The organism is Lysinibacillus sp. NPDC098008, assembly GCF_044760715.1.
Classification (GTDB): domain Bacteria; phylum Bacillota; class Bacilli; order Bacillales_A; family Planococcaceae; genus Lysinibacillus.
In genome coordinates, this window is record NZ_JBIWBA010000009.1 from 57,672 (window position 1) to 112,611 (window position 54,940).

Here is a 54,940-nt window from a genome sequence, read left to right on the forward strand (position 1 = left end):
TATACCAAGAACAGAAATCATCCCAAATGAAATTGTAAAGCTCACGGCCTACTTCACCAAATTCATAACGCTCTGCAAGTGATGTTACGCGTTCAATTGTTTCGTTTAAACGTGTTAAAATCCATTTGTCAGCGACTGATTTTTCACCTGTTAGGTCAATGTCATCATATGTCATACCGTCCATATTCATTAGCGCAAAACGTGATGCATTCCAAATCTTATTGGCAAAATTCCATATGGACTCTACCTTTTCTGTTGTATAACGTAAATCTTGACCTGGAGAAGAGCCTGTTGCTAGGAAATAACGCAATGAGTCTGCACCATATTGTTCAATAACATCCATTGGATCGACACCATTGCCAAGTGATTTACTCATTTTACGTCCTTCACCATCACGTACTAAACCGTGAATTAACACATCTTTAAATGGTCGTTGTCCTGTAAATTCAATGCCTTGGAAAATCATACGCGATACCCAGAAGAAAATAATATCATAGCCAGTTACGAGCGTATTTGTCGGGTAGTAGCGTTTGTATTCTGCATTTGCTTCATCTGGCCAGCCCATTGTAGAAAATGGCCATAGCGCAGAAGAGAACCATGTATCCAGTACATCTTCATCTTGTGTCCAATTTTCGCTGTCTGCTGGTGCTTCTTTGCCAACGTAAATTTCACCTGTTTCATTATGATACCAAGCTGGAATTTGATGGCCCCACCATAATTGGCGAGAGATACACCAGTCGCGAATATTTTCCATCCAGCGAGAATATGTGTTTTCAAAACGAGCTGGTACAAAGTTTACTTTCCCTGCTTCATTCTTTTGTAATTCTAGTGAAGCATCTGCAAGTGGCTGCATTTTTACAAACCATTGTGCTGATAAATATGGCTCTACAACAGCACCTGAACGCTCTGAATGACCAACAGAGTGCATATGCTCTTCAATTTTAAATAACACGCCAGCCTCTTGTAAATCAGCTACGATTTGCTTACGACATTCAAAACGATCCATACCTTGATATTTACCAGCTAGCTCATTCATTGTGCCATCTTCATTCATCACAAGAATGCGCTCTAAATTATGACGATTCCCTACTTCAAAGTCGTTTGGATCATGCGCTGGTGTCATTTTTACAACACCTGTACCAAAATCTTTATCTACGTAGTCATCGGCTACAATTGGAATTTCACGTCCTACAATTGGTAAAATAACAGTTTTGCCAATTAAATGTTGGTAGCGCTCATCATCTGGGTGCACAGCTACGCCTGAGTCACCAAGCATTGTTTCTGGACGTGTTGTCGCAACTTCCACATGACCTGAACCATCAGCTAGTGGATATTTCATATGATAAAATGCACCTTGCACATCCTGATAAATTACTTCAATATCAGATAATGCTGTTTTCGCCGCAGGATCCCAGTTAATAATACGTTCACCACGATAAATTAAGCCTTTTTCATATAATTGTACAAAAACAGTTTTAACAGCATCTGATAGCCCTTTATCAAGGGTAAAGCGTTCACGTGTATAATCTAAGCCAAGACCAAGCTTTGCCCATTGATCACGAATATGTCCAGCATATTCTTCTTTCCATTCCCATGTTTTTTCGAGGAATTTTTCACGTCCTAAATCATAACGTGTAATATTATCCTCACGTAGCTTTGCTTCTACTTTTGCTTGTGTTGCTATACCTGCATGGTCCATCCCTGGTAACCATAGTGCATCGTATCCTTGCATACGCTTCATGCGGATAATGATATCTTGTAAGGTTGTATCCCAAGCATGACCAAGATGTAGTTTACCTGTTACATTTGGTGGTGGAATAACGATGGAATAAGGCTTTTTGCCACTTTCAGGCTGTGCCTCAAAAAATTTACCTTGTAGCCACCATTCATAGCGTCCAGCCTCAATGGACTGTGGGTCATACTTCGTTGGCATTGAAATGTTTTCTGTCATCTTGACTCCTCCTATTGTTTGAAAACTATTGGTAAAGAAATGCTGTTCATTTTTTACCCAATAAAAAAACTCCTGTCGTCTAAAAGGACGAAGGAGTTTTAGTTCGCGGTACCACCTTTAATTCCAGCAGTGGTTAAGAATTTTTCTTAGCCTACCCTACTGGCTCTTAATTCGGTAACGGTGTTTAACCGGCTTTAACTACTATTAGTTCACTAAAGCTGCTCAAGGGCTACCTTCAATTTCGTACAAATGGAAATTTCCCAGCTACCATTTCCTCTCTTAAAATGTACAACAAATTTACTCTTCCCTATCATTGCATCCATATTGAATTTTCCTTATTGTACCGCAAAATCGTGTTGTCTTTCAAGTGATTTCATTGTTTTTAGGAACTGTGAAAAGGAAGTGAATCATTAAATGCGTCGACGTAAATATAACCCTTGGCTTTTACCACCATGGCTACGACAAATTCGTTTCTATTGTCGAACGATTATCGTACCGCTTTGTGCTTTTCAATTTATCCGTGTTATTATTGTGCCAACATCTGGCGATCTTATTTTTTTACTAGTTTTGCTGCTGCTTTGCTACTTACTTTTGAAAGATATCATTTGAAACACGGACTTTTAGCGGTGTATATTCCTCCGTTAAATCCCAAATCATTGAAGGTACTTCATGCCAAGAGCTCGACTCACGTACAACAATATGGCTTGAGGATTCTCTCAGCGTCACTTTTTGATCTGTTGTTGTCGTTATCTCTTGGTGTGAAGCTGCTACAGCAGTATGCTGCTTTACTGGCACACTTTCTGCTACAATGGCAACTGACTGTTCTTCCTCCGCAACGCTTACAGGCACTTTTTCTACAATAGGTTCTAGTTCATTAAAGACACTTGTTACTGTCCACTCCAGTTGACACATTTGGTTTGTTAAACTAGGGCGAATATCTTTAATCATTAAATCTTTTACATCTGATTCTTTTGGCAAATCGATATGCAAAGGTACGGCATATTCAAAATAGCCCGTATCCCCTTGAATATCAAGCGCATCAATAGCGATAATATCCTCTTGCTCCATATAAGCCTGCATATCCTGAAAATCAAAGCGTACATGTGCAGTAATATGGTAAATACCCATCAGTCGAAGCGAGTCCTCTAATTGCATTGTCTGCCACTGTGGTTTAATTTGCACAGCTGCTATTTCTGTTGGGCAACCATAGCCAGGAAAACAAAATGTTTCACACATCTTCCAAGTTTTGTGTTCGATAATAATCCCTCCCCTTGCATCATATGACTATGCAAAGGATAGTATGCGAGAAGGCTCACAAAGAAATGGCATACTAGAATTGCTCTCTAGCATGCCATTTTTACTGTTACGTATGTTGATTAAACATTCACTAATTTAATTTTATTTGCTACACGATCTGTTAGCATTTGTGTAGCTTTTGGTACGATAGGTTTGAAAATTGGGTTTAAAACAGGACCCGCTAATCCGCCTGCTGTTACTTCTAAAAAGCCTGTCATTTTTGTGTTTTCAGCATCTAAGCTTTCTGCAAGGAAATAACCATTTCCTGAAAAGTTATCAGAAATACCTTTCAATTCAAAAGTTACTTTTGTTGGCGCTACCCATTCTAAAATCGTAATCTCTACCTCTACTGTTTTTTTCAAAACACCAACATTACCTTTAAAAGTCCATGTAGAGTGCTTATCATCAATCATTTTATGTGCGTTATAGCCTGGGACAAGCTTTGCCCATTTTTCCATATCGCTAACGAAATCCCATACATGTTCAATTCCTACAGGTACTTCGACCGTATGTGTGCCTGTTGCCATATCATTTCACTACTTTCTATTATGAATAGCTTTATTATAAACGATTTTGCCCGTAATTTGACTATGCTGAAAGATATAATTTTGACAAAAAACAGTCCTTTTTCCAATCCGCAGAAGCTCCCCTTTAGAAAAGAGTCTGCACAATTTTTGTTACCCTCCTCTTTATGGAAGTCCTTTTGTCATTATCTCCTACGAATAAACCATCATTAATTAAGAATTAACGTTATTAAATTTGCACTAAATAACTATACTTTCTTCCTATTTAAAATGCTTAATCAAATTAAGAGAAAAATTCGAAAATTTTAAAATTATTCTTGATAAAAACAGAGTAAACCAGTATACTTTGTTTCATAATAAACTTTAGTGAAATAGTTGGTTTTAAAAGGAGATAATAAAATGCCCTCACATGTAATTGATATGATAATGTTGAAAAACAACTTCGGTACAGAGGAAATGCGCAATGTTTGGTCTGATGAAAATAGATTACAAAAGCATCTAGCTGTAGAAATTGCTTTAGCACAGGCAGAAGGTGAGCTTGGTGTTATTCCCCAAGAAGCAGCTGAGGAAATTGTCAAACAAGCAAGTCAAGCACATTTCGATCTCGAACAGCTTGCTGCAAATATGGCGAAGCTCAAACACTCACTAATGCCAACCATTAAGGCTATTCAAGAAATTAGTGGCGAGCATGGCGAATTTGTTCATTATGGTGCTACAACACAAGATATTGTGGATACAGGCACTATCCTACAACTTAAAGAAGCACATCAAATTATTCGACGTGATGTATTGAAGGTAGCAGATGCCCTAGCCGTACTTGCTAAAGAACATAAGCTTACATTAATCGCAGGTCGTTCACATGGCATGCAAGGCTTGCCAACAACATTCGGCTTTAAAATGGCTGTCGTATTAAGCGAAATATTACGTCATATTGAGCGTCTACAACAAATCGAGGAGCGCGCTTTTGCTGGTAATATTAGCGGTGGTGTTGGTACATATGCATCATTTGGAGAGCAGGGCATTGCTATTGAGCAGCGTGCTATGGAAATTTTAGCACTTCAAGCACCTGAAATTTGCTGGCACTCCTCACGTGATCGCTTAGCAGAATACGCAAGTGTACTTGGCTTTATTAGTGGGACGCTTGGCAAATTAGCCAATGAATTTTATAACTTAATGCGCACAGAGATTGATGAGGTGGAGGAACCTTTCTCCAAAGGAAATGTCGGCTCATCCACAATGCCACATAAACGTAATCCAGCGATGTTTGAGGGCATTGCAAGCTTAACTCGCCCTATTTTACAAAATGTATCGCTGATGCAGCATTCCTTAATTGTTGAACATGAGCGTGATGCCATGTCATGGCGTGCAGAATGGATTGCTTTACCTGAAATCACGATTTACTTATCATCTCAGCTAGCTACTACCATTGCCGCATTACAAGGCTTAGTCGTGAAGCCACAAAATATGTTGAAAAACTTAGACAAATTAGGTGGTTTACTATTATCTGAAAAGATAATGTTTGAGCTTTCTAGCCAATTTGGGAAGCAAACTGCCCACCATATTCTCTATGAAATTTCAATGACAGCACTTGAAAACAATGTGCCATTTAAAGAGCTTTTAGCACAAGATGAACGCATTACAGCTAGTTTCACAGAAGAACAATTAACAAATATTTTCGACTATGCCTCTTATGTTGGGCTTGCACCAGCAAAAGTAGAGGAAGTTTTAGCGCATTACAAACAGGTGAAAGAGGAGGCTTGCTTATGACCTATACATATCGTGCAGCAACACTCGATGATGCAGAAATATTGCGCAATTTACTGCATGCTTCCTATGCAGAAAATTTACAATACGGCGTACATTTTGATGCAACAACCGTTACATTACAGCAGGTACAAGCGCATTTAATCTATAATCTTTGCTATTTTTTAGAGGATGATGGTGTTGTGCTATCCACTGTATCGCTCCGTATGCCATGGGGACCAAATCCCGGTCCCTGCCCTGTTCCACATATTGGCTGGTTTGCTAGCCTCCCCAATAGCGGAAAAAAAGGCATTGGCTCTGCTCTGTTGGAATGGCTAGAAACAACCATATTGAAAGAGCAGTTGAAAGTACCCTATGTAACACTAGGTACAGCAGACTCTCATCCATGGCTTGGCACAATGTATGAGAAAAAGGGCTATGTAAAATTTGGGCAAAAAGATTTAGGTAAGGGTCATCTGACAAACTATTATAAAAAGAACATTTTGGAGGCTTAATAGATGAAAAAGAAAATTTTACTGACAGCATTTATCGCTGTATTCGCACTTGTATTAGCAGCATGTGGTGGTAGCACAAACGAACAAGGATCGGATAAAGATTCTGCTGATGACAACAAAGTATTACGTGTTGGCTCAACAGGGCAATCTTATCCAAATGGCTATAAAGATGGTGATAAATTAGTGGGCTTTGATGTAGAAGTAATTGAAGCGATTGCTGCAAATCTAGGCTACTCTGTAGAATGGGTAAACTCGGATTTTAGTGGCTTAATGGGGCAACTAGAAGCTGATAAAATTGATACAATTGCTAATGCCGTTGCTGTAACGGATGAGCGTAAAGAAAAATATGCTTTCTCTGATGCATACTCTTATGCAGGGGTGACAATTGTTACACATAAGGACAATGCAGATATTAATACATTAGATGATTTAAAAGGAAAAACAGTATCAGGTGTACTTGGCTCAAACAACGTGAAAAACTTAGAAAGCTTTGATAAAAACGGCGATATCACGATTCGTACATATGAAAACCGTGATGGCGCACAATTAGAAGCGATTAACAAGCGTGTAGATGGCTATGTCAATGCCAAGTCTTCTTTATTAGCAGAAATTCAAAAAAGTGATTTACCATTAAAATTTGTTGGCGAACCATTTATCTATGAGGATGTTGCCTTCCCATTCCGTAAAACAGCTGAAAATGAGGAATTAATTAAAGCGATCAATACAGAAATTCAAAAATTACGTGAAGACGGTACATTAACAAAAATATCTGAAAAATATTACGGTGGTGAAGATATCACTGTGAAAGTAGAATAATCACTATTTTGTACAGAAAGGCGTCAGATGGATATGAACTTAGATTTTTCTTATATGATTGAAGTTCTCCCTGCCATTTTAAAGTACATTCCAATCACATTACTTATGGCAATAATCGCAATGATTATTGCCGTAGCTATTGGTTTAGCTTTAGCACTGGTATATAAAACAAACTTCAAAATTTTAATTTACGCAGCCAATGTCTATATTTCCTTCTTCCGAGCAATTCCAATGCTTGTACAGCTATTTTTAATTTACTACGGTTTACCGCAACTGTTCCCTGTTTTTACAAAGCTAGATGCTGTCACTGCCGCTATTATCGGTTTAGGTTTTAAGCAAGCTGCCTTTTTAGCTGAAATTTTCCGTGCAGCCTTCGCTTCTGTTGAAAAAGGACAGCTAGAAGCATGTCTTGCAGGAGGTATGTCAAAGTTCCAAGCATATCGCCGTATTATTTTGCCACAAGCTTTACGCAATGCTCTGCCAGGTACAGGTAATACATTTATTAGCTTAATTAAAGAAACATCCCTTGCTTTTACACTTGGTGTAGTCGAAATTTTTGCAGAGGCAAAAATGCAAGCCTCTAACTCCTTCCGCTACTTTGAAGCCTATTTAACTGTAGCATTAGTATATTGGGCAATTATTGTTGTCTATACGTATGTGCAAAAGCTGATCGAGAAATATTTGGATCGCCCATATAAAACATAGAGGTGACGATTGATGTTAAAAGTAACAAATTTAGTCAAAAGTTTTGGTGCATTAGATGTCTTAAAAGGTATTAGCTTTGAAATTAAGCAAGGTGAAGTGTTGGCAATTATCGGTCCTTCTGGCTCTGGGAAATCGACACTGATCCGCTGCTTAAATTATTTAGAGCAGCCGCAACAAGGCATCATCGAAATTGATGATGCACGTTTAGATGCCGCAAAGCCAACAAAAAAGGATATTCAAAGCCTACGCTCTAAAACAGCAATGGTGTTCCAAAACTATAATTTATATAAAAATAAAACAGCATTAGAAAATGTTACAGAATCATTAATTGTTGTGAAAAAGACACCAAAAGCGGAAGCCGATAAAATTGGTATGCAGCTTTTAAGCGAAGTTGGCTTAGAAACGAAGCGTGATAATTACCCTGTCACGATGTCTGGTGGACAACAGCAGCGTGTGAGTATTGCCCGTGCACTCGCACAAAAGCCGCATGTGATTTTATTTGATGAGCCCACTTCTTCCCTTGACCCAGAGCTTGTGCAAGAAGTATTGTATGTTATTAAAAAATTAGCTGAACAAAAAATAACAATGATTATTGTGACACATGAGATGGATTTTGCACGAGAAGTTGCTGACCATATTATTTTTATGGCGGATGGCCATATTGTGGAACAAGGACCTGCCAAGGAATTTTTTGCAAATGCACAGCAGGAGCGCACGAAAAAGTTTATTCGACAAATTACTTCAGAAAGTGAAGGTGCCATTTGATGACCTCTATTTCTATAACAGACGACTTACAACAACAATTAATTGCTTATCGACGCGAATTGCATGAGTACCCTGAATTATCCATGCAAGAATTTGAAACAACAAAACGTATTACGAACTGGCTGCAGCAACATGGTATCACGATTTTAACGTATCCATTGAGCGTTGGTGTTATTGCAGAGGTCCGTGGCGAGCAGCAAGGGCCAACCATTGCGATTCGTGCTGATATTGATGCACTGCCAATCGAAGAACAAACAGATGTACCATTCCGCTCTAAAAACGCTGGTGTTATGCATGCTTGCGGACATGACTTCCATACTGCCTCCATTCTAGGAACAGCCATTTTATTACAACAACAGCGCCATTTATTAAAAGGCACTGTGCGCTTTATTTTCCAGCCATCTGAGGAAACTGCACAAGGCGCAGAATATGTCGCAAATGCAGGCGTCTTAGAAGGTGTGGAGGCTATTTTCGGCATGCATAATAAGCCCGATTTACCTGTTGGTACAATTGGTATTAAAGCAGGCCCCTTAATGGCAAGTGTTGACCGTTTTGAATTAGATATTATCGGAACAGGTGGACATGCAGGTATTCCCGAAAGCACAATAGACCCTATTGTGATTAGCAGTCAAATTGTTACTGCATTCCAATCCATTATTAGCCGTAATATCTCTTCTTTCGATAACTCCGTGTTATCTGTAACAAAATTACAAGCAGGTAATACATGGAATGTGATCCCAGAAAAAGCAGAGCTAGAGGGTACTGTACGCACATTCCAAGCCACGTCACGTGCTACTATTCCACAGCGTATGAAAGCATTAGCGGAAGGTATTGCTACAAGCTATGGCGCAACAGCTGATTTCAGATGGTTCCCTTATTTACCAACCGTCCTTAACGATGCACGCTTTACAGACGTACTGCAGGAGGCTGCTCATATAAGTGGTTATCAAGCGGTTGAAGCCGAAATGGTTCCTGCTGGTGAAGATTTTGCCTTTTATCAAGAGCGTATTCCTGGATATTTTGTATGGGTAGGTGTAGATGGGCCATTTGGCTGGCATCATCCTCAATATCGTTTAAATGAGGATGCAATAGCTGTTGCTGCTACTTATTTTGCTAATCTTGCAGTGAGTGTGTTGAAGCAATGGCAGTAAACCATATTACAAGGCGCTTTGTTCATCAACTATTTTTAAAGCCTCTAGACATCGCTGCCATTGAAGATGCCAAGCGTGGGCTTATTGACTTTGTCGCTGTCACCCATTGTGGCAAAGATGATCCAGGCGTACATAAATTATTACAGCTTGCTGATGCGGGGACAAGTAAGGTGATTGGTCACTCTATTTATACATCACCTGAGCAAGCTGCTTTAATTAATGGCTTTATGGCACATGCACTAGACTTTGATGATGTACACCATGAGCTACGAGGACATCCGAGTGCTGTATTACTCCCAACATTGTTTGCTTTATGTGATGAAAATACGACAGGTATACGCTTGATACAAGCCTATGCCATTGGTGTAGAGGCGATGGCAAAGCTTGCTCTTGCCCTATCCAATGTTCATTACGAAAAAGGCTGGCATAATACGTCAACGATTGGCATTGTCGGTGCAGCCATTGCAGGTGCATATTTAATTGGCTTAACAGTGGATGATACATGCCGTACAATTGGCTTTGCGACAACAATGGCGAGCGGGATGCGCGTTCATTTCGGTACAGAAACAAAGCCTTTACATGCAGGTATTGCTGCCAAACATGCTATCGAGGCGATTCGTTTTGCACAAGTAGGTATGCACGTAAATGATAATAGCTTAGAAGGCTATATTGGCTTTTTATCGTTATATGGTGAAAATACACCAAAAAAGGCAGAGGCATTATTGTTAGATGTAACATCTGCAACTTGGCGTATCTCCTCACCAGGGCTATGGTTTAAGCTATATCCTTGCTGCTCTGGCTCTTATTTTGGCATTGATGCCGCATTACAAATTGGCCCAATCACTGCTGAAAAAATCGAAGAAATTCATATTACCTTCTCTCATTATAGCGATGCCGCCCTTGTGATTCGTGAACCAAAAACATGTGAGGAAGGCCGCTTTAGCATCGAATATATTGTGTCATTAATTTTAGCCAATAGACCTTTGCATTTAGCTTCTTTTCTACCAGAACCAATTGATAGCACATTGCAACAGTATATGAAAAAAGTAAAGCGCTCCAACGACCTTGAAGCTGTGTCCAAATACACGCAAATAGATATTCGCTTAACAGATGGCACACAATTATCTGCCAGAGGCATTAATCCAAAGGGCTCCCCTTCTAATCCATTAACAACAGCGGAATTAGAGAGCAAGCTCGCTTCAGTTACGGAGCAAGCTGATACGATTATTGCCGCTATCCGTGCATTAAACGGCTCAAAGGTTTCTTCGTTATTACAACTGCTTTAATAATTTGATAGGCTACCTCTACAAGAAGTCCTCATAATAAAGGGCTTCTTGTTTTTTATTGCTTCTCTGATAAAAAATAATGAAGAAAATAGGAACGGATAAAACTATAAAGTGTACCTAGACACTAAAAATAGTTATCACCTTTATCATATCTTTTTTCAAGATAGCTCCCTCCTATTCCCTAACTATCAACAAGCTCAAACTATCCGCTTAATTTTCACAATATACAAAAACCACTACCTATCAACTAACAGGTAGTGGTTCATAAAGCTATAGTTCTTTATTATCTCGCTAATTGCGCAAATACGTTGTGGAAAGCCTTTACCGTTTTGGCAATATGCTCCTCTGTATGAGCTGTGGAAATAAATAAGCCTTCAAATTGTGATGGTGGTAGGAAGATACCTTCTTCCGCCATTAAACGGAAATATTCCGCAAACAACTGTAAATCAGATGTTTTCGCAGAGGCAAAGTCTACGACATCCTCATTTGTGAAGAAAAAGCCGATCATTGAGCCAGCACGATTAACCGTATGTGGGATATTATATTTCGTTGCCGCTTCACGGAAGCCAGTTTCGAGCTGATCGCCTAGCTTTGTAAAGTAATCATATGTGCTATGGTCTAAACGTGATAATGTTTCATAGCCTGCTGTCATCGCTAATGGATTTCCTGATAATGTGCCTGCTTGATAAATAGGACCTGCTGGAGCTACTTGCTCCATAATTTCTTTCTTCCCTGCAAATGCACCTACAGGAAGGCCGCCACCAATTACTTTACCTAAAGTCGTCATATCAGGTGTTACATTAAAGTAGCCTTGTGCACAGCCATAGTCTACGCGGAAGCCAGTCATAACCTCATCAAAAATTAACAATGCACCATGCTCAGTTGTAAGGGCACGTAAGCCTTCTAAAAAGCCTGGTTGTGGTGGTACAACACCCATATTTCCTGCAACTGGCTCAACAATGACTGCCGCTAGCTCTGCACCGAATTTTTCGAACACTACTTTTGCCCCTTCTAAATCATTATAGGCAACTGTTAATGTATTGCGAGCAATATCTGCTGGTACACCAGGGCTATCAGGTAAACCTAATGTTGCAACACCAGAGCCAGCTTTAATCAATAATGAATCACCATGACCGTGATAAGAGCCTTCGAATTTTAAGATTTTATCACGCCCTGTTACACCACGAGCGACACGTAACGCAGACATTGTCGCCTCTGTTCCTGAGGAAACAAAACGAATCATTTCCATCCCCGGCAGGCGGTCTAACACTAATTGTGCCAAACGATTTTCTGTATAGCTTGGTGCGCCAAAGGAAGAACCCTTTGCAGCTGTATCAGCAATGGCTTTCACTACCTCCGGATGTGTATGCCCTAAAATAAGCGGTCCCCAAGACAATACATAATCAATATATTCATTGCCATCAATATCTTTAATGATAGCACCATGACCTGATTCCATAAAAATCGGGTCCATATTGACTGATTTGAATGCACGCACCGGGCTACTCACACCACCTGGCATTAATTGTACAGCTTCTGCATATGCTTGTTTTGATTTTTCGTAAGAACGTGTCATTTACTTCTCCTCCAACCAGCGTGCAACATCTTTTGCATGATACGTAATGATTAAATCAGAGCCTGCACGTTTCATGCCTAATAATGTTTCAAGCACAACTTTTTTCTCTTCAATCCAACCATTTATAGCAGCCGCTTTAATCATTGCATATTCCCCTGAAACATTGTACGCAACAAGCGGTAATGGATAGTTATTTTTCATATCTCGAATAATATCTAAGTAGCTAAGGGCAGGCTTAACAATTAAGAAATCTGCGCCCTCTTCAATATCTGACTCTGCTTCACGGAATGCCTCTAAACGATTCGATGGGTCCATTTGATAGGATTTACGATCGCCAAATTGTGGCGCACCATCTGCAGCATCGCGGAATGGGCCATAATAGCTAGAAGCATATTTCACTGCATACGACATAATAGGAATATGTTCAAAGCCAGCCTCATCTAACCCTGCACGGATTGCAGCCACAAAGCCATCCATCATATTAGATGGTGCAATAATATCTGCACCAGCTTTTGCTTGAGATATGGCTGTACGTGCTAAAACATCCAATGAAGGGTCATTTAAAATTTGGTCGCCCTCAATTAAGCCACAATGCCCATGATCTGTAAATTCACATAAGCATGTATCTGCAATGACTAAAAGCTCAGGGTGACGTGCTTTAATGAGTCGAGTCGCTTCTTGTACAATGCCATGGTCATGGAACGCACCAGTTCCAACTGCATCTTTTTCAGCCGGTAAGCCAAATAAAATAACCGCAGGAATTCCTAATGCTACAACCTCATCAATTTCTGCTTCTAGCTTATCCAATGAAAATTGAAAAACGCCAGGCATTGAATGTACTTCATTTTTAATATCGTTGCCTTCGATTACAAAAATTGGATAAATCAAGTCCTCTTTATGTAAATATGTTTCCTTTACCATTGCTCGCATCGCAGCATTTGCACGTAAACGACGATGTCTTTGAAATTGAAGTTTTGTCATGTTTTGTCCCCTACTTTCATTATTTCTTCGATGACTGCTTCCATTGTATATACGCTTGGCATAATATCCACAGTTGCACCGTATTGTTGAAGAGCTGCCTCTGTAATATGACCGATTGCCGCAATACGTGTTGCACCCCAGCCAATTTGCGATGCTACATCCTTTGCGTACACATCTACCGCTGAAGGACTAGCAAAAATCACCGTTACATCTTGGTGATGCTGGAGGCAATTCATAATAACAGCTTGCTGGTCGTGTCGTTCAACTGTTTCATAAACAGTCCATTCCTGTATTGCAAAGGGTAAACCATCTTTCAATGTACGCTTTGCCTTTGCTCCACGAATAAACAGACAAGTTGGCTTACTACCTGCGACACTTGGAAATTCTTTAATGAAAATATCGGCACTAAATACAGAAGGCATAAAGCTCACTTGAAATCCTAGCTGCTCTAATGCTGCTGTTGTTTTCGTTCCAATCGCAGCAATTTTTCCTTGAATGGCTTGTATGTTTAACTGATGACGTTGTATCTTATTCGCAAAGGCATCTACAGCATTTTGACTTGTGAAAATTAACCAATCTAATTGCTGTGCAAGCTTTATATACTCTGCATCATCGCTATTTATGCGCTCACAAGTTTCAATTAATGGTGCCATCACTGCATGGCCACCTAACGCTGTAATATCATCTATAATTGACGTTGTCTTAGCTGTACCTGTTAAAAGTATTGTTTTACCCTTTAACGGTAAATTACTCGGCATCTTGCTCTGCCTTTACACGCTGAATTAAGTCGAAAGCACCTTGCTCTGTTAAAATAGCAGCAAGCTCCTCTCCGATCTTTTGTGCGTCTGTTCCTACAACTGTTTCCTTATACACCACAGAGGCATCCGGTGCGGCAACAAGACCCGTCAATGTAATCTCAGCTCCATTTGAAGTTGCATAACCAGCGATAGGTACTTGGCAGCCACCATCCATCGCTGCTAAAAATGCACGTTCTGCCTGTGCCTCTTGCCATGTTGCTGCATCTGTAAGCTTTGCTAATTCAGCTAATAGCTCCGCATCATCAGCACGACACTCAATGCCTAGAGAGCCTTGTGCTACTGCTGGCAAACAATGCTCTACAGGTAAAAATTCAGTCACGACATCATCACTCCAGCCAAGTCGCTTTAAGCCTGCTGCTGCTAAAATAATGGCATCATATTCTTCTGCTTCCAGCTTTGCTAAACGTGTATCCACATTTCCTCGAATCCACTTAATTTCAAGGTCCGGACGCACCGTTAATAGCTGTGCACTACGACGTAACGAGCTTGTTCCTACAACAGCCCCAGCAGGAAGATCGGCAAATTTTACATGCCCGTTCGAAATAAATGCATCACGCGCATCTTCGCGCGAAGGAATACAGCCAATTACTAATCCCTCTGGTAATACAGCAGGCATATCTTTCATTGAATGCACAGCAAAGTCAATTTCTTTATCGTAAAGAGCTTGTTCAATTTCTTTAACAAATAGCCCTTTTCCACCTACTTTTGATAGTTGCACATCTAAAATTCGATCACCTTTTGTGACAATTTCTTTCACTTCAAATTCAAATGGTGCACCCGCTGCCTTTAATTCATTAATAAACCAATTTGTTTGCGTTAGTGCTAACTTACTTCTCCTAGAACCTACAATAATTTTTCTCAACCGTCTCCAACCTTTCTTTTAATACCATAGATGGAATCGCGATAAACTACTTCCAAGGAAGAAATTTGCAACTACTAATAAATAAGCGTAAATATGTACCCATGCATATGATGTACCTGTTAGCTTATTTTTGCGATTCACATACAAGATAATGCAATATAACATTAAGATAATTACAGACCCTATAACCTTCGCATCGAAAATCGAAAGACTCTCTAATGTTAATAGTGCCCATTCAAACCCTAATATTAAACTTATAAATAACATCGGAATCCCAATGAAAAAGGAAACATTCATCCAGCTGCTTGTTTGCTGTAAGGATGGCAGCCTTGTCCATAAGTGTGACCACTTTTTCTTCTTCAGCAAACGATACAAAATAAGATACAAAATAGCAAAAACAAATGTTAATGTAAATGCTGCATACGATAGGATCGCAAATGATATATGAATAAAAAGCAACTCCGAAATAAGCGTATCTCCGACAGCTCCTGTAGGACGTTTAGGCATAAAAGTAAAAATACTAGCAAATAAAAACCCTAGTATATTAATAATAAACACTGGTAAATCCACTCTTGCAATACAATGCAAGATAATTGATAATGTCACAAGCAGCCAGGAATAAAAAAGAATTCCCTCGGATAACGATAAAATCGGAAAACGCTTTGTTTCCACAAACGTTAAAATAATAATGGCACTTTGAATCATCCATACAAATGAAACAAGCCAAAAAGCGATACGTCTTGCTCGTACTTGTTTATAAAAGTAATCAGTAAAGTAAAAAACTAGACTGATCGCATACAAGACAATCATCACTTCATAAAGCCTCGTCATGGTCAAATCAGCCAATAGACATCCCTTCTTTGTTATGAAATTGTAAAGCTATATCAACGCTTAGACAATAAAAAACGTTTTCGTATCTTTAGTTTACCATACAGATACGAAAACGCCTCATGTAATATCAGTAGAGAATCTAAATGCGTAAAACAGCCTCTATTTACGCACTCTAGAAAGAATACTTTGGTTCAGCAGAAGCTTGAGTTGCTTGTGAGCGTTCTTTACGCTCAAGCTCTTGCTTTGTCATCTCTTGAACTTCAGCTTCCACAGCAGCTTCTATACCAAAAATTTGTTGGAATAAACGTAACTGTTCATTTGCTTTTGATGAATTTGCCATTTCCTTCGCTTGAAGAATTGGCTCTTTTAACAATTGATTAATAATTGATTTAGTATGTTTACTTAAAATTTTACGTTCACGTTCCGTTAAATCTGGCATTTTATTTTCAATACTCGTCATCGTTTCTTCTTGAATACGACTTGCCTTTTTACGTAAAGCCGAGATGACTGGTACAACACCTAATGTAGCAATCCAGTCTTTAAATTGTACAACTTCTTTACTAATCATTGCTGTAATATCTGCAGCAGCACGTTCACGCTCTGCTAAATTCGCTTCAACAATCCCTTGTAAATCATCAATATCATATAAGAAAACATTTGCTAGGTCGCCTACACGTGGATCAATATCACGAGGCACTGCAATATCTACCATAAATAAAGGTCTACCCTTACGCAGACGCTCTACAAATTGCATAAGCTCATAATCAATCACATAATCTGTTGCACCTGTAGATGTGATTAAAATATCCGCTTCTAACAATGAGCATTGCAATTCTTTCATGGATTTAGCTTCACCATGGAATTTAGCCGCTAAGCTTTCCGCTTTTTCAAATGTACGATTGATAACAGTAACTTTTCCTACACCGCTACCATAAAGGTTCTCAATCGCAAGTTCCCCCATTTTCCCTGCACCTAAAATTGCTACATGCTTGCGTTGTAAAGAACCAAAAATTTTCTTAGCTAATTCTACTGCTGCATAAGAAACAGATACCGCATTCTCACCAATAGCTGTTTCATTATGTGCACGCTTTGCAAATGTGACAGCTTGTTTAAATAGTTGATTGTATATCGTTCCTGTTGTGCCAATCTCTTGTCCATTTAAAAAGCTTTTTTTTACTTGCCCTAAAATTTGTGTTTCCCCTAGAACCATTGAATCGATTCCAGCTGTTACTTTAAATAAATGTTCGACTGCCTCATCTTCTTCACGAATTGTTAAATACGAAGAAAATGTCTCCACAGGCAAGTCAAACCAATTTGCTAAAAATTGTTTCACAAAATGACGCCCCGTATGCAATTGATCCACAACAGCATAAATTTCGGTACGATTACATGTCGAAACAATAACATTTTCTAAAATACTTTTCTGCTTTTGCAGCGCTTCCATTGCCTGTGGTAGTTCACTCTCAATGAATGATAACTTCTCACGTATTTCAACAGGCGCTGTTTTATAATTCAAGCCTACTACGATGGTATGCATGAATAACACCTCACACGTTCTAATTGACAATTCTCATTATAACATAGTTCGACAATAGTTCACTTATAATTTGTGAACATGTCATGAAGAACTATCTTTCGTTTTTCTACATTAGAATTATTATAAACTAAGTGTAGCAAATTATACATCCTGTTTCAAATGAAAAATTTTTTCGAAAAATTCCGAAGCATCACTACCAATCATTTCCGTTGCTGACACACTTCTTTCATACTAGTGTAACCAAAATTCTTCTTCGCTGTGCTACTGACACACGCTTTTTTTCAGCAATAAAAGAGCTATCCAAAAAGAGATTCTCTTTTTGGATAGCTCAAGCTTCTATCATAACGATTCGCTAAAAACCAAAGGAGCCGTTTCAAAATAACTTGTCAAACGGCTCCTTTCAGAATTAATTTGTAATGGTAACTGATTTTAACGCAATAATATTGCCATCTTTATCATATGCTACAAACTCTATCTCATTATTCACTTTAAAGTCCTGCATTGTTTGAACTGTTTTCGTTAACATATAAACACTATCACTACGCTTTTGCAATTCGAATTGTATATCACCACTAACCGATTTAAAGCGTACATTCATTTTATCAACGTTTTGGCAATTACCGTCAACACGTGCACTCATTGTAATATAACCTTTACGCAATGATACTCCAGCTTCCTCAAATAAATCCTCAGGGTTAATACAACTTGAAGCTGGTGTTTTACATAAAATTGCGTCAACTAGCTTTTGGAACACTTGATGCAATTGCAAATTATCAAGTGCATGGAAATAAGCGCCATCTGTTGCTGTTGCTAATTGCATTAATGTAGCATCATTAACTTGCGATTTTTTCCCCATGCTCACTGTGTAAATTTTCACATTTTGCTTTTTCGCTTCATTAATAACCTTTGTCATTTTCGATTTACTTGTTTTACCATCAGAAACAACAACAATTGCTTTCGATGTTCTTGTGTCATTAGAAAATTTCGAGAGCGCAATATCAATGCCTGCTAGAATATCTGTTGCACCTTTTTCTTTTGATGCTTGATAAAGATCTTTTGTCAGCACAGCCTCTGTTGTTCCCTCTCCAAGTACAGTCGCTGCTGTATTGGTTTCGACTACAATATTATGCTTAGCCTTTAGCTGATCGATAAATTCAATCATTTTCTTTCCACGATAATTTGTTGGGTCCACTGTTTTCATAGAGGAAGAATAATCCACTACATAAGCAACTTCTGTTGTTAAGGAACAAGAGTTTTTGCTAAAGTATGGGTTTGTAAATATTTCCTCTGTTACTTTTTTATCTTTTAAGTCTTTTAAGATTGTTGTATAGCGAGGGTCTATTGGATTAACAAGCACAGCCTCTACCTTCGATTTTCCATAAATAACAGAATCAAAGTATGCGACAGCCGTACCTGGATTCCCTGTATTATTTAATGGATCTGAAGTATTTGTGACAAATGATGCTGTTTTCTCTACACCATCAAATTTAATTTTCACTGTCCCTTGATAATCCGTCACAGGCTCTCCACCAGGACGCACTAATGTCACCATTACTTTTGTATAACGGTCTTTACCAGATGGTCTTGATGCAGCATCAGCGCTTTCCTTTAATGCCTCTACACGCTCTCGATAAGCTTCTACTTGTCCAAGTAATTGCCCACCTTGATATTTTAACAGCACAGTACGATCATAATTACTTAAATTTGTGAGAATCGTATAAATCTTCATCACACTATCATAATGCTCTAACGTTAAATCTCTTTCCTCTGGCATATAGCTCATTAGCTGAATGATCGAACCAACAGGATTAATATTTTCAACTTGTGAAGCAATCGCATCATCGATTCCTTGAATACGATAAATCGGGCGTCCATCATCTGAAATCATATACATAATTTCTGTTTTAGCAGGTGTTGTAATGGATGTATCTATCCGATCATTTAATATTTTTTCAAATAAGTATACAGAAATATCGTAGTTTTCAAATTGTAAAACCGCATGCTCATACCCTAATGCTGGATATCGTGGGTCAGAGCCACCATATTGTAAATAAATATTTTGCACATTTCCTAAAGCATCTGTTACATTAGTTTGCTGTCCAATGCTAAAGAGCTTTTCATCTGCATCATCATCTAAAGGAACAGGACCATAGACATCAATTAAATTTTCTGTAAAGAACTCTGGTAATTTTTCATATGGTACATATGGAGGTGTTACACTGCCATTATCATCATCTATATTTTCAGGATCATATACTTGATAATCAATACGTAATTCTGGCTGTGGTGTGTAACGAACATGTGCATTTAACTTCTCACCAACAAGACATTTCATCGCTGGGTCTGTATTATTGATAAGCTCAAAAGAAATCGTATCACGCACAGATTTTGTTAAGGCTGGTGCAATAACAATCGCTGAAACCGTTGAACCATCCGATTGCACATTACGAACAGCCTCACCCGAGGTATCAACAATTTTTGCACCATAGGATGATGTAACACGGAATGTATACGATTTATCATCTGCGATTGGATCGCCATTACAAGCCTTTAAAGACACTGTAACAAGTGTTGAATCCACATCATTCGCAATTAGATCAGGTTTTTCAACAACAATGCTTTGCAATGCATTATTAACATACTCTGGGCCTGTAAAATCATTATTGTTATTCTTTGGCTCTTCAAAATCAACACTGCCTGATCCCATAAAGCCTGGCGGTAATGTAACGCTAGCATTATCACGACCAGCAGCACTACGCTTTAATCCTTGTAAAGCAAAGGAGCTATTTTGAACAGCTCGATATAAAAAGACAGCCGCCTCACTACGTGTTAGCTTTGTTGATGGATTAAAGCTAGCAAATGTCTTTGTAGGGTTCGTTGATAAATCATTGGCATATAAATATTGCACAGCCTGTGGTTCATCTAAATCTAATCCTTTAAAAGCAGCATAAATACGAGCAAATTGACCACGTGTGACCGCTTTTGTACGATTAGCATTTACATGTGTACCACTAAATGGTAAATAAAAATCACTATAAAAATTATACGCAACACTATCAACATAGGATAATGCATAGTTACGATCAAGCTTTGCAAACATAAGAACAAGCTCGCGATCTGTCACTTGTTCATTTGGTAAAAAATTATTGGCACTATTTAACGACATCACATCATTATCAACTGCCCATGAAATTGCCGTGTAATTTGTGTTACTTGTTGGCACATCTCTAATTGTTGTAGCTGCATGTGTAACAGTAGGTGTTGCAATCGTTAACAGCAGGACAAAGCACAATAAAGAGAGCAATGTTTTTTTCACATATACCATTCAGTTCAGCCCTTTCCTTAGTTGAAGAACAATATGTCATCACGATAGTTTTGTTTTAAATCGTCTTCTAAATATTTTAAGAATCGTTCCAGCATAATGGATGCATCTGCTCTTGAAAGTTGTTTATTTGGGTTAAAGCGACCTGTCGTATCACCAATGATTAATCCAAGCTCACTAGCAATATAAACACCATCTCTTGCATAGTTCGGAATTTGACTATCATCTACAAAACTCGTTAAATAGCCTGGGTCTGGCGCTCTATTTTCAAGCCCTAATGCACGGACAAAAATAGTGGCTGCTTGTGCTCTTGTAATGGCTGCATCAGGCATAAAGTAATCAGCAGATACGCCTTTAATAATGCCTTTATTTAATGCCGATTCAATATAGCCATAATCTTTTACAGAGCGTTTTAAATCTAGAAAAACACTTTTAGCAGGTGTTTTTCTAGATTTCTTTTCTTCTTCAAATACACGTAAATCAACTGCTTTCCCAATTGCAGCCGTAAAATCAATACGTTTCATTGGTGTATTTGGTGAAAAGAAATTACTTGAATCTGAGTAAATACCTAAAGAATAAAGTTTTTCAATAGATTCCTTTGCATAATGATTGTTTAAATCGCGGAATTTCGGAATAATAAGACGTTCAATTGTTGGCATATATTCTGTATCTAAATCAAGTGTACCTTTTTGCCCTGAAGCTAAATCATACGTGTATTCAGAAATAACATCCTTTTCGCTAACAACCGCGTATCCACCTTCAAAACTTCCTAAACTGCCGAGATTTTCCTCATAATTTAAAATACGAGATTTACTTGTAGATAAACGATTTTTCACATGACTTGTTCTACCATCACTATAGGCATAAACAGACTCTGTAATTTGTGTTTCTGTAGCACCCCAAAAATTTTCATACCCTGCATGGCGACTATCTGTTTCAACTGTTATTGTGTTTTGAACAGCATCTCTTCCTCGTCCTGTTTCATAGCTATATGTTTTTCGAGAAATAATATTTCCTGAGTAATAATCAGAGGCTGCACGATTATCTGTTACAGTTCCTTGAGAAAATTGATAATCTACTAATGTATACGTAACACCGCCAATTGTCACCTTTTCTGTATATTTTTTCACTTCACCATTCGATGTTTTTTGGCCAAGCACTGCATAATCCACAACATCAGACTCATAAGCAATATTTCGTGTTAAGGTTTCCCCATTGCTGCCTGTTAACTTCATATTATAAGTTTCTGTTAACTTTCCCTTTGATTCCTTCTGCGTAATTTTAATATCTCTGCTTGTTCCTTTAAAAATAACAGGTTGTCCTGATAAAAAAACAGCTTCCTCATATGTATACTCATTTTTTACAGCACCTGTTGTTTCCAATGAAGCAGCAGATGCATTAAACGGAATAGTAGCCCCAATCACAAAAATTGCAAGCGCTACTAGCATTATTTTGGATAATTTTTTTTGCATTCGCTTCTCCTTTCCTTCATTGTGCATTGTTGCATGATGAAGCTTCATCAAAAAAATCTGCTCGTCCTTTGAAAGTAATCATAATATAGTCATTCACCTATGCAAAATCATTGCATGTTTAGCTTACGAATATATTATTTTCTCTATACTATTCATATTGGACTCGCAGATTTTCTCCTTGTTTTTAATCAACTAAAATAAAATGACCTTTGACAAAGCGGTCTGATAATACAACTAAACGATCTGATGGTTGTAAATCAGAAGGTTGAATCACTTTACCAGCTTTGATAAGTGTTGCTTGATCAATATTCATATCAATCATTTCACCAGCTTCATACCAGCGACCATTTTGCCATTGACTTACACTCTTCACATTTATAACAGCAGGATAAGTAGCTTTTACAAATTGCAGCTTACCTGTCAGCATTAATGGTGCAACAGGCTTCGCATTATCTAAAATATGAAGTGCCTGTACATGACCATCCTTCACATAGAAGTAACCATAATCACCTTCTGATAAATAAAGCTCAATATCTGGCATCACTGTGTATGTTTTATTGCCATCATCAACCTTCGCTTTTGTTGAATTGCTAATGGATAGAACTGTATCCTCTGTTCGCTTGAAAACATTTGATTCAATTTTCATTGCATCGTCAATTTCAATTAAGTAGCCATCAGCTTGTGATAAGCGTCCATAATATAATTCATGGCCAGCAAGATTTGGTGACATAAAGCTATCGCTTGTTACTTGTACAACCTGTGCATAATGATCACGGGCAGCACCATCTGCAATAACAAAAGCTGTACCATATGCCATTAACCCTGTAGGCTCAATTAAACGTCCATTACGAATTAAAATTGTTCCATCATGGAAGTACATTGTACCTGCTGATTTTAGCTTTAATAGTTGATAATCCGTATCGACAGATAGCATCGGCTCATAATAAGAGCGCTCATTATTTTTCAATACGACAATTTTTTCGATTACTTCTTTTCCAAATTGTTTCACTGTAGCATAATAAGCTTCACTGCCAACATAATTTTTTAGCTTACCTTTGTCAATTTTTGTATTCCCAACATATATCGGTACTTTTGATGCAAAGGTCATTGTCGAAAGATTTGCTGTTGCCTGAGCGCCAAATTGCCAGTTCTCAAAGGCATGCTGATTTTTCACTGTTAATCTATTGGCATTAGGGTTAACCGCTTGAATTTCACCTTTATATAAATTTTCGACAACTGTACCTGTTTCACTAATTTCTATCTTTGTCACAACAGATGTATTTCTATTTTTAAAGTTTAATTTTACGCGATCTCCCACATATAGCGCGCTAATATCTGTTGCTGAAGCGCCTTTTTGATAGCTTGTATCTTTGTTTAAATAATAACTTGTTTCTTTGCCAACATCAGGCTTTACCATAATAAATAAACCGTTTGGATCAATGCTTGTGACCACACCACTCATTTTTTTAACATTGTTCTCAACAGATGGAAGCTTTGGTTCAGTTGTAGCGTTAGATGTACCTCGAAGCTCAACAACTGTTCTTAATGATACATCTGCCTCAATTTCCATGCCCATTTTAAAGCCTTCAATCGTTGTAGACGTATTATTAATAAATAGACGAGTATTTTTATTAATATTGAACGTCACTGTTCGCCCACTTGCATTTTGCAATGTTACTTTACTTAACCTTTGCTCTATTGTGCCATCTGGATTTGTGTATTCTGAATAGGTTACATCCACAAAAGTTCCAGTCACCAATTGAGCTGCCTTTGCTGGTTGGCTAAAGGAAAAGCTTAGCACTAAGAGCAACATCATCATGACTATGTATGAATATTTTTTCAAAAAACGTACCTCCTTATCAAATTATTAACAAATAATAGTATATCGTATAATTGGTAATTTTCAGCGATGGAAAAGTATATGTTCGAATATTATACATATCTATCATTCTATAAAGTTAGAGGTAGCCTTTGACTTTCAACTACCTCCGTAACCTTATACTTGAATATCAATTGTATGTCCAGCTGTTGGATGTGGAGCATCTAGCATTTCAACTAACTGTTCTGTCTGTTGCTGCTGCATTTCCATTGTTTGTTTTGTAACAGCCAACGAAACGTTCTGCATAAGCGTTGCTTGATTCATTGCAATTGATAAAGCTGCGATATCCATATTGGCCCACCTCCTATGTAATTTATCGGACAAATCTTTTATTCATCAAGTATTTTTCTCGATTTTCTATACAGGTTCCTATAGAAAACAAAAAACATCTACTGTCCTAAATAGTTAGACGCAATAGATGTTTTTCTGTTACATTTTACTTTCGATAATTCGCCAAGCTTCTTCAAAGCCAAGACCCGTTTCTGAAGAAAATACAACAAGTGGGTCACTTTTCTCCATCTCCAATGTTTCCTTGACGATTTTTTTATGTTTATCCCATTTACCTTTTGGAATTTTATCTGCCTTTGTTGCAATCACAATGCAAGGAATATTGTAATGCTTTAAAAAATCATACATCATGCGGTCATCCGCTGTTGGGGGGTGACGTAAATCAATAATTTGTACAACAGCCTTTAATTCCTGACGTCCTGTTAAGTAACGCTCAATCATTTTTCCCCATGCCTCACGCTCAGACTTCGAAACCTTCGCATAGCCATAACCCGGAACGTCTACAAAAAACAGTTGCTCTTCGATTTTATAAAAGTTCAATGTCTGTGTTTTGCCGGGCTTAGAAGAAATACGTGCTAAAGCTTTACGTCCGATCATTCGATTGATAAAGGAAGATTTCCCTACATTTGAACGACCTGCTAATGCAAATTCTGGCAGTCCATCTTCTGGATATTGGTCTGGCCTCACTGCACTAATGACCATTTCGACATTATGGACTTTCATTTTTCTAAAAACCTCCATCCAGTGCATAGGCTAACACTTCATCAGCCGTTGACACTAGTTTAAATGTAAGCTGCTCACGTACGCTATCAGGAATATCTTCTAAATCTCGTTCATTATCCTTTGGACAAATAATTGTCGTTAAGCCTGCACGATGAGCACTTAATGTTTTTTCTTTTAAGCCCCCAATTGGTAATACACGACCACGTAGTGTAATTTCACCTGTCATCCCAACCTCACGACGAATTGGGCGATGTAAAATGGCTGAAGCAATTGCTGTCGCCATTGTAATACCAGCAGAAGGTCCATCTTTTGGCACAGCACCTTCTGGTACATGGATATGAATATCATGTGTTTCAAAATATTCTGCATCGACATTTAGCTTATCCATTTTTGTACGCACATAGGATAATGCCGTTTGTGCAGATTCCTTCATCACTTCACCAAGCTTACCAGTAAGCTGTAACTTACCTTTTCCGGGTGTTAAGGACACTTCAATTTGTAGTGTATCGCCACCAACTGTTGTATAAGCTAATCCTGTAGCAACTCCTACTTGATTTTCCTTCTCTGCCTGCCCATAACGGAAACGGTGCTTGCCAAGTAGCTGCTGTAATGATTTGGAGTTGACGGTTACACGTTTTTTCTCACCAGATACAATAATTTTAGCAATTTTACGGCAAAGCGTAGCAATTTGGCGCTCTAAGCTTCGAACTCCTGCTTCACGCGTATAATAACGTATAATATCGATAACTGCTTCATCTTTAATAATAACCTGTGTTTTTTTCAAGCCATGCTCTTTCAACTGCTTAGGTATTAAATGGTTTTTCGTAATTTGTGCTTTTTCAATTTCCGTATAGCCTGCAATTGAGATCACTTCCATACGGTCTAATAAAGGTCCCGGGATTGTACTTAAATCATTGGCTGTTGCAATAAACAAAACATTGGATAAATCATAGGACTCCTCAATATAATGATCGCTAAATGTATTGTTTTGTGCAGGGTCTAAAACTTCCAGCATTGCTGCTGCGGGATCCCCTCTAAAGTCATTAGACATTTTATCAATTTCATCCAATAAAAATACAGGATTAATAGTGCCTGCTTTTTTCATTCCTTGAATAATTCGCCCTGGCATTGCCCCTACATACGTACGGCGATGACCACGAATTTCCGATTCATCACGTACACCACCTAAGGAAATACGGACAAATTTACGATCTAGACTCTCAGCAATCGAGCGAGCTAATGATGTTTTCCCTACTCCTGGCGGTCCTGCCAAGCATAAGATAGGGCCTCTCAAAGAATTTTTAAGCTGGCGTACCGCTAAATATTCAAGGACACGCTCTTTTACCTTTTCTAAACCATCATGATCACGGTTTAAAATTTGTTCTGCATAATTGATATTCATGCGATCCTCTGTAGCATCTGTCCATGGCAAGGAAATTAGCCAATCAATATAATTGCGAATAACGCCACTCTCTGCACTAGCAGCTGGTAATTTTTCATATCTATCCAGTTCTTTAAGTGCGACTTCTTTTGTGGAATCAGGCATCCCAACTTCATCGATACGCTTACGTAATTCTGCTACTTCACCAGTTTTCCCTTCACGATCTCCGAGTTCTGTTTGAATAGCTTTCATTTGTTCACGTAAATAGTATTCCTTCTGTGTGCGCTCCATCGATTGCTTTACTTTGGAGTTAATCTTTTTTTCAAGATCCAATACTTCCTGCTCATCGTGTAAACGAATAATTAGATGATCAAGTCGCTTTTTCACACTCAGCATTTCCAGTACCTCTTGCTTATCTGCAATTTTAAATGGCAAATGAGAGGCAATAATATCCGCTAAACGACCCGGCTCTTCAATATCTGCTACTGTGCTAATCGTTTCATTTGTGATTTTATTAGAGGACTTTGCATATTTTTCAAAATACGTTAGTAGTGTACGCATTAAAGCCTGTGTTTCTACATCTTTACTTGTTGATTCCTCTTTAATATCAACATCAACAACCGTATACTTCTCTAGCACACGGTAATTTGTCCATGTTGCCCGAGCAAGCCCTTCCACTAAAATACGCAATGTGCCGTTTGGCAATTTTAACATTTGTTTCACATAAGCAACTGTGCCAATCGAATATAAATCCTGCTCGTCAGGTTGTTCGTCATGCATTTCCTTCTGTGTTACTAATAAAATCATTTGGTCTTCTAACATTGCTTGCTCTAACGCCGCTACAGAACGATTTCTACCCACATCAATATGTAACACCATCGATGGGTATACTAAAAGCCCACGTAAAGGCAATAATGGTACATTCGTTGTTTTTTGTATAGCTACCATGCGGGCATTCACCTCCGTCAAAATTTTCATGTTCACATCCCGCGCTACTAGTATGTGTTTAAAAAACTGATTCACACTAGTTAATCATGCGAGCCAAAAATTTCTTTTAGTTACAGCTGGTATTATGTAAGAATGAATAAAAAGCTGATCTTCGATATGTGCGAACATTGCACAACCGAAGTCAGCTAATTACTCTCTATCTCATAACCATAGACAGCTATGTCTGTTCGTTATGCTGAAGTTTTTGTGTCGCTACCTTCATCGAGTACAGTGCCATCTTCAAGAAGCAATTTCGGTTTCTCTTTATCCGTAATTGTTTTTGCTGTAATGATACATTTTTTCACGTCTTCACGAGAAGGCAATTCGTACATTACATCAAGCATTGTTGACTCAATAATTGAACGAAGACCACGTGCACCTGTCTTACGCTCAATTGCTTCCTTTGCGATGGCAACAAGCGCATCTTCATCAAATTCAAGCTCAACACCATCTAGTTCAAGCATTTTTTGATATTGCTTCGCTAGTGCATTTTTTGGCTCTGTTAAAATTTGTACAAGTGCAGCTTCATTTAATTGCTCTAGACTTGCAAGTACGGGTAATCGACCAATGAATTCTGGTATTAAACCGAATTTCAGTAAATCCTCTGGAATCAATTTGGCCATAATAGAACCTTCATCTACATCTGTTTTACTTGGATCGGAACCAAAACCAATTATTTTTTCACCTTGACGGCGTTTAATGATTGCTTCAATACCATCAAATGCTCCGCCAACAATAAATAAAATATTAGTTGTATCGATTTGTAAAAATTCTTGATGAGGGTGTTTACGTCCTCCTTGTGGTGGAACGCTTGCTACTGTTCCTTCAAGAATTTTAAGAAGGGCTTGTTGCACACCTTCACCAGAAACATCACGTGTGATTGATGGATTTTCTGATTTACGAGCAACCTTATCAATTTCATCAATATAGATAATGCCCTTTTCAGCACGTTCAATATCATAATCAGCTGATTGAATTAATTTTAATAAAATATTTTCAACGTCCTCACCAACATAGCCTGCTTCAGTTAGTGAAGTGGCATCTGCAATAGCAAATGGAACATTTAATATACGTGCTAATGTTTGAGCTAATAAAGTTTTACCGCTACCAGTTGGGCCGATTAACACAATGTTCGATTTTGCCAGTTCTACATCATCGATCTTACTATTCGTATTGATGCGTTTATAGTGATTGTACACTGCAACTGCTAATGCTTTTTTAGCGCGCTCCTGTCCAATAACATACTCGTCTAAAATCGTTAAAATTTCCTTTGGTTTCGGAATATCTTGGAATTCAATTTCCTCTTCCACACCTAGTTCTTCTACAACGATTTCTGAACAAAGCTCGATACATTCATCACAAATATAAACACCAGGACCCGCCACTAATTTACGTACCTGTTCCTGTGGCTTTCCACAGAATGAACATTTTAAATTGCCTTTTTCATCATTAAATTTGAACAATATGTTTCACCCCTATTCAAGCAACAATCTTACAAGATTATTGAACCTTTATCAAATAAATTGTCTGCACGATTTATGTCATTGCATAGATGATCGTGTACCATCATGTTGTTTACTTCATTTCTCACGATGAACAAATTTTGAAATAGATGTCCATTTTCATCAAATGAATGAAGCTCTCCTAGAAATATTAGCAGTCACTTTTACCCATTTAGCATTCCTTCCTAGTTGGCAGGAATTTGTTTGCTTCACGACTTTACGGTGTACTAATGTTTATAGCTCTTCACTACTGACACTTGAGATACAAGTTGGCATCAAATGACTGACATCTCGATCAGCTACATAGCTTTTCTTTAAAATCTACTACATTTATTCGCCAAGGTTTACTACATTCAAGAGAAGGATTTTGTCAATGAAGTTTAATTTCCCATCGTGTAAAACTAACAATACTATGTATAAGTGAAGTGTAAAGTAAGTAAAATAGGACTGATTAAACAGTCTATGTGATAAAACAAGGCACGGTTAAATGCCGTACCTTGTTTTCTATTAGCTATCAAGTTACATAAAAATCTTATTCAGTAATTTTAGCGTTTTCTACTAAAAATTCAACTGTTTTTTGAATTTTAATGTCATTTTCTAGTACAGCTGTACCGCCTAAAGCATCTGTAATTTGCTCTTTTGTCATATTGAATTGAGCAGCCATTTTTTCTAATTCTACTTCAATATCAGCTTCAGTTGCTTCAATTTTTTCAGCTTCTGCAATCGCTTCAAGTGTTAAAGATACACGTACACGGCTTTCAGCTTCTTCTTTCATTTGACCACGTAAATCTTCTTCAGATTGACCTGAGAATTGATAGTAAAGGTCTAAATTCATACCTTGCATTTGTAAACGTTGACCAAACTCTTGTAACATGCGATCTGTTTCAGAGTTAATCATACCTGCTGGTACTTCAAATTCAGCATTTTCTGCCGCTTTTTCTACTAGCTCATCGCGAAGAGCCGCATCTGATTCCGTTGCTTTTTGAGCAGCAGTTTGCTCTTTAATTTTAGCGCGTAAAGCGTCAACGCCTTCAACCTCTGGGTCTAATTCTTTTGCAAATTCATCGTTTAATTCTGGAAGAACTTTTGTTTTTACTTCTTTCACTGTTACTTTGAAAGTTGCTTCTTTACCAGCTAATTCAGCTGCATGGTATTCTTCTGGGAATGTTACAACAACATCTTTAGACTCGCCAGCTTTTACGCCTACAAGTTGCTCTTCAAAGCCAGGGATGAAAGAACCTGAACCAATTTCTAGTGGGTAGTCCTCACCTTTACCACCTTCAAAAGCTTCTTCACCTACGAAACCTTCAAAGTCGATTACTGCTGTGTCGCCTTCTACGATTGCTTCGTCTTCTTTAATTTCAAGCTCTGCTTTACGAGCTAATTGCTCTTGAATTTGAGCTTCTACTTCTTCATCAGTTACTTCTACTGGAAGTTTTGCTACTTCTAAGCCTTTGTATTCACCAAGTTTTGGCTCTGGTTTCACTGTTACTTGTGCAGTGAACGTGAAATCTTGACCATGTACAAAGTTTTCTGTACCAGAAATTTCTGGGTAATCAACTGGCATAATTCCCGCTTCATCAATTGCTTTTGCATAAGAATCAGGAACGATGATTTCTAGTGCGTCTTGGTATAAAGATTCAATACCAAAGCGTTGTTCAAACATTTTACGAGGCATTTTACCTTTACGGAAACCTGGTACGTTAATTTGTTTTACAACTTTTTTGAACGCTTGGTCCATTGCTGCATCTACTTCTGCAACTGGTACTTCAACTGTAAGAGTACCGATATTACCTTCTTGTTTTTCCCATTTTGCTGACATGTATAAATACCTCCAAATAAATAATCAAGTTTAAATGTTAGACAATTCATTCGTAACTACGATTTTGACAACCATTTTAGTATAACATAGATGTGTATAGTTTCAACTTTTTTCATATCGACTGTAGTTCTGTTAACTTTTCTAACATTTGTAAAAACTCAACGATTTCATAATCCATTTCTTGCACATTCCCTAACATTGAAAAGACAAAATCAATATAGCTATAGGCAACATCATCGGCTTCAAATGGATGCCATTCAAACGGATATGTGACAATAGCATGTTTCGCCATTAAATATTGTACCATTTCTAAGGTCGATGGGTCTTGCTCTAATTTATTTTCAACAATATTTTTTATTTCCTCATATTGTGGCAGCTGATTTGGTAATGCAAGCTGTGCAGGATTAACCGTTGCTGTTTGATTAAATTTTGACACGTTAATATCCATTGCCACCTCTTGTTCCACTAGTAAAATTAAAGCTAGGCTTTGGACAAATGGATGAATGCTGGAGCATTCAACAATAGCCTTTAAAGCTTCTTTCAATTGCCTTACATTTGTATCCATTAGACGATGCAGGCGATTAGATTGTTCATTTGGTGTAAGCGCACAAAATTGCGTCAGCTCATATTCGCCTGTTTCTACAAAATATTGCGCCTGCTCCTTTTTTGCAAGATTGTTAGATACATCCCGATTCAAATTTTTCAAGCGTTTAAATTTCTCAGCTTGGTCATATGGTAATACATTTTCTTCAAGAAGCGTTGTAATTAACGTTTCTACATGATTGTATTCCTTTAGCTGCATACATATAGTAATGTACAACTCCATCACTTCTGCATATAATGTTGTTCCCATCGCAAGGAGCTGTTCACATACATGTTTCGCTTTAGCATAGTTTTTTACTTCGTATAAAGCAAAGGCATAGGCACTAAGAGCAAACTCATCTCCTGCTTCATACATAAATGCTTTTTCAAAACTTGCAACAGCCTCTTCATATTGATAATTCTCTGCAAACTTATGCCCTTCACGTATTAAAGCTTGGACAGTGCCTGGAAAAACTACAATATTGTTATGTTTAATAACATGATGTTTCCGTTTTGTCATTTTTCTCACCTCTTTATGGCTATTTTTCACTTTTTCTCACCATCGACAATGACCAAAGCAATGATTTTGAATTACCTTTTGCTATTACTTTGCACTAAAAGCACAACAGTATGCCTATACCACCTGAAATTAGCAGTAATTATTTTGACTCATTTAGTAAAAAATCATTGCTTTTGTATTCATGTTTTGTAATAAATTGTATTATACTTAGAATAGTCTAAATTTTTATGCTATTCATTACTCTCTATTAAGAAATCACGTTTTTTCACAAGGAGTGGACTACATGCAATTACTAGATACAATCACTGAATTTGATCATTGTATCTCATCTGCATTCAAAGCACGATCAATTAAAGTCATTTCATTCGCTACAGCGAACGGACCTCGGCAAGATAGTCCGTTAGAATTTGAATTTTTAACGCGTACAAAGGTCGATGTATACACTCAAGAAGCCTGTACTTATATTTTGCGTATCCAAGGCTTGATTCCTAACCCTATTTCACTTGGTCATCCATATGAAGTGCTGTCAATTATCCCACAAAAAGTAAATATTGAATGTAACTATAAGCTACTACATCTTGATAAAAAGGATATGCAACAAATTTTACAGCACCCTAAGCCAGATCAACATTATAGTGAATGGCTAATTGATGCTATCAAAAATACCAATATTCTCGTTGAGCTAAAAACAAACCAACATACCTATACAGAATGGCCTATCGGTATAAAATCAGCATCCATCTTATAGTTTGATCAGGACATACTTTTAAATAGGTATGTCTTTTTTATGATATTTCCTTAATGCGCTTCTATCATAACAACTTTCTATTGTTTCTGAAAATAGAAAGATATCTGCCCCATCAGCAAATTAAGGCAATTCGAGCTATAATATACCTGTATCAATTTTAAGATAGGGGCTTATCAAAATATGATGATTCAAGAAGCATTACAAAATTTTTCTACCATGACACTTTCTGAGCGACAAGCATTTATGTCACAGCACGGTGAATGGCTATTACAACAAATGTTAGCACACATTGGCTCTACAGATGCTGAACTACGTGACCATTCTATTTATCGTACATTTATTGATTTGCTAAGTGATAATTTGTTAAGCACACAGCAACTGCAATATTTATTTCAAACGGCAATAAGCGAGGATTTCCTTTATTTACACATAGGTGAAAATAATACAGATAGTGTTTTTACCCGCTCATTTTCTGCACTACTTGTTGCAGGTCTGCTTGCCAAGGATGTTGAGCTGCTTGTTTTAGATGATGATGACCTGCAAACATTCTTTAAAAAAATTGGTCGCTATTTACTAGTAGAGCAAGATACAAGAGGATATGTACAAGACAAAGGATGGGCTCATAGCATTGCTCACGGTGCAGATTTAGCCGCAACAGCCATTAAACACCCCAAATTCAACTTACAATATGCACCATCTATCTTACATGCATTAAAGCTTGTTACATGGAAAGACATTGTCTATATCAATGATGAGGAAGAACGTTTCGTTAATATTGTAGAGGCATTATTAGATCAGCACTACTCTGAAGAGGCACTTATTGAATTTGTAGAGCAGTCCTTTGATAAATTTGAAATACACTTAATGACACAGGGCTATAATGAAAGTTTCTTTAGTGGACGTACTAGTACATTAAACTTTATGAAAACATTGTATTTTTCTTTAAAAATGAATAATAAAGCCCCTCAGCTTCAAAATATCATTTATGGACAAGTAGCAAAATGGTTAAAGCTCGGTGCCTAGCTGGCTTTTAGAAAAATGCTATTCTAGTCCGTATCCTGCTTATTTTGCATAAATTTTTCTACCTTGTTAGCAAACTAGGATAATTCTTAGTTTGCTTTTTTATTTTTCAAATAGAACATATACAGGAATTTTATGGATAACAAAGAAAATTTATTATTATTTCAAAATAATTATACCCTCTTCTATTCTATACCTTTTCCATCCTTTCTTATCACTGAGAATTCACCCTATTATTTCCATACCCCCTATTGGCTTTTACTCCTTATTTTAAAAAAAGGCAAATAAAAAATAAGCTTATACTTGTCAAAGCACTGACTTTATTACAAATCAGCGTCTAAAATGTGAAATACATTTTTCACAAAAAAAATTATTTACTTAGTTAAATATCAAGAATCCAGTGTTTTCAACGTTTTTACAGTGTTTAATAAACAGCACTTAAAAATATTAATATTGAAATAATGATTTCTGTTCAAAAAATGTTCAAATTCAACTCCCCTTTACTATCATTTTCATAACAAAATAATGTTTTTTCTTAAAAACAGGGCGTATAATCCAAGATGCAAACAACGACAAATTGTGACAATCATAGGTGCGTGCAATGCACAAGCTTGCAAACGATTGCACAATTATTGCCTTTGCTAATGTTCGCATTAGATCAATCAATAATTGATTGATACGCCATTATAAAAGAGGTGACCTCAGTATCCACTATTTGTAAATGTGCACTGATAAAAAAACACAAGAGTTTTATGAATAGCTGTTCTAATAGAAAGGAGTCAAACATGAAGAAAAAATTAAGTTTATTGTTTGTAGCATTAAGTGCCCTTCTCGCTGGATGTGAACCATTAACAGTGTTCAATCCAAAAGGACCAAATGCTGAAACATTATCAAACACAATTATTTTATCCATTATTACAATGGCCTTTATATTACTAGTCGTGTATGTGCTTTTAGCCTTTATGCTAACAAAATATCGCGCTTCCAAAGCACCAGCAGATTATGAGCCTCCCCATGAAGAAGGCAGCCATTTGCTTGAAATCACTTGGACAGTCATTCCAATTATTATCGTAGCATTTTTAGCAATCGTAACGGTTAAAACAACATCTACTGTAGAAGCGCAGCCAGCAGGTTATGACGATAAGGAGCCTTTAGTTATTTATGCATCATCCTCTAACTGGAAATGGCATTTTAGCTATCCAGAAGAAGGTGTGGAAACAGTCAACTATGTCAATCTTCCAGTGGACCGTCCAATCGAGTTTAAACTTTACTCATTCGGACCAATTACAAGCTTTTGGATTCCTCAATTAGCAGGTCAAAAATATGCGATGAGTGATATGTTAACAACGATTCACCTAGCTGCTGATGAAGTTGGTTCATTTATGGGACGTAACTCTAATTTCAATGGTCGTGGATTTGCCGAAATGGAATTCGAAGCACAAGCTATGACACAAGAGGACTTCGATCAATGGGTGGCTGATGTCAAGGCAAAAGAAGAACCTTTAACTGAAGAAAAATTCGATGAGCTTTTAGAGGCAGAGCATGTTGGTCGCCAAAGCTTCTCATCTACACATTTAGATTTCAGACCTGCACCAATGGAGCATGGTAAACATATGGATATGGAGCATGACGATATGTCTGACACAGATATGGAGCATGAACATTCAGGTCATTAAGATTGAACACATATACCTATTAATTTTTAATGCTGAAAGGAGCGCATCCCATGAGTATGGAAGAATTATTCCATCCAATGCAAGAACCGATGATTTTAGCGGCAGCTATTAGTATCGTTGTTGGAGCAGTCGTGATTGTAGCTGGCCTTACTTATTTCAAAAAATGGGGCTATTTCTACAAAAACTGGCTATCAACTGTTGACCATAAAAAAATCGGGATTATGTATATCGCAGTAGCCTTATTAATGCTATTCCGCGGTGGTATCGATGCACTATTAATGCGTGCACAAACAGCCGTTCCAGATAACGGACTTCTTGATGCACAACATTATAATGAGATTTTCACAACACACGGATTACTAATGATTTTATTTATGGCAATGCCATTTGTTATTGGGTTAATGAACATTGTGATTCCTCTACAAATCGGGGCACGTGATGTTGCATTCCCACGTCTAAATGCAGTCAGCTTCTGGCTATTCGCAGCAGGTGCTGGTTTATTAAACTTATCATTTATTATTGGTGGTTCACCAGATGCTGGTTGGACAGCCTATTTCCCACTAGCAAGTACGGATTTCAGTCCAACGGTTGGGAATAACTATTACTCTTTAGCCCTACAATTATCAGGGATTGGTACATTAATGACAGGTGTTAACTTTATTACAACGATTATTAAAATGCGTGCACCTGGTATGACATTAATGAAAATGCCAATGTTTACTTGGTCCATTTTAATTACAAATATTATTATTGTCTTTGCATTCCCAGTATTAACTGTAGCGCTTGCACTAATGATGCTTGACCGTCAATTCGGTACAAAATTCTTTGCGATGCAAGATGGTGGTATGGATATGCTTTGGGCCAACCTCTTCTGGGTTTGGGGACATCCTGAGGTTTATATTGTTATCCTACCTGCTTTCGGTATTTTCTCAGAAATCATTGCAACATTCGCACGTAAAAACTTATACGGTTACAAATCAATGGTGATGAGTATGGTGGTCATTTCCCTACTATCATTCGTAGTTTGGGCCCACCACTTCTATACAATGGGTCATGGTGTAATGGTAAACAGTGTATTCTCTATTACAACAATGGCAATCGCCGTTCCTACTGGGGTTAAAATATTCAACTGGCTACTCACAATGAGGCACGGGAAAATTCAGTTTACAACCCCAATGCTTTATGCGCTTGGCTTTATTCCAATCTTCACAATTGGTGGAGTTACAGGGGTTATGCTAGCGATGGCAAGTGCCGACTATCAATATCATAATACAATGTTCTTAGTTGCCCACTTCCACTATGTATTAATACCAGGTACTGTATTCGGTGTACTTGCAGGATACCATTACTGGTGGCCAAAAATGTTTGGTTTCCGTTTAAATGAAAAATTAGGGAAAGCTGCTTTCTGGTTTATTGCCGTAAGCTTTAACGTAACATTCTTCCCACTATTTATTTTAGGTTTAGATGGTTATGCTCGTCGTATGTACACATACTCTGAATCTACTGGCTACGGTCCATTGAATATGCTATCGTTTGTCGGTGCATTAGGATTAGCAGTCGGCTTTGTATTACTTGTCTATAATATTTACTACAGCTGGAAACATATGCCTCGTAATGAAAAAGCAGATGTTTGGGATGGTCGCACACTTGAATGGGCTACTCACTCACCAGTGCCAGAATACAACTTTGCGGTAGTACCAACAGTCACTCGTTTAGATGAATTTTGGTTTGCGAAAAAAGAAGGTCGCGATATTACAGCAGGTACAATTGAAAAAATTCATATGCCTAATAATACTGGCACACCATTTTGGATGAGTGGATTCTTCTTCCTTGCAGCATTCTTCGCTGTCTTCAATCTATGGATTCCAGCCATTATTAGTATGCTTGGTGTATTTGGCTTTATGATCCATCGTTCATTCGAAAAAGATCACGGTCGTTACATTTCAGTTGAGGAAGTAATGGCAACTGAAAAAAGCTTGAGAGGTGATAAATAATATGAAAATCGATTCTTCACTTCCATTAGAATATAGTACAGAGGAAAACCGCCTAAAAATCTTTGGTTTTTGGGTTTTCCTCGGCGCCGAAATCGTGTTATTTGCCACGTTATTTACAGTGTATTTCACACTGCATACACGCACAGGCAGTGGCCCAAATGGCGCTGAAATTTTTGAATTAACGCCTGTCTTATGGGAAACATTCTTATTATTAACAAGTAGCTTTACAATTGGTCTTGGCGTTCACGCAATGCGTATCGGCCGTAAAAAGGCAATGATGACATTTTTCATTATTACCCTTTTACTAGGTCTTGGCTTCTTAGCCATTGAGATTGATGAATTTGTCACATATGTACATGAAGGTGCAACAATTCAAACAAGTGCATTTTTATCATCATTAATGACATTACTTGGAACACATGGTGCCCACGTAACATTCGGTTTCTTCTGGGGCGTAGCGATTTTAATCCAAGTCGCAAAACGTGGTTTAAATCCACAAACAGCAAATAAAGCGTTTATCTTCTCATTGTACTGGCATTTCCTAGACGTTGTTTGGATTTTCATCTTCAGCTTCGTCTACTTGAAAGGACTGATTAGCTGATGAAGGAATTATTCCCTAAACAACATGTCATGGGCTTCGGCTTCTCATTATTACTGACACTTGTCGCTTTAGCCGTTGTAACCTTTGATATGAGTTATAAAATGGCATTCGCTATTTTACTTGTCACTGCCCTTGCACAAGCAACTGTACAATTAGTATTATTTATGCATATTGGCGAATCTGAAGATAAGAAAACGTTATATACAACGATTTTATATTCAGTATTCGTAGGTGTTGTAACAATTATTGGTACATTGTTCGCGATGATTTGGGGCTATCATTAACAAACAAAAAGCTGTCTCAAAATACCATGCTAAATGGTATTTTGACGACAGCTTTTATTTGATTCCTTTGACCCTTTCCAACTAGTACAATACGATGATTTTCTTTAAATAACGAAACTTTTCCTTTTTTACCATGTATACTAGAGCAAGATAGTATTTATTATCGAAAATAGGAGATGAAGCGAATGAAGAAATTTATTAAAGTATTAGCAGTTGGAATACTCGCATTAACACTCGCCGCTTGTAATTCTAGCGCTACGCCTAAAAAAGATACAACAAAAACAAGTGACCTTACTTTAGAACAAGTATATGATAAGGCTGTGGAACGTCAGACAAATATTAAAAGTGCAAGTGCCACGATGGATATGACACAGGCAACAAAGGTTGGTGCTGGTGAGGAAGCGATGGAGTTTTCTTCTAGCACAAAAATGGATATGGATTTTATCGTTGATCCGCTGGAAATGCATTTATCAGGCACGATGACAATGCCTAATATGCTAGGTGAGGGTGGAGAAACAACAGACTTACCAATGGAAATGTATATGAAACAAGGTACAGGATTCTTCATGAAGGATACAGCATCTGATAGCTGGTTAAAGCTTCCTGATGATAACTTTGATGAAATTTTAGAGCAAACAGCTTCCTCTGCAGATGCAAAGGAACAATTAGAGCAGCTAAAATCATTTATCGATGACTTCTCATTTGAACAAACAGATGATGAATATGTACTAACATTAGATGCAGAAGGCGATAAATTTAAAGCATTAATTGATGAAGAAATTGAAAAATCAATGCAAGGTATGGAGCTAGGTGAAAACCCACTAGATGGACTAACAATTGATCAAATCAACTATGTTCTATACATTGACAAAGATACATTCGATACAAACAAAATGGATATGAATTTTGACTTAAAAATGAATGTTGAAGGTAATGAGATGGTGATGAATACAAAATCAGTTATCACATACACGGAATTCGATCACCTGAAAACAATTGATATCCCTCAAGAAGTTATCGATAACGCTCAAACAATTGAATAAGTAAAAGAACCTGCTTATCGCCACCTTAGCGTACAAGCAGGTTGTTTTTTCTTCTACTCTAGCGCACGATTAAAACATCACATGGTGCATGACGAGCCACCTTTTCTGCAACTGACCCTAACACCATTTTTTCTATCCGATTTAAACCCGTTGCCCCACAAACTAGTAAATCAATATTTGGTAGCTGTGTTAGGATTGCTTTAGGCAAACCTGCTTCTACTACTGACTCTACCTCTTTCACACCTGCCTGTAATGCCTCTTTTACCAATTTTTCAATCTTATCTGCATATTCCTGCTTTAGTGCCTCTGCATATTTTAAATCATATGCCGATGCTGCTCCAAATGATTTTGTATCCACAACACTGACTAATTGTAAAACAGCATTGTATTGTAATGCTAATTGACTTGCTCGCTCAAAAGCTTTAAGTGACTGCTCCGAAAAATCAATAGCTACTGCAATCTTAAGATAACTCCCCACACAAACCCTCTCCTTTTTCATACTTTTCTAAATAATTATATCATAACGCTATTCAATATAATGCTAGATTCCTATTGTAGAAAAAAAGACTTTTGACTACTACTATAAACAGATGCATTGAATATTGGGCGTGTTTGCTAGTTATAAATCTATACGATCATAGCGTCGCAATCAATGGTTAATCTGATATGATATACTAGCTACGATAAATAATTAAAAGGTGGATTTTATGCTAGAAGTGAGTGAAAGTACATTAGCGCAATATAGTATGCATTTTATAGGGGAAACACTTATTTTAGGGGAAGAAGCACTGACGCAGCCCGAGGTAATGCTAGAAGCAGCCTTTACACAGCTTGCCTTTCATAAAATAGATATGGAGCAGCAATACGAATTTTTTCATGAAACAACGATTACCCTTAACGAAGTTTATACCTATGCCAAGGCAATCTTTACACAGGAAAATAGCTTTCTTGAACAATCCCAAAATATCGCTAAACACTTACATAGTGTATCGCAGCACCCTAATATTAAAAGCGGTGAACTATTTATCGGTTTGTTTGATAATTGCTTATTATTAGATGAAACAAAAAAAGTAATCGCCATTGTAAAAATTGATGAAAAAGAAATATTTTTAGATGTGCAAAATGACCATCATCAAATGACCGTCAATGGTATTGATGGCATCAATGTCAAAAAAATCAACAATGCAGCGATTATTATTGATATGGGACCAGACCAACCCCCTGCCGTTTTTATTAAAACAAAACGAAAAGAGGACATTGTTTATTGGCAAGAGCGTTTTTTAAAAATAAAGGCAGCGGATGAGCACTATTATAAAACAGATTTAGCGTTGGCTGAATGCAAGAAATATATTTTAAAAGAAGAGCATTATACAAGCACTGAGAAGCTAGGGCTGTTAAATAAAACATTGGACTACTTTAGAAATGAGGAGGAATTTCAAGTAGACCATTATATTGATACGGTGTTTGAGCAAATAGATGCTACCGAAAAGGATATCATTGTTAAAACCGTTAAACCCTATGAAACGATTATTTCTGACAGCGCACTTGAAAAAGCTGAAAAGAAATATAAACGTAAAATTAAGCTAGATAGCAATATTGAAATTCAGGTCAATATTCAGCATATTGAACATATTGATGAGCTAATTGAGGTTGGCTATGATGAAGCAACCAATCGAAAGTTCTATAAAATTTATTTCCAAGATGAAATGTAAACAGGTAAAAAAATCTGCTTTCCTTCCCTAGGCAGATTTTTTACCTTTTAATAAACCATTTCCTTTAAATAACAGGCAAGCTGTAATTTTAAAACATCCTCTGTATTTTGAAAAGAAATATTTAATTTTTCCTCAATTTTTCTTAATCGCTGATATAATGTATTAACATGAATATGCAATTGCTTTGCAGTTTCCCCTATAGAGCCATTTTGCGCCATATATATTAGCAGTGTTTCTTCTAGTAATTGATGCCTCGTTTTTTCATTTTTTAACGGTTGAAAAACTTCGTTAACAAAGCTGAGTAGCTCCTCTTGTGTTTGATGGATAAATAGTCGATTGACACCAATCTCCTGATAGTGCATAATGCCCCAGCGCTGACGTGTCATTAAAAATGATAGTGCTTTATCCGCCTCATTATAGCTTTTCGCAATTTGCTCTATCCCTTGATACATGGAGCCAACACCAACTTTTAGCATATTATGTTTTGCCTTCTCCCAGCTTGTTTGCAATTGCTGCATTAGAAATTGCAGCTCATTACTTAGTTGCTTAAATTGACAAAGAATCGTTATTTTATTGCCAAAACCAAAGACAATCAGTGCATGCTCTTGAAATTGTTTTTTTATTTCACCAATTAAAAAATGCACCTGCATATCCATTCCTTGAATATTAGAGGCTGACGATAATTGAATAAGCACAACAGCATAATAGACATTTGTCTGAATACCAAGCTCTTCCCCCTTTTTTATAAGCTGAACAGGGTCTTTACATAGTAAAAAATCATGAAAAAGATCATGGGTTTTTTTATAAAATGCATCCACAATTGTTTGTTTTCGGATCATTTCAAGGGCAATCATTGCGCTTGCTTGTTCAATAATAAGCTGCTGAAGCGGTTCAAGCTTCTCCTTATTCACCTCCACCAGCAATAAACCAAGTGTTTGATCAATCCCAACAATTGGCTGTATATAGCAAGTAATAAGCTCATCATCTATATTTATTGTATAAAATGCTGGCGCATCACTTCGATTAATAGCGCGCAATAAATGGATATCATCCAACCAATGACGCGGGCTTGCATATATCAAATCATCTGTAAAATCCATAATAACAAGGCGTAAGTTTAGCATATGTCTTATTTCATTGACAATGACTTGCATTCCTGTGTTTTGCAAGGACAGTTTCATAAAGGTGTGATGAATCTGATCGCGTTGAAGCAGCAGCTCATTTTGCATCTTTAAATGCTGAAATAGCTTTGAATTCGTTAGAGCAATCGATACTTGATCAGAAAAGCTTTCTAAAAGCTGCATATCCTCAATTGTCAGCAGCGCATCTTCTCCATTTTGATAAATAATTAATACACATAGTGTTTGGTCCTCTACTGCAATTGGCACAGAAATAACAGACTGCACATGCTCAAATGTATAGGCTTTTAATAAATGGCGTAGATTTTCTTCTGTTAACGATGATGATGCCTTTAAAACATCTTGATAGGAAGTAAGGATAATGGATTGCTGTTCTTTAAATGTTCTGCCAATAATCCCCTCTCCCACCTTAACACGCATATGTTGAATATCCTCACCTGGCCCACCTGTCCAAGCTTTTGGTATCAATGTTGTGTTATTTTCATCGTACATCCAAAGCACACCAAAATCTGCTGATGGAATAACGGATAATGCATTCTCCAAAATTTTTGTCAGCAATATTTGAATATCATTTAAGGCAGAAATTTCTCTTATACTTTCCATCATTTTTTCTCGAATAAATTGCTCTTTTTCGACCATTAATGCCAATTGATATGCATATAGTAATGCCTCTAGTATTTGTTCTTCCGTCGGCGAGGGCATCCATTGATGATCAGTACGAATCACAAATGTACATTTGTGATCTATTTCAACATAATAATCATGAAAATCTACAGAAATAGCTGAGGAGGGCGGTAGTATATGCTCTATGCCTTGAGAAATAGCAAGCGAAAAACCAGTTCCATCATGCTTTTTCCATAATTGAAATTGTGTAAGCTGACAGGTGTTAAGGAGAAATTGTGCTATTTTTTCTACATCGATCATTCATATATGCCTCACTTTTATGTATAAACATCTATATTTAATAGCTTTATTATATAGAAACGCACATTATTAGAAAAGTCTTAATTTTTTATACTTTGCAATATACACAAAACTACTATTGTGAGGAGGAAAAACAATGACAGCAGCAAAGTCACAAAACACAAGATATATTGTTATTGCTATGTTGTTTATAGGATGGTCATTAGGAAACTTTGACCGTTTCATTATAAACTTCGCAATCCTCGATATTTCAAAAGATTTACAATTAACAGACTCACTAACAGGTATCGTTTTAAGTAGCTTCTTTGCTGGCTATGCTTTAATGCAAATTCCCGGTGGATGGCTGGCAGACCGCTTTGGCTATCGTAAAGTATTAATTTCAACCATTTTAGTATGGTCTGTATTCACCATTCTAACAGGGGCTGCATGGTCGTTTTTATCGATTATTGTTATTCGTTTTCTTTTCGGGGTTGGTGAAGGCAGCTATTTCCCTGCAGCATCAAAAAGTATTGCCAATTGGTTCCCAATACATGAACGTAGTAAAGCAATGTCAATTATGTTAACATCTGGCTCTATTATGGGGGTTGTTGCACCAATTGCAGGAACTTACCTTATGCTAGCGCTAGGCTGGCGAGAGATTTTTTACATTGTTGGAGCAGCTGGTATTTTTATTGCACTCGCTTTCTTCTTTTTCGTAAAAGAAAAGCCAGCACAGGCAACAATAGAGCAAACACCAGCTACAAAAGCACCGTTAAGAGATGTTTTAAAAACACCAATGATTTGGAAATTGTTTATTGCTTATTTTAGTATTTACGCAGTGAATTGGGGCTTAATGTCTTGGATGCCTACCTACTTATCAAAAGTAAAAGGATTAGAGCTAACTGCTGTTGGCATTTACTCAGCTATTCCTCCATTTGTTGGCATTTTCGCGATGCTTTGTAGCGGTTATATTTTAGATAAACTGCCACAAGGAAAAGATAAACTAATCGCAGGCATTTTCGCTATTATCGCAGGTATTTTCCTTTTATTAATGGCAAATGCACCAAGCATGTTAATTTTCACAATTTGTCAAAGTATTGTAACGGTGATGTTGTCCTTTAATATTATTTTAATTACATCTGTCCCACTTAAAATTTTACCAGAGGCTGTTGTAGGTACAGCAAACGGCTTTATTAATACAGGGGCACAGTTTGCAGGTGTCTTAACACCAATGCTTATTGGCTTTTTAGTAGACGCTTTTGGCGGCTCTTATAGCTCTGCATTTGCCATGTTAATTGGCTTTACGCTTGTATGTGCAGTGTCATTATTTATGATTCGGCCAAATAAGCAGGCTGTTGTTGCCAATTCCCCTTCCGTATAAGGAAATCATTAGCTAAGGAGTGAAAGAGTATGAGTTTAACAGAAAAAATTGCTAGTTTTATTGATCAAAAAAGTGAAGTCTATAAAAATGTGAGTGATAGTATTTGGGGCTTTGCGGAAACAAGATTTGATGAGGTTCGCTCTGCTGATGTATTATGCCAAACGTTAGCGGCTGAAGGTTTCCATGTAGAAAGAGGTGTTGCAAATCTTGAAACAGGCTTTATTGGAACCTTTGGAAGTGGCAAGCCTGTTATTGCTATTTTGGGTGAGTTTGATGCACTTGCAGGCTTAAGCCAGCAGGCAGGTAGCTCAAGCTATAATCCAATTACCCCAAATGGCAATGGACATGGCTGTGGTCACAATCTTTTAGGCGTTGGTGCGCTTGCTGGTGCTATTGCTACAAAGCAATATTTAGAAGAAAACAATTTAACAGGAACAGTAAAATACTTTGGCTGCCCTGCTGAAGAAAGTGGCTATGGTAAAGCATTTTTAGCACGTGATGGCTATTTTAAAGACGTGGATGTGGCATTCTCTTGGCATCCTGGAACAATTAATGCGGTCATGCATGCAAGAGCAAATGCTGTTATTAATGCTACATTTAAGTTTAAAGGACGTAGCTCACATGCCGCTGCCTCCCCGCATCTTGGGCGAAGTGCATTAGATGCAGTTGAATTAATGAATGTCGGTGTCAACTATTTACGAGAGCATATGGTGGATGAAGCAAGAATTCATTACGCTGTGACAAATACAGGCGGCTTTGCTCCAAATGTTGTACAAGCAGAGGCTGAGGTAACTTACCTTATTCGTGCACCAAAGCCAAGCCAAGTAAAGGATTTATATCAACGTGTACTAAACTGTGCAAAAGGTGCAGCTTTAATGACCGAAACATCTGTAGAGGAGCAAATCGTTGGCTCTTGCCATAATTTAATTCCTAACAAAACATTAGAGCAAGTAATGCATCAGCATATGCATGAGCTAGGTGGCTTTGCTATAACAGATGAGGATTTACAATTTGCTAAGGAGCTTTATGAAACACTTTCTGAGGAAGAGAAAAAAGTAGCTGCTGCACAAGTAGGCAAGGAGCTAGCACAGCAATTAGCAGAAAAACCAATTGCTAGTTTCCTTGCACCGCTTCCAAGCGAGCCTATGTTTATGGGCGGTTCAACAGATGTCGCAGATGTTAGCTGGAATGTCCCAACTGCACAATGTACAACAGCAACTTGGGCATTCGGTACACCATTCCATACATGGCAGGCTGTTGCACAAGGAAAATCAGCCTATGCACATGAAGCAACCCTATTTGCTGGCAAAGCAATTGCTTGCACAGCTATCTCTGCGCTTGAAAACCCAGCATTGATTGAGGATGCAAAGGTAGAGCTGGCACAACGTCTTGATGGAGAAGCCTATGAAGCATTGATCCCACAAGACTTAGTACCACCAAAACCCGCTGAAGTAACACCCGTACCAGTAGGGTAATAACAACTATGTAAGGCTTTCTATGTTTAGAAGGTCTTACTTTTTTTATTTGCCCAAATAGTAAATTAAATTTCCTCCAAAAAGAGAAAACCTTTTTGGTTGGTAAAACGTCTAATAATTGGAAACACCAGTCAATTTAAAAGGAGAATCGATACTTATGAGAAAGCCATTTACAAAAACATGGATCACTGCTTCAGCACTTACATTAGGTCTAACTGTTTTAACACCTCTTTATGTTGGTGCAGCGCCTGTAGAAACAACAAGCAATGCCGTTACACAATTAGCGCAAACCTTCACAGGCACTATTCAATATTTTGATGAGGAAAGCATCACATTAAAGGGAGCAGACGGCAAAAACTATTTTATCGGTCTATACAACTTCTCTGACAAACAAATTCAGCAGCTAGCATTAGCAGAAGGTCAGGAAGTTTCAGTTGAAGGAAGCATCGTGGAAGATTATTTAGATTTTCTTACATTTGATGTCTATAAAAAAACCTTACCTGAGGGTATAACAGCCGAAGAATTAGTACAGCTAGAAAAGTTCTTTCATGACTTGAAAAAGGCAGCCAAAGAAGATAATTATGATGAGCTAGACAAAGCGTGGCAACAAATAGAACATATCGTAACGCCTTATGAGCTAGCAAGTTGGGAACCTGAACCATTTGAAGAATTTATTAATGAAGCTGAGTTTACTAAAAATGATATTGTTATCAAAGAGCAGGATCGCAAGCAGCTTGAAACACTTTATCAGGAATACATTAAGCTAGCAAAAGAGAATAAAGCAGAACAAGCAAGCGAAATAATGGATGCCTTCTATACAATTCTCAATCCCTATTTCGATGAGCTATACCCACCATTAACATTTGAAGAATATATGGCTGATTACGAAGTAGAGATACCAGAAGATGAGCTAGCAAACCTTCAAGCCGTTTATGAAAAAGCATTAACGGCAGATGCAGAGCATAACGAAGAGCTATCGACAGAGCTATGGGAACAATTCCATCAACTATTAAGCACACATATAAAGCCTGCTTCTTTTGAAGAATTTATCACTCATTTTGAATTTGATATTCAGGAAGATGATTATAACAAGTTGCAGCAATATTATGAGGAAGCTATTACTCTTAGTCAAAGTGGTGAAGATGAAAAAGCTGACGAACAGTGGACAGCATTTTATGCTATCCTAGACACTTATTACGAAGAACTTAGACCGATTCTTATCTCCGCTTCTAAGCTAACAATAAACGGCAAAGAATTACTATCAGAGCTTTCTAAATAATAGCAAGGGGCTACTTTGCAAAGTAGCCCCTTTAACATTAATCTATATATTTATTTTTTAATTGATCTGAAGCAATGCCTCCAATTAACATAAGAGCTAATGGTAAAAAGTTAGGCACAGCTTTTGGTAAGCCTTCTAAAATCGTAATATTTGTGCCCGCAAAGTGATTAAGCGCAAGAATGCTTAGTTTAATGACTAGCAGGAAAGCCCCTAATAAAAATACACTATCAAAAAATACCTTCCATTTTGGATATGCCAACTGTTTACTATCTTGAATAACCTTCGCCTTCAACTCTTCATCACTCCTTAATAATTCATCTATCGTAATACCAAATAAATCACTTAAATCAATAATGATTTCAATACTAGGATAGTTTTTGCCTGTTTCCCATTTTGAAACAGCCTGACGACTAACTTGAATTTTTTCAGCAAGCTCCGTTTGTGACCAGCCCCTCTTCTCTCTTTCTTGTTTTAATCGTTCGCTAAAAATCATGTTGTTCATCGCCCTTTCTTACTATTCATTATGTGGAGAGTGAATAAAAAAAGTAAAGATAGTTATAGGTGCATCAAGGCGCAACCTGCCGTTGCCCCCTATAAATACAGTGTTTGGTCGAAACTTTTCAAAATAAAAAGAGATAATTTATACAATCCAATAATGTACAAATTATCCCCTATAATTATTTTCTTTTTCAAGCGCTAGGTATGTGAGCGAGCATTATCCGCAATTTTCCCATGTAAAGAGAATACCTATTATGGGCAAACACTTTCTATAGATACGGCTTCAACTAATTGATTTCGGTTAAGGTTTGCAGCATCGGCTCATCTGAAGGAAAGCGTAGTCGTATGGAAATTTATAGCTTGCAAGACGCTCACAATAAAAAGCAATTAATGATTCAAAATATGGGACGGCTAAACACTATCATTTAACCGTCCACTCCGATGCTTTATTGTGAAGAAAAATGCTTATTTTTTCTCATACAATTGTAACATCGAAATAATTGCCTGTTCCAATGTATAATTGTTCTTCGGTAAAAATAACCCTTGCTCCGTACCAGCCATAATCTCTGCCAACTGCATAGCATAAACACTTTCCTTCGCCCAATCAGAAATATCGCTATCATCAAGGTAAATTGTAGGACTAACATTACCAGAAGCATCTTTGATACCTAAATACGTATAGATTTTATGAAGAATGACTGCTGCTTCCTCGCGAGTTATCGTATCATCTGGCGCAAATAACGTGTCACTCTTGCCATCGATAAGACCAAGTTTATTCACAGCAATAATATAGCTATCAGTTGTGTCCTCAAATGGCGTAGGCTCCATCATATCTGGCTCCCAATCCGTTTTCTGGAAAAGAAGTCCAACGACAAGCATAGCAAAGTCGCCCCTTTTAATATCGTCATAATAGTTTTTACGAAGCTCATAAGGGAAAATGCCTGCCTTCATTGCTCTTGCCATCTTCATATTTGCTTGCATATCCTTGTCAGTATAACTGCTACCCAAAGAATGTGTCAGATCAATATGGTCAAGATAAAGATGCGTACCTTCTATAGGTATAAACACACCTATATCCTGCCCCTCCTGCAAGCTCTCTTCCCATTCAGAGGTATCCTCCATAGGTTCAGAAGCAGCTCTTACCATACTAATTGCAAAATCACCATCTATACCATCTGAGCCGATCCGAATAAAACTAATCTCTGCCAGCTCCTCGGCAGAAAGCTGTGATTTTACCTTCTCCCATGCCTGCTTTGCATGGTCTGTTACAGGCAATGTAGCAGAAGGCTTATTTATTATTTCCTCTTTCATAATTTTACCGTCTTTTTTGGAAATACGCATTTCATGTGCGCCATATCCCGATTCCATACGAACAAGCTCGCCATCGACAAGCGTATAGCCCTCCTGTGGCTCATCGTAGTAAGGTGTGATATGCAATGTAAAAATATTTTCCTGCTCATCATACTCAATATCATAGGAATTTCCATAAATATTGTTCCAGCGATTGTTCTCTGACTTATTAAATTTTTCATCCAAAATCGCACTTAATTCCTCAAAGGAAATACCTGTATCACGGAAATCTACAGTAAGAGAACCTAACCATCCCCAATGACTCGTTGCAGTCAATGTAAGCGGCTCAGGAATATCAAAAAGCTGTACCTTTGCCTGATACCTCGATGTGCTATCCTCCGACGGAACTTGACTAAATCGAATACCTAATGCTTCTTCTATCTCTTTTTTCGAACCATCCGGTATTCTGATCGTACTAGAAATGGGATATACCGTAGGATCAAAGACAGGTCGTGCTACTGCTTGATAGGATCGCGTTTGCTCATTCATAATTTCCCGCGCAATGACCTGTCCTGCATCAGCCGCATAGGCAAGCATATCAGGGCTGACATGCTCTATCGTGTCATTATCATTATGATACTCTCCATGTACAGCCGGATGTGAAAAGAACAAATTTGGAATAGCCTTTGGCGCAAAGGCAGCATGGTCACTTGTCCCACCACTGTTATACTCAAGAACTTCAATATTTTTATAATTGTCATTGTTCTTTAATAAATCAGATAAAAAGCTTGATTCCCCATCAGCCGAATAAATTTTCACATTCTCCTCTTTTTTTGCCGCTAGCATATCAAAGTTAAGCATACCAATCACTCGATCACTATCGGCCCCTAGCTGACTCACATAATGCATTGAGCCAAGCAAGCCATCCTCCTCTGCGTCAAAGGCAATAAAACGTATTTCCGTATCAGTAGGTACATTATGTAATAAACGCACAAGCTCAAGCATAACCGCAACACCAGAAGCATTGTCATTGGCTGCTGGTATATTTCTAATACCATCATAATGCGCACCAATAATCAAAATATCATTCGTTTTTACAGCTGTATTCGGTGCAATTGTGCCAATAAGATTGACCGCTGAATATTTGCTATAAGGCTCATCCTCTCCCCTGTCAATCTTATCCCAATCGAGATGCTCTGCCTCAAATTCTTGCTTTGTCACCGTAAGGCCATATTGTTCAAATGTGTCTATGATTAATTTCCTTGCAAGCTCCTTTTCTTCATTATCATGTCCTCGTGGATAGGAGGATAAAATTTCGACAGTGGACATCATCTCATTTTTATCCACACTCGTTTCCATTGCATTTGCTGTAAAAGCACTCGGTACACCTACAAATATCATAAAAACAGCAAGCAATATACCCAATATCTTTTTCATTTACCAATACCCCCTTGTCATACTTTATAAGAACGTTTCTATTATGATAGGAAACAACCTAGCCAAAATAAGGAACTTATATATGGATAAGTTTACATGAGGAACATTATTTTAACAATGGTTTTTACCTACTTTCAATCGGAGTCAATTATCAATAATTCTTGCTGAGAAAAAAAGAGAATTGTAAAAATTCCTATTCAAACAAACTTTGTATTTTTCTACTAAATTATAGAGTAAACCTACAATACTAAAAATAATCTTAAATTGTATTCTTCTATAAGACGAGGACTATATATTAGTTTAAAGCAATATTAAGCCTTATAATAAATCAGACGAAAAAAATGGAATATAGTTATCAAGTAATTTACCTTGCTCTTTATTGCTCTTATAAAACAGTTACTCTAATAGATAAGATTTCTTGCTATAACAGAGGAACTAAAATTGGAATAAGTAAAACCCATGATAAATTGATAAGTATTCATACAAAAAAAAGAGCCAAGCATCTGCTTAGCTCCATTCTCTACTTTATATAGTTACCATCCTCGTCTACGTGATTTGTACCTCCCCCAAAATGCCAGCCATTCTCCTCAATAAACTCAATAAATTTATCAAGAAAATCATCTAGGTCAATATCTCCATTATTAGCAAATACACAGCCATTAATTTCTATACCTACCTGTTTTTTCTCTTCTGAATTGGAACTCTCATCTTTTATATCCTGCTTTATCCTGTTTAATCGATTTTCATACCTATCTTTATCAATGTATCCCTTAGCAAATAGTTTCTCAACTCTTTTTATTCTTTCCTGATGGTTAATAGGTTTACTTTCATTCTTTATACCACGTCTCTTATAAACTTCATCCATCTTAACTTTAAAATCTCTATAGGTTATTTTATAGTCATTATACTCTTGAGTGTATCTCCACCCAAACTCTTCATCTTCCAGTAACAAGTTAACCTGTTCATCAGTTAAAGCCATATTTTACCCTCCAAGTAATTTTTCATATAGGAATATGCAATGATATTGTCATTTTGTAAATATGAACCTGTATATTGTCTTTCTAAGAATATAGAAACTATAGCAAATAATAATCGGCTTTCTTTAAATCAATAGCTCTCACTTTAGTGTTTCAAATGTACAATTTTAGATACATCAAGCTCATATGTATTTTGATAAACACGACAGCTATCAATAATTTTTTCTTTCTCTCCAAAAAACACAACTTGGAACATATCATTTTTATATTGAACAATAAATAAATCATCACACAAATGAAATGTATTACGATTAATCGCTATAAAGCCATTTGTCTGAGCCGTAGTTTTCACACTAATTTTACGACCATTTGCGCTGACAACATCATAACCACGCTCATTTGCATTTAATGCTAATTGTCCATCTGTTTGAAGCACGCATAAAAATTCTCCAATACGCCCCATTAAATGACGCAACTCTGTCGGTTTACTTTGTAAAATATGCAATTCATAACGCCAAATCTCATTATAGTGAGTATGCAATTGAGTGATTTGTGCTTTACTAAGTCCATCACGTTTCACATATTTCACACCATTAATCCACTCTCCTACTATACACTCATTCGCTTGACCTTTCTTCTTTTGAAAAATGAGCCCTGTATACAACGCATTCTCTCCCAAATATTGATACATATTATGGTCAATATATTGAAATAAATGCTTTGTAAACAAAACTCCTTCATTGTAGCGATTGTAACAATAATCCGACAACAGTACACTTGATTTATTCACACCATATTTTTTCTCAAGCAATCCCTTGATAGCTGTTGCTGTTATTATATCGCCTTCACGCCCCACTAACGCCTCTTTCAACTGTTCATAAATCGTTGTCATATTCCTCTCTCCCCCTAGTATCTCAAGTATATAATTTCATATGTATCTAAACTTAATATGCTGTCAACTAAAAAAAATCACCATTTTCATTTCCAAAATAAAAAATTTGCACTGGACAAGTTTATATAATAAAGGATGGAATCTAGATGACGACATAAACCCTATTGAGGAGATGTATCGTATTTATTAAATATAGACTATTTATAACTTTCAATATTTCCTACAAAAATACCCTTATCAAAATTCTTTGGCATTTTTATTCATTAATTTCACTTTTTCTGAAATTGATGAAGCTCTTATAATTAAATCATTATATAGTAATAGAGGATCAATAATTCTTTTTTTATTTAAAAGCAATTTCATTATTTTCTTCATCATATCCACTAGATAGCAATGCAAAAAACTTGGTCTGTTGAGTGGCTACTCATTACTACAAACTAGCGACTTCCTTTTTAACGTTCTTCTACATCGCCTCTATACCCAATAAAATGGAATTTTTGGACACGTCCTAGGTCTATCGTGTAATTGTTCATTCTTATACAACAAAAATAATTATCGTTTACTCCTTAAAATGGTAAAATCATATATGGAGGTGAAATTGTGAAAAAATTTAGTGTATTGTCAATAGCCTTGATATTTATAGGGCTATTATTATTCGGCTTAAATTGGATAATAGATAGTTATTCTGAACCGATAGTCCTTTTTAGTTTTATTTCTTTTTTAGTTGGGATGGTATTAAGTTTTATAGCAATTGCTAAAAGGGAAAAAGGAACATTAAAATTTATATCACCCATTTCTTTCTTCATTATGATGTTTTTAATTACTTGGTTTGAACCATCTCATCTACTTCGAGTTATTACTTGGCTAAAAAATATTTCTTAACATTGAACAAGTCTAAAATAAAAAAGCGGAAAACCCTTATATTTGGGTTTCCTCAGACTGTAGGCAAACTCAATGAATTTTTAGTTTGCCTATGATCTTTTTTCTCTTACAAATGAAATAAAAGAGGGCTGTTAATTTCCATTACGGGCGGAGGTTTTCCGTGGGTGGAGTTGAGGTGAAGAATCACGTTGACAAAGCATTTAATCAATCAACGTGAACAAGTAGAAATGCTGACGATTGATTAATTGGTTCCCCAAGATCGTTTAGTACGAAAATTAGAGGCTACTATTGAGTTTATGTTTATTTATTCCTAGAAAACCTCTATTCATCGCATGAGCGTCCAAGTATTGATCTCGTCATTTCTTTAAGACACGGATGTGTTTGAACAGATTTTCTATCATATCTTATACATCGAGGATTCCTTCATACAGACCATCTATTTATTGATTCTACGCATGTGAAAGTGAATGCGAATAAACGAAAATATGATAAAAAGATTGTGCAAAAAGAAACACGGGCTTATACAAGTAAAGCTAAATTTGGATCGTGAGGAACACGAAAAAAAACCCCTTTCTCCCGGAGAAGATTGAAAAGGAGTAAGGGAAAGAAATCGAGGAAAGCACGACAGATCCTGAAAGTGGATATTATATGAATGAAGGGATATTGATTATTTTGGAAATAAACTCATATCAAGAAATTTTAGACTTAATGGAGGTAGAAGGTATTGTTACACAAAATGATTTTAATGATTTAATACTACCTTCATTCTGTAAAAGACTTGGAAACCAATTAACTCTAGATGGTTACAATAATTATGTTTTCACATTCGTACAAACCAATCTTGATAATGCTTACGCTCTATTTGACCATACTAGATTTTCTATCAAAGCAGCTAATGATTACTTACTAAAATATGTTTTAAGCTAATATAAACTTAAAGGAAAAACAGTCAGATTACCAAAAATTCATTAAATTTTATGGAGAGAGTAAATCGAGGGAAACTGTCAGGAAGCTAAATACTTACATCAGAACATATGTAAAGAATGCCATCGAAAACGGGCATGATTCACTTGGATTTTGCACGAAAAGTCGAATTAACAGCATCTAAAATTGCTAAGAAGGCATCTGAAAAACATTTGAACTACACGGACAGCATGAAACTATATAATGAACTATTCAAACATTTAGACAGTTCCACAGGCACATACCATCTATTTACTTTTTTGTCTTGTATCTGGCTTGCATTACGTGAATTAGTTGGTTTAGCACCTGACTACTTCAACTTCAAAAATAATAAAATATATGTTTATCAATCTTGGAATTATAAAGATGAGGCTGATTTTGGGGATTTAAAAAATACAAGCTCAGAGCAAACTATTTCCAACGACAAAAGAGCGGTGAATGAATTTAAAAAACTAATTTTATCTTTACCTGAAAACCCATGTAATTGAATTTTCTATCGTCCATCATCTGTCAAAGTAATTACAAATGAAGGTGCAAATATTCATTCTGTATCGAAACGTTAAGGACATAAAGACATTCAAACAACTGCAGATTACTATACACATATTTTAAAAGCAATAGAGCAGCAAGACGAATTAATTGCGGTAAATGTCTATACACAGTAAGCTGTTTTGGATGTTTACCTTGTATACCTACTTTCAAAAATAACCGTTTTCTCTCATATTCTCCCAAAAGTAAAAAGCGTTAGAAACATTGATATATCAACATTTCTAACGTCTTTGTAATCACTCTCTGACCTGTGATTTTTCTTAAAAAACGTCCCAGGAGGGATTCGAACCCCCGACCGACGGCTTAGAAGGCCGTTGCTCTATCCAGCTGAGCTACTGAGACATAATATTATGATGTTACTT

General features: G+C 37.1%; 46 protein-coding genes, 1 tRNA gene, 1 pseudogene and 1 other annotated feature (1 of these 49 running past the window's edge). Of the genes and pseudogenes, 23 read left to right on the forward strand and 25 right to left on the reverse strand.

From position 1 onward, the window contains the following. Positions 1–1,951, reverse strand: partial view of a valine--tRNA ligase gene (locus ACIQVU_RS10205; protein ID WP_340806735.1) — the 5' portion only. The gene continues 695 nt to the left of window position 1, outside the view; 1,951 of the gene's 2,646 nt are visible here — the first part of the coding sequence; its start codon is at positions 1,949–1,951; its stop codon lies off the left edge, out of view. A gap of 80 nt (positions 1,952–2,031) precedes the next feature. After that, positions 2,032–2,274, reverse strand: a binding site (T-box leader). A gap of 91 nt (positions 2,275–2,365) precedes the next feature. Between ACIQVU_RS10205 and ACIQVU_RS10210 the strand changes: the two genes are divergently transcribed. After that, positions 2,366–2,560 carry a hypothetical protein gene (locus tag ACIQVU_RS10210; RefSeq protein WP_083448603.1) on the forward strand — a complete coding sequence of 65 codons (195 nt, stop codon included), beginning with the start codon at positions 2,366–2,368 and terminating at the stop codon, positions 2,558–2,560. Here ACIQVU_RS10210 and ACIQVU_RS10215 read toward each other — a convergent pair. Both ACIQVU_RS10215 and ACIQVU_RS10220 read right to left on the reverse strand, forming a co-directional pair. Continuing rightward, the gene (locus ACIQVU_RS10215) at positions 2,537–3,187 is read right to left on the reverse strand and encodes a valyl-tRNA synthetase (protein ID WP_340806736.1); all 651 of its coding nucleotides are present in this window, start codon (positions 3,185–3,187) and stop codon (positions 2,537–2,539) included. The two genes, ACIQVU_RS10210 and ACIQVU_RS10215, sit on opposite strands and share 24 nt — an antisense overlap. A gap of 140 nt (positions 3,188–3,327) precedes the next feature. Further along, positions 3,328–3,774 (reverse strand): SRPBCC family protein, encoded by a 447-nt coding sequence (locus tag ACIQVU_RS10220; RefSeq protein ID WP_340806738.1) that lies wholly within the window; start codon positions 3,772–3,774, stop codon positions 3,328–3,330. 396 nt (positions 3,775–4,170) lie between these two features. Between ACIQVU_RS10220 and purB the strand changes: the two genes are divergently transcribed. Genes purB through ACIQVU_RS10255 form a run of 7 tightly spaced genes read left to right on the forward strand, consistent with a single transcriptional unit; the run spans position 4,171 to position 10,752 of the window. Further along, entirely contained in the window at positions 4,171–5,538 is a 1,368-nt protein-coding gene (purB, locus tag ACIQVU_RS10225; RefSeq protein WP_340806739.1) for an adenylosuccinate lyase, read from the forward strand. After that, positions 5,535–6,029 (forward strand): GNAT family N-acetyltransferase, encoded by a 495-nt coding sequence (locus ACIQVU_RS10230; RefSeq protein WP_340806740.1) that lies wholly within the window; start codon positions 5,535–5,537, stop codon positions 6,027–6,029. The genes purB and ACIQVU_RS10230 overlap by 4 nt, the downstream gene beginning before the upstream one ends. A gap of 3 nt (positions 6,030–6,032) precedes the next feature. After that, positions 6,033–6,845, forward strand: a complete 813-nt coding sequence (locus ACIQVU_RS10235; RefSeq protein WP_340806742.1) for an amino acid ABC transporter substrate-binding protein — start codon at positions 6,033–6,035, stop codon at positions 6,843–6,845. A gap of 33 nt (positions 6,846–6,878) precedes the next feature. Then, complete coding sequence (locus ACIQVU_RS10240) at positions 6,879–7,550, forward strand: amino acid ABC transporter permease (protein WP_340808598.1); 672 nt, start codon at positions 6,879–6,881, stop codon at positions 7,548–7,550. Positions 7,551–7,562: 12 nt separating this feature from the next. Then, positions 7,563–8,315 (forward strand): amino acid ABC transporter ATP-binding protein, encoded by a 753-nt coding sequence (locus tag ACIQVU_RS10245; RefSeq protein ID WP_340806744.1) that lies wholly within the window; start codon positions 7,563–7,565, stop codon positions 8,313–8,315. Beyond that, positions 8,315–9,466, forward strand: coding sequence for an amidohydrolase (locus tag ACIQVU_RS10250; RefSeq protein ID WP_402895332.1), 1,152 nt, complete (start codon positions 8,315–8,317; stop codon positions 9,464–9,466). Before ACIQVU_RS10245 ends, ACIQVU_RS10250 begins: the two co-directional genes overlap by 1 nt. Continuing rightward, entirely contained in the window at positions 9,457–10,752 is a 1,296-nt protein-coding gene (locus tag ACIQVU_RS10255; RefSeq protein WP_340806747.1) for an MmgE/PrpD family protein, read from the forward strand. The genes ACIQVU_RS10250 and ACIQVU_RS10255 overlap by 10 nt, the downstream gene beginning before the upstream one ends. A 283-nt stretch (positions 10,753–11,035) precedes the next feature. Here ACIQVU_RS10255 and hemL read toward each other — a convergent pair whose 3' ends face one another. From hemL to ACIQVU_RS10330, 15 genes are all read right to left on the reverse strand, one after another. Beyond that, entirely contained in the window at positions 11,036–12,328 is a 1,293-nt protein-coding gene (hemL, locus tag ACIQVU_RS10260; RefSeq protein ID WP_340806749.1) for a glutamate-1-semialdehyde 2,1-aminomutase, read from the reverse strand. Continuing rightward, a complete protein-coding gene (hemB, locus tag ACIQVU_RS10265) occupies positions 12,329–13,309 on the reverse strand; it encodes a porphobilinogen synthase (protein WP_340806751.1) in 981 nt (326 codons plus the stop codon). After that, the gene (locus ACIQVU_RS10270; protein ID WP_340806752.1) at positions 13,306–14,067 is read right to left on the reverse strand and encodes a uroporphyrinogen-III synthase; all 762 of its coding nucleotides are present in this window, start codon (positions 14,065–14,067) and stop codon (positions 13,306–13,308) included. Before ACIQVU_RS10270 ends, hemB begins: the two co-directional genes overlap by 4 nt. Further along, positions 14,057–14,989 (reverse strand): hydroxymethylbilane synthase, encoded by a 933-nt coding sequence (gene hemC / locus ACIQVU_RS10275; RefSeq protein ID WP_340806754.1) that lies wholly within the window; start codon positions 14,987–14,989, stop codon positions 14,057–14,059. Before hemC ends, ACIQVU_RS10270 begins: the two co-directional genes overlap by 11 nt. Before the next feature lie 18 nt (positions 14,990–15,007). After that, complete coding sequence (gene ccsA, locus ACIQVU_RS10280) at positions 15,008–15,835, reverse strand: cytochrome c biogenesis protein CcsA (protein ID WP_340806755.1); 828 nt, start codon at positions 15,833–15,835, stop codon at positions 15,008–15,010. A 157-nt stretch (positions 15,836–15,992) separates the two neighbouring features. Next, a complete protein-coding gene (gene hemA, locus ACIQVU_RS10285) occupies positions 15,993–17,357 on the reverse strand; it encodes a glutamyl-tRNA reductase (protein ID WP_340806756.1) in 1,365 nt (454 codons plus the stop codon). A gap of 406 nt (positions 17,358–17,763) precedes the next feature. Further along, positions 17,764–20,682, reverse strand: coding sequence for a VWA domain-containing protein (locus ACIQVU_RS10290; protein WP_402895339.1), 2,919 nt, complete (start codon positions 20,680–20,682; stop codon positions 17,764–17,766). Between the two features lie 17 nt (positions 20,683–20,699). Then, a complete protein-coding gene (locus ACIQVU_RS10295) occupies positions 20,700–22,151 on the reverse strand; it encodes an S-layer homology domain-containing protein (protein ID WP_402895342.1) in 1,452 nt (483 codons plus the stop codon). 184 nt (positions 22,152–22,335) lie between these two features. Continuing rightward, entirely contained in the window at positions 22,336–23,994 is a 1,659-nt protein-coding gene (locus tag ACIQVU_RS10300) for a hypothetical protein (RefSeq protein ID WP_340806761.1), read from the reverse strand. 153 nt (positions 23,995–24,147) lie between these two features. Further along, positions 24,148–24,321: a YjfB family protein gene (locus ACIQVU_RS10305; RefSeq protein ID WP_340806763.1), complete on the reverse strand. Its 174-nt coding sequence runs from the start codon at positions 24,319–24,321 to the stop codon at positions 24,148–24,150. 138 nt (positions 24,322–24,459) lie between these two features. Then, the gene (gene yihA / locus ACIQVU_RS10310) at positions 24,460–25,041 is read right to left on the reverse strand and encodes a ribosome biogenesis GTP-binding protein YihA/YsxC (protein ID WP_340806765.1); all 582 of its coding nucleotides are present in this window, start codon (positions 25,039–25,041) and stop codon (positions 24,460–24,462) included. A 4-nt stretch (positions 25,042–25,045) separates the two neighbouring features. Further along, a complete protein-coding gene (lon, locus tag ACIQVU_RS10315; protein WP_340808599.1) occupies positions 25,046–27,370 on the reverse strand; it encodes an endopeptidase La in 2,325 nt (774 codons plus the stop codon). 230 nt (positions 27,371–27,600) lie between these two features. Continuing rightward, positions 27,601–28,872 (reverse strand): ATP-dependent protease ATP-binding subunit ClpX, encoded by a 1,272-nt coding sequence (gene clpX, locus ACIQVU_RS10320; RefSeq protein WP_340806767.1) that lies wholly within the window; start codon positions 28,870–28,872, stop codon positions 27,601–27,603. Positions 28,873–29,443: 571 nt separating this feature from the next. After that, the gene (tig, locus tag ACIQVU_RS10325) at positions 29,444–30,733 is read right to left on the reverse strand and encodes a trigger factor (protein WP_340806768.1); all 1,290 of its coding nucleotides are present in this window, start codon (positions 30,731–30,733) and stop codon (positions 29,444–29,446) included. A gap of 112 nt (positions 30,734–30,845) precedes the next feature. After that, positions 30,846–31,835, reverse strand: a complete 990-nt coding sequence (locus ACIQVU_RS10330; RefSeq protein ID WP_340806769.1) for a hypothetical protein — start codon at positions 31,833–31,835, stop codon at positions 30,846–30,848. A 283-nt stretch (positions 31,836–32,118) separates the two neighbouring features. Here ACIQVU_RS10330 and ACIQVU_RS10335 point away from each other — a divergent pair, with 283 nt between their 5' ends. The 7 genes from ACIQVU_RS10335 to ACIQVU_RS10365 all read left to right on the forward strand — a co-directional run bounded on the left by ACIQVU_RS10335 (position 32,119) and on the right by ACIQVU_RS10365 (position 39,201). Next, on the forward strand, positions 32,119–32,583 hold the full coding sequence (locus ACIQVU_RS10335) for a hypothetical protein (RefSeq protein ID WP_340806770.1): 465 nt from the start codon (positions 32,119–32,121) through the stop codon (positions 32,581–32,583). Between the two features lie 180 nt (positions 32,584–32,763). Then, complete coding sequence (locus ACIQVU_RS10340; protein ID WP_402895348.1) at positions 32,764–33,606, forward strand: DUF2785 domain-containing protein; 843 nt, start codon at positions 32,764–32,766, stop codon at positions 33,604–33,606. Positions 33,607–34,388: 782 nt separating this feature from the next. Beyond that, positions 34,389–35,279 (forward strand): cytochrome aa3 quinol oxidase subunit II, encoded by an 891-nt coding sequence (gene qoxA / locus ACIQVU_RS10345; protein WP_340806773.1) that lies wholly within the window; start codon positions 34,389–34,391, stop codon positions 35,277–35,279. Between the two features lie 50 nt (positions 35,280–35,329). Continuing rightward, on the forward strand, positions 35,330–37,273 hold the full coding sequence (qoxB, locus tag ACIQVU_RS10350; protein WP_340806774.1) for a cytochrome aa3 quinol oxidase subunit I: 1,944 nt from the start codon (positions 35,330–35,332) through the stop codon (positions 37,271–37,273). A gap of 1 nt (position 37,274) precedes the next feature. After that, the gene (gene qoxC, locus ACIQVU_RS10355; protein WP_340806775.1) at positions 37,275–37,874 is read left to right on the forward strand and encodes a cytochrome aa3 quinol oxidase subunit III; all 600 of its coding nucleotides are present in this window, start codon (positions 37,275–37,277) and stop codon (positions 37,872–37,874) included. Further along, positions 37,874–38,158 carry a cytochrome aa3 quinol oxidase subunit IV gene (qoxD, locus tag ACIQVU_RS10360; protein WP_340806777.1) on the forward strand — a complete coding sequence of 95 codons (285 nt, stop codon included), beginning with the start codon at positions 37,874–37,876 and terminating at the stop codon, positions 38,156–38,158. The genes qoxC and qoxD overlap by 1 nt, the downstream gene beginning before the upstream one ends. A gap of 185 nt (positions 38,159–38,343) precedes the next feature. Continuing rightward, positions 38,344–39,201 (forward strand): DUF6612 family protein, encoded by an 858-nt coding sequence (locus ACIQVU_RS10365; protein ID WP_402895353.1) that lies wholly within the window; start codon positions 38,344–38,346, stop codon positions 39,199–39,201. Between the two features lie 58 nt (positions 39,202–39,259). On the opposite strand, the gene ACIQVU_RS10370 is transcribed toward ACIQVU_RS10365, so the two are convergent. Beyond that, positions 39,260–39,679 (reverse strand): universal stress protein, encoded by a 420-nt coding sequence (locus tag ACIQVU_RS10370; protein WP_340806780.1) that lies wholly within the window; start codon positions 39,677–39,679, stop codon positions 39,260–39,262. Between the two features lie 229 nt (positions 39,680–39,908). Between ACIQVU_RS10370 and ACIQVU_RS10375 the strand changes: the two genes are divergently transcribed. After that, positions 39,909–40,913: a nucleoid-associated protein gene (locus ACIQVU_RS10375; RefSeq protein ID WP_402895356.1), complete on the forward strand. Its 1,005-nt coding sequence runs from the start codon at positions 39,909–39,911 to the stop codon at positions 40,911–40,913. 47 nt (positions 40,914–40,960) lie between these two features. Here ACIQVU_RS10375 and ACIQVU_RS10380 read toward each other — a convergent pair whose 3' ends face one another. Continuing rightward, positions 40,961–42,976 carry a helix-turn-helix domain-containing protein gene (locus tag ACIQVU_RS10380; protein ID WP_340806782.1) on the reverse strand — a complete coding sequence of 672 codons (2,016 nt, stop codon included), beginning with the start codon at positions 42,974–42,976 and terminating at the stop codon, positions 40,961–40,963. 136 nt (positions 42,977–43,112) lie between these two features. Between ACIQVU_RS10380 and ACIQVU_RS10385 the strand changes: the two genes are divergently transcribed. The 3 genes from ACIQVU_RS10385 (at position 43,113) to ACIQVU_RS10395 (ending at position 47,090) form a co-directional block, all read left to right on the forward strand. After that, positions 43,113–44,336, forward strand: a complete 1,224-nt coding sequence (locus ACIQVU_RS10385; protein WP_340806783.1) for an MFS transporter — start codon at positions 43,113–43,115, stop codon at positions 44,334–44,336. 29 nt (positions 44,337–44,365) lie between these two features. Beyond that, positions 44,366–45,811, forward strand: a complete 1,446-nt coding sequence (locus ACIQVU_RS10390) for a M20 family metallopeptidase (protein ID WP_340806784.1) — start codon at positions 44,366–44,368, stop codon at positions 45,809–45,811. Positions 45,812–45,968: 157 nt separating this feature from the next. Then, entirely contained in the window at positions 45,969–47,090 is a 1,122-nt protein-coding gene (locus ACIQVU_RS10395) for a hypothetical protein (RefSeq protein WP_402895360.1), read from the forward strand. A gap of 37 nt (positions 47,091–47,127) precedes the next feature. Here the strand turns inward: ACIQVU_RS10395 and ACIQVU_RS10400 are convergent, their stop codons facing one another. The 4 genes from ACIQVU_RS10400 to ACIQVU_RS10415 all read right to left on the reverse strand — a co-directional run bounded on the left by ACIQVU_RS10400 (position 47,128) and on the right by ACIQVU_RS10415 (position 52,184). Next, the gene (locus ACIQVU_RS10400; RefSeq protein WP_340808600.1) at positions 47,128–47,583 is read right to left on the reverse strand and encodes a helix-turn-helix domain-containing protein; all 456 of its coding nucleotides are present in this window, start codon (positions 47,581–47,583) and stop codon (positions 47,128–47,130) included. A gap of 470 nt (positions 47,584–48,053) precedes the next feature. Continuing rightward, positions 48,054–50,315: a M28 family peptidase gene (locus ACIQVU_RS10405; RefSeq protein ID WP_402895364.1), complete on the reverse strand. Its 2,262-nt coding sequence runs from the start codon at positions 50,313–50,315 to the stop codon at positions 48,054–48,056. Positions 50,316–50,835: 520 nt separating this feature from the next. Continuing rightward, positions 50,836–51,294 (reverse strand): YggL 50S ribosome-binding family protein, encoded by a 459-nt coding sequence (locus ACIQVU_RS10410; protein ID WP_402895366.1) that lies wholly within the window; start codon positions 51,292–51,294, stop codon positions 50,836–50,838. 143 nt (positions 51,295–51,437) lie between these two features. Then, positions 51,438–52,184: a DUF7225 domain-containing protein gene (locus ACIQVU_RS10415; protein ID WP_340806788.1), complete on the reverse strand. Its 747-nt coding sequence runs from the start codon at positions 52,182–52,184 to the stop codon at positions 51,438–51,440. Positions 52,185–52,784: 600 nt separating this feature from the next. Here ACIQVU_RS10415 and ACIQVU_RS10420 point away from each other — a divergent pair. From ACIQVU_RS10420 to ACIQVU_RS10435, 4 genes and pseudogenes are all read left to right on the forward strand, one after another. Next, the gene (locus ACIQVU_RS10420; protein ID WP_340806790.1) at positions 52,785–53,066 is read left to right on the forward strand and encodes a hypothetical protein; all 282 of its coding nucleotides are present in this window, start codon (positions 52,785–52,787) and stop codon (positions 53,064–53,066) included. Positions 53,067–53,434: 368 nt separating this feature from the next. Continuing rightward, positions 53,435–53,663, forward strand: a pseudogene (locus ACIQVU_RS10425) (IS5/IS1182 family transposase); the annotation flags it as partial. A 51-nt stretch (positions 53,664–53,714) separates the two neighbouring features. Beyond that, complete coding sequence (locus ACIQVU_RS10430; protein WP_402895369.1) at positions 53,715–53,993, forward strand: hypothetical protein; 279 nt, start codon at positions 53,715–53,717, stop codon at positions 53,991–53,993. Between the two features lie 143 nt (positions 53,994–54,136). Further along, positions 54,137–54,517, forward strand: a complete 381-nt coding sequence (locus tag ACIQVU_RS10435; RefSeq protein ID WP_402895372.1) for a hypothetical protein — start codon at positions 54,137–54,139, stop codon at positions 54,515–54,517. Between the two features lie 329 nt (positions 54,518–54,846). Here ACIQVU_RS10435 and ACIQVU_RS10440 read toward each other — a convergent pair. Continuing rightward, positions 54,847–54,920 (reverse strand) — tRNA-Arg (locus ACIQVU_RS10440). Positions 54,921–54,940 lie beyond the last annotated feature (20 nt).

Coding starts and splice junctions, on each gene's coding strand:
- ACIQVU_RS10210 (WP_083448603.1), top strand. CDS start 2,366: ATGCGTCGACGTAAATATAACCCTTGGCTTTTACCACCATGGCTACGA.
- ACIQVU_RS10215 (WP_340806736.1), bottom strand. CDS start 3,187: ATGTGTGAAACATTTTGTTTTCCTGGCTATGGTTGCCCAACAGAAATA.
- ACIQVU_RS10220 (WP_340806738.1), bottom strand. CDS start 3,774: ATGGCAACAGGCACACATACGGTCGAAGTACCTGTAGGAATTGAACAT.
- purB (WP_340806739.1), top strand. CDS start 4,171: ATGCCCTCACATGTAATTGATATGATAATGTTGAAAAACAACTTCGGT.
- ACIQVU_RS10230 (WP_340806740.1), top strand. CDS start 5,535: ATGACCTATACATATCGTGCAGCAACACTCGATGATGCAGAAATATTG.
- ACIQVU_RS10235 (WP_340806742.1), top strand. CDS start 6,033: ATGAAAAAGAAAATTTTACTGACAGCATTTATCGCTGTATTCGCACTT.
- ACIQVU_RS10240 (WP_340808598.1), top strand. CDS start 6,879: ATGAACTTAGATTTTTCTTATATGATTGAAGTTCTCCCTGCCATTTTA.
- ACIQVU_RS10245 (WP_340806744.1), top strand. CDS start 7,563: ATGTTAAAAGTAACAAATTTAGTCAAAAGTTTTGGTGCATTAGATGTC.
- ACIQVU_RS10250 (WP_402895332.1), top strand. CDS start 8,315: ATGACCTCTATTTCTATAACAGACGACTTACAACAACAATTAATTGCT.
- ACIQVU_RS10255 (WP_340806747.1), top strand. CDS start 9,457: ATGGCAGTAAACCATATTACAAGGCGCTTTGTTCATCAACTATTTTTA.
- hemL (WP_340806749.1), bottom strand. CDS start 12,328: ATGACACGTTCTTACGAAAAATCAAAACAAGCATATGCAGAAGCTGTA.
- hemB (WP_340806751.1), bottom strand. CDS start 13,309: ATGACAAAACTTCAATTTCAAAGACATCGTCGTTTACGTGCAAATGCT.
- ACIQVU_RS10270 (WP_340806752.1), bottom strand. CDS start 14,067: ATGCCGAGTAATTTACCGTTAAAGGGTAAAACAATACTTTTAACAGGT.
- hemA (WP_340806756.1), bottom strand. CDS start 17,357: ATGCATACCATCGTAGTAGGCTTGAATTATAAAACAGCGCCTGTTGAA.
- ACIQVU_RS10290 (WP_402895339.1), bottom strand. CDS start 20,682: ATGGTATATGTGAAAAAAACATTGCTCTCTTTATTGTGCTTTGTCCTG.
- ACIQVU_RS10295 (WP_402895342.1), bottom strand. CDS start 22,151: ATGCAAAAAAAATTATCCAAAATAATGCTAGTAGCGCTTGCAATTTTT.
- ACIQVU_RS10305 (WP_340806763.1), bottom strand. CDS start 24,321: ATGGATATCGCAGCTTTATCAATTGCAATGAATCAAGCAACGCTTATG.
- yihA (WP_340806765.1), bottom strand. CDS start 25,041: ATGAAAGTCCATAATGTCGAAATGGTCATTAGTGCAGTGAGGCCAGAC.
- lon (WP_340808599.1), bottom strand. CDS start 27,370: ATGGTAGCTATACAAAAAACAACGAATGTACCATTATTGCCTTTACGT.
- tig (WP_340806768.1), bottom strand. CDS start 30,733: ATGTCAGCAAAATGGGAAAAACAAGAAGGTAATATCGGTACTCTTACA.
- ACIQVU_RS10330 (WP_340806769.1), bottom strand. CDS start 31,835: ATGACAAAACGGAAACATCATGTTATTAAACATAACAATATTGTAGTT.
- ACIQVU_RS10335 (WP_340806770.1), top strand. CDS start 32,119: ATGCAATTACTAGATACAATCACTGAATTTGATCATTGTATCTCATCT.
- ACIQVU_RS10340 (WP_402895348.1), top strand. CDS start 32,764: ATGATGATTCAAGAAGCATTACAAAATTTTTCTACCATGACACTTTCT.
- qoxA (WP_340806773.1), top strand. CDS start 34,389: ATGAAGAAAAAATTAAGTTTATTGTTTGTAGCATTAAGTGCCCTTCTC.
- qoxB (WP_340806774.1), top strand. CDS start 35,330: ATGAGTATGGAAGAATTATTCCATCCAATGCAAGAACCGATGATTTTA.
- qoxC (WP_340806775.1), top strand. CDS start 37,275: ATGAAAATCGATTCTTCACTTCCATTAGAATATAGTACAGAGGAAAAC.
- qoxD (WP_340806777.1), top strand. CDS start 37,874: ATGAAGGAATTATTCCCTAAACAACATGTCATGGGCTTCGGCTTCTCA.
- ACIQVU_RS10365 (WP_402895353.1), top strand. CDS start 38,344: ATGAAGAAATTTATTAAAGTATTAGCAGTTGGAATACTCGCATTAACA.
- ACIQVU_RS10375 (WP_402895356.1), top strand. CDS start 39,909: ATGCTAGAAGTGAGTGAAAGTACATTAGCGCAATATAGTATGCATTTT.
- ACIQVU_RS10380 (WP_340806782.1), bottom strand. CDS start 42,976: ATGATCGATGTAGAAAAAATAGCACAATTTCTCCTTAACACCTGTCAG.
- ACIQVU_RS10385 (WP_340806783.1), top strand. CDS start 43,113: ATGACAGCAGCAAAGTCACAAAACACAAGATATATTGTTATTGCTATG.
- ACIQVU_RS10390 (WP_340806784.1), top strand. CDS start 44,366: ATGAGTTTAACAGAAAAAATTGCTAGTTTTATTGATCAAAAAAGTGAA.
- ACIQVU_RS10395 (WP_402895360.1), top strand. CDS start 45,969: ATGAGAAAGCCATTTACAAAAACATGGATCACTGCTTCAGCACTTACA.
- ACIQVU_RS10400 (WP_340808600.1), bottom strand. CDS start 47,583: ATGATTTTTAGCGAACGATTAAAACAAGAAAGAGAGAAGAGGGGCTGG.
- ACIQVU_RS10405 (WP_402895364.1), bottom strand. CDS start 50,315: ATGAAAAAGATATTGGGTATATTGCTTGCTGTTTTTATGATATTTGTA.
- ACIQVU_RS10410 (WP_402895366.1), bottom strand. CDS start 51,294: ATGGCTTTAACTGATGAACAGGTTAACTTGTTACTGGAAGATGAAGAG.
- ACIQVU_RS10415 (WP_340806788.1), bottom strand. CDS start 52,184: ATGACAACGATTTATGAACAGTTGAAAGAGGCGTTAGTGGGGCGTGAA.
- ACIQVU_RS10430 (WP_402895369.1), top strand. CDS start 53,715: ATGAATGAAGGGATATTGATTATTTTGGAAATAAACTCATATCAAGAA.